This is a genomic window from Specibacter sp. NPDC078709, assembly GCF_040686795.1.
Classification (GTDB): Bacteria; Actinomycetota; Actinomycetes; order Actinomycetales; family Micrococcaceae; genus Specibacter.
This window is the reverse complement of record NZ_JBFBLU010000001.1, coordinates 455,367-513,037: the sequence shown is the minus strand read 5'-3', so window position 1 is coordinate 513,037 and position 57,671 is coordinate 455,367. Positions and strand designations below refer to the sequence as shown.

52 protein-coding genes (2 of these 52 cut by a window edge) are annotated in these 57,671 nt (G+C 61.3%); 34 read left to right on the top strand and 18 right to left on the bottom strand.

Annotation, left to right across the window (positions count from 1 at the left end):
• The 3 genes from AB0P14_RS02240 to AB0P14_RS02230 all read left to right on the top strand — a co-directional run.
• Nucleotides 1–128, top strand: partial view of an ABC transporter ATP-binding protein gene (locus tag AB0P14_RS02240; RefSeq protein ID WP_110484889.1) — the final stretch only. It extends 766 nt beyond the left edge of the window; the window shows 128 of its 894 coding nt (coding positions 767–894); the start codon falls outside the window, past its left edge; it ends in the stop codon at nt 126–128.
• Nucleotides 121–828, top strand: coding sequence for an ABC transporter ATP-binding protein (locus AB0P14_RS02235; protein WP_363838146.1), 708 nt, complete (start codon nt 121–123; stop codon nt 826–828). Before AB0P14_RS02240 ends, AB0P14_RS02235 begins: the two co-directional genes overlap by 8 nt.
• A gap of 386 nt (nt 829–1,214) precedes the next feature.
• Entirely contained in the window at nt 1,215–1,628 is a 414-nt protein-coding gene (locus AB0P14_RS02230; protein WP_363837128.1) for a hypothetical protein, read from the top strand.
• 110 nt (nt 1,629–1,738) lie between these two features.
• Here the strand turns inward: AB0P14_RS02230 and AB0P14_RS02225 are convergent, their stop codons facing one another.
• Nucleotides 1,739–2,836, bottom strand: a complete 1,098-nt coding sequence (locus AB0P14_RS02225; RefSeq protein WP_363837125.1) for a Gfo/Idh/MocA family oxidoreductase — start codon at nt 2,834–2,836, stop codon at nt 1,739–1,741.
• Between the two features lie 128 nt (nt 2,837–2,964).
• Here AB0P14_RS02225 and AB0P14_RS02220 point away from each other — a divergent pair, with 128 nt between their 5' ends.
• Nucleotides 2,965–3,651 carry a DNA alkylation repair protein gene (locus tag AB0P14_RS02220; protein WP_363837122.1) on the top strand — a complete coding sequence of 229 codons (687 nt, stop codon included), beginning with the start codon at nt 2,965–2,967 and terminating at the stop codon, nt 3,649–3,651.
• 109 nt (nt 3,652–3,760) lie between these two features.
• Here the strand turns inward: AB0P14_RS02220 and AB0P14_RS02215 are convergent, their stop codons facing one another.
• The 6 genes from AB0P14_RS02215 to AB0P14_RS02190 form a co-directional block, all read right to left on the bottom strand.
• Entirely contained in the window at nt 3,761–4,861 is a 1,101-nt protein-coding gene (locus tag AB0P14_RS02215) for a sugar-binding protein (RefSeq protein WP_363837119.1), read from the bottom strand.
• A 48-nt stretch (nt 4,862–4,909) separates the two neighbouring features.
• Nucleotides 4,910–6,181 (bottom strand): multiple monosaccharide ABC transporter permease, encoded by a 1,272-nt coding sequence (mmsB, locus tag AB0P14_RS02210; protein WP_110484883.1) that lies wholly within the window; start codon nt 6,179–6,181, stop codon nt 4,910–4,912.
• Nucleotides 6,182–6,206: 25 nt separating this feature from the next.
• Complete coding sequence (gene mmsA, locus AB0P14_RS02205; protein WP_110484882.1) at nt 6,207–7,751, bottom strand: multiple monosaccharide ABC transporter ATP-binding protein; 1,545 nt, start codon at nt 7,749–7,751, stop codon at nt 6,207–6,209.
• Between the two features lie 184 nt (nt 7,752–7,935).
• Complete coding sequence (locus AB0P14_RS02200) at nt 7,936–9,144, bottom strand: ROK family transcriptional regulator (protein WP_363837115.1); 1,209 nt, start codon at nt 9,142–9,144, stop codon at nt 7,936–7,938.
• Between the two features lie 108 nt (nt 9,145–9,252).
• Nucleotides 9,253–9,789, bottom strand: a complete 537-nt coding sequence (locus AB0P14_RS02195) for a gamma carbonic anhydrase family protein (RefSeq protein ID WP_363837113.1) — start codon at nt 9,787–9,789, stop codon at nt 9,253–9,255.
• 45 nt (nt 9,790–9,834) lie between these two features.
• Nucleotides 9,835–10,839 carry an aldo/keto reductase gene (locus AB0P14_RS02190; RefSeq protein WP_363837111.1) on the bottom strand — a complete coding sequence of 335 codons (1,005 nt, stop codon included), beginning with the start codon at nt 10,837–10,839 and terminating at the stop codon, nt 9,835–9,837.
• 404 nt (nt 10,840–11,243) lie between these two features.
• Here AB0P14_RS02190 and AB0P14_RS02185 point away from each other — a divergent pair, with 404 nt between their 5' ends.
• Nucleotides 11,244–12,677, top strand: coding sequence for an amino acid permease (locus tag AB0P14_RS02185; protein WP_363838143.1), 1,434 nt, complete (start codon nt 11,244–11,246; stop codon nt 12,675–12,677).
• 137 nt (nt 12,678–12,814) lie between these two features.
• Here AB0P14_RS02185 and purU read toward each other — a convergent pair whose 3' ends face one another.
• Nucleotides 12,815–13,699, bottom strand: a complete 885-nt coding sequence (gene purU, locus AB0P14_RS02180; protein ID WP_363837108.1) for a formyltetrahydrofolate deformylase — start codon at nt 13,697–13,699, stop codon at nt 12,815–12,817.
• Nucleotides 13,700–13,908: 209 nt separating this feature from the next.
• On the opposite strand from purU, the gene glyA reads away from it, so the two are divergent.
• Both glyA and AB0P14_RS02170 read left to right on the top strand, forming a co-directional pair.
• Nucleotides 13,909–15,195: a serine hydroxymethyltransferase gene (gene glyA / locus AB0P14_RS02175; protein ID WP_363837106.1), complete on the top strand. Its 1,287-nt coding sequence runs from the start codon at nt 13,909–13,911 to the stop codon at nt 15,193–15,195.
• Entirely contained in the window at nt 15,189–16,073 is an 885-nt protein-coding gene (locus AB0P14_RS02170) for a bifunctional methylenetetrahydrofolate dehydrogenase/methenyltetrahydrofolate cyclohydrolase (RefSeq protein WP_363837103.1), read from the top strand. The genes glyA and AB0P14_RS02170 overlap by 7 nt, the downstream gene beginning before the upstream one ends.
• A 102-nt stretch (nt 16,074–16,175) precedes the next feature.
• Here the strand turns inward: AB0P14_RS02170 and AB0P14_RS02165 are convergent, their stop codons facing one another.
• The 4 genes from AB0P14_RS02165 to AB0P14_RS02150 all read right to left on the bottom strand — a co-directional run bounded on the left by AB0P14_RS02165 (nt 16,176) and on the right by AB0P14_RS02150 (nt 19,749).
• A complete protein-coding gene (locus tag AB0P14_RS02165; RefSeq protein ID WP_363837100.1) occupies nt 16,176–16,484 on the bottom strand; it encodes a protealysin inhibitor emfourin in 309 nt (102 codons plus the stop codon).
• Nucleotides 16,481–17,560 (bottom strand): M4 family metallopeptidase, encoded by a 1,080-nt coding sequence (locus tag AB0P14_RS02160; RefSeq protein ID WP_363837097.1) that lies wholly within the window; start codon nt 17,558–17,560, stop codon nt 16,481–16,483. The genes AB0P14_RS02165 and AB0P14_RS02160 overlap by 4 nt, the downstream gene beginning before the upstream one ends.
• A 120-nt stretch (nt 17,561–17,680) precedes the next feature.
• Nucleotides 17,681–18,349 carry a response regulator transcription factor gene (locus tag AB0P14_RS02155; RefSeq protein WP_363837094.1) on the bottom strand — a complete coding sequence of 223 codons (669 nt, stop codon included), beginning with the start codon at nt 18,347–18,349 and terminating at the stop codon, nt 17,681–17,683.
• Nucleotides 18,346–19,749 carry a histidine kinase gene (locus tag AB0P14_RS02150; protein ID WP_363837092.1) on the bottom strand — a complete coding sequence of 468 codons (1,404 nt, stop codon included), beginning with the start codon at nt 19,747–19,749 and terminating at the stop codon, nt 18,346–18,348. Before AB0P14_RS02150 ends, AB0P14_RS02155 begins: the two co-directional genes overlap by 4 nt.
• Before the next feature lie 125 nt (nt 19,750–19,874).
• Here AB0P14_RS02150 and AB0P14_RS02145 point away from each other — a divergent pair, with 125 nt between their 5' ends.
• From AB0P14_RS02145 to AB0P14_RS02115, 7 genes are all read left to right on the top strand, one after another.
• On the top strand, nt 19,875–20,699 hold the full coding sequence (locus AB0P14_RS02145; protein ID WP_363837089.1) for a GAP family protein: 825 nt from the start codon (nt 19,875–19,877) through the stop codon (nt 20,697–20,699).
• 190 nt (nt 20,700–20,889) lie between these two features.
• Nucleotides 20,890–21,516, top strand: a complete 627-nt coding sequence (locus tag AB0P14_RS02140) for a hypothetical protein (RefSeq protein WP_363837086.1) — start codon at nt 20,890–20,892, stop codon at nt 21,514–21,516.
• A gap of 91 nt (nt 21,517–21,607) precedes the next feature.
• Nucleotides 21,608–22,450: an exodeoxyribonuclease III gene (locus AB0P14_RS02135; RefSeq protein WP_363837083.1), complete on the top strand. Its 843-nt coding sequence runs from the start codon at nt 21,608–21,610 to the stop codon at nt 22,448–22,450.
• Between the two features lie 17 nt (nt 22,451–22,467).
• Nucleotides 22,468–23,496, top strand: coding sequence for a tryptophan--tRNA ligase (gene trpS / locus AB0P14_RS02130; RefSeq protein WP_363837080.1), 1,029 nt, complete (start codon nt 22,468–22,470; stop codon nt 23,494–23,496).
• A gap of 59 nt (nt 23,497–23,555) precedes the next feature.
• Entirely contained in the window at nt 23,556–24,056 is a 501-nt protein-coding gene (locus AB0P14_RS02125) for a 2'-5' RNA ligase family protein (protein ID WP_363837077.1), read from the top strand.
• A complete protein-coding gene (locus AB0P14_RS02120; protein ID WP_363837075.1) occupies nt 24,034–25,125 on the top strand; it encodes a YhjD/YihY/BrkB family envelope integrity protein in 1,092 nt (363 codons plus the stop codon). Before AB0P14_RS02125 ends, AB0P14_RS02120 begins: the two co-directional genes overlap by 23 nt.
• Before the next feature lie 250 nt (nt 25,126–25,375).
• Nucleotides 25,376–28,087, top strand: a complete 2,712-nt coding sequence (locus AB0P14_RS02115; protein ID WP_363837073.1) for a LuxR C-terminal-related transcriptional regulator — start codon at nt 25,376–25,378, stop codon at nt 28,085–28,087.
• A 176-nt stretch (nt 28,088–28,263) separates the two neighbouring features.
• Here the strand turns inward: AB0P14_RS02115 and AB0P14_RS02110 are convergent, their stop codons facing one another.
• The 4 genes from AB0P14_RS02110 to sdhC form a co-directional block, all read right to left on the bottom strand.
• On the bottom strand, nt 28,264–29,046 hold the full coding sequence (locus tag AB0P14_RS02110; protein WP_363838140.1) for a succinate dehydrogenase iron-sulfur subunit: 783 nt from the start codon (nt 29,044–29,046) through the stop codon (nt 28,264–28,266).
• A gap of 8 nt (nt 29,047–29,054) precedes the next feature.
• A complete protein-coding gene (gene sdhA / locus AB0P14_RS02105) occupies nt 29,055–30,854 on the bottom strand; it encodes a succinate dehydrogenase flavoprotein subunit (RefSeq protein WP_363837070.1) in 1,800 nt (599 codons plus the stop codon).
• A gap of 93 nt (nt 30,855–30,947) precedes the next feature.
• On the bottom strand, nt 30,948–31,415 hold the full coding sequence (locus AB0P14_RS02100; RefSeq protein WP_363837067.1) for a succinate dehydrogenase hydrophobic membrane anchor subunit: 468 nt from the start codon (nt 31,413–31,415) through the stop codon (nt 30,948–30,950).
• Entirely contained in the window at nt 31,416–31,808 is a 393-nt protein-coding gene (gene sdhC / locus AB0P14_RS02095; RefSeq protein ID WP_074711603.1) for a succinate dehydrogenase, cytochrome b556 subunit, read from the bottom strand.
• A gap of 171 nt (nt 31,809–31,979) precedes the next feature.
• Between sdhC and AB0P14_RS02090 the strand changes: the two genes are divergently transcribed.
• The 9 genes from AB0P14_RS02090 to AB0P14_RS02050 all read left to right on the top strand — a co-directional run bounded on the left by AB0P14_RS02090 (nt 31,980) and on the right by AB0P14_RS02050 (nt 42,181).
• Nucleotides 31,980–32,108 carry a hypothetical protein gene (locus tag AB0P14_RS02090; RefSeq protein ID WP_363837065.1) on the top strand — a complete coding sequence of 43 codons (129 nt, stop codon included), beginning with the start codon at nt 31,980–31,982 and terminating at the stop codon, nt 32,106–32,108.
• Between the two features lie 66 nt (nt 32,109–32,174).
• Nucleotides 32,175–33,320, top strand: coding sequence for a sugar phosphate nucleotidyltransferase (locus tag AB0P14_RS02085; protein WP_363837062.1), 1,146 nt, complete (start codon nt 32,175–32,177; stop codon nt 33,318–33,320).
• Nucleotides 33,321–33,479: 159 nt separating this feature from the next.
• Complete coding sequence (locus tag AB0P14_RS02080) at nt 33,480–34,688, top strand: amidohydrolase (RefSeq protein ID WP_363837059.1); 1,209 nt, start codon at nt 33,480–33,482, stop codon at nt 34,686–34,688.
• Nucleotides 34,689–35,030: 342 nt separating this feature from the next.
• Nucleotides 35,031–36,149, top strand: a complete 1,119-nt coding sequence (locus tag AB0P14_RS02075; RefSeq protein WP_363838138.1) for a BMP family ABC transporter substrate-binding protein — start codon at nt 35,031–35,033, stop codon at nt 36,147–36,149.
• Between the two features lie 95 nt (nt 36,150–36,244).
• Nucleotides 36,245–37,816 carry an ABC transporter ATP-binding protein gene (locus tag AB0P14_RS02070; protein ID WP_363837057.1) on the top strand — a complete coding sequence of 524 codons (1,572 nt, stop codon included), beginning with the start codon at nt 36,245–36,247 and terminating at the stop codon, nt 37,814–37,816.
• On the top strand, nt 37,813–39,168 hold the full coding sequence (locus AB0P14_RS02065) for an ABC transporter permease (RefSeq protein WP_363837054.1): 1,356 nt from the start codon (nt 37,813–37,815) through the stop codon (nt 39,166–39,168). The genes AB0P14_RS02070 and AB0P14_RS02065 overlap by 4 nt, the downstream gene beginning before the upstream one ends.
• Nucleotides 39,165–40,460 carry an ABC transporter permease gene (locus tag AB0P14_RS02060; protein ID WP_363837051.1) on the top strand — a complete coding sequence of 432 codons (1,296 nt, stop codon included), beginning with the start codon at nt 39,165–39,167 and terminating at the stop codon, nt 40,458–40,460. Before AB0P14_RS02065 ends, AB0P14_RS02060 begins: the two co-directional genes overlap by 4 nt.
• Nucleotides 40,461–40,463: 3 nt before the next feature.
• A complete protein-coding gene (locus tag AB0P14_RS02055; RefSeq protein WP_363837048.1) occupies nt 40,464–40,868 on the top strand; it encodes a cytidine deaminase in 405 nt (134 codons plus the stop codon).
• Nucleotides 40,869–40,870: 2 nt separating this feature from the next.
• Entirely contained in the window at nt 40,871–42,181 is a 1,311-nt protein-coding gene (locus AB0P14_RS02050; RefSeq protein ID WP_363837045.1) for a thymidine phosphorylase, read from the top strand.
• A gap of 221 nt (nt 42,182–42,402) precedes the next feature.
• Here AB0P14_RS02050 and AB0P14_RS02045 read toward each other — a convergent pair whose 3' ends face one another.
• Nucleotides 42,403–46,101, bottom strand: a complete 3,699-nt coding sequence (locus AB0P14_RS02045) for a lamin tail domain-containing protein (protein ID WP_363837043.1) — start codon at nt 46,099–46,101, stop codon at nt 42,403–42,405.
• A 319-nt stretch (nt 46,102–46,420) separates the two neighbouring features.
• Here AB0P14_RS02045 and AB0P14_RS02040 point away from each other — a divergent pair, with 319 nt between their 5' ends.
• The 4 genes from AB0P14_RS02040 (at nt 46,421) to AB0P14_RS02025 (ending at nt 50,214) form a co-directional block, all read left to right on the top strand.
• Nucleotides 46,421–47,395 (top strand): DedA family protein, encoded by a 975-nt coding sequence (locus AB0P14_RS02040; RefSeq protein ID WP_363837040.1) that lies wholly within the window; start codon nt 46,421–46,423, stop codon nt 47,393–47,395.
• 48 nt (nt 47,396–47,443) lie between these two features.
• Complete coding sequence (locus tag AB0P14_RS02035; protein ID WP_363837038.1) at nt 47,444–48,706, top strand: adenosine deaminase; 1,263 nt, start codon at nt 47,444–47,446, stop codon at nt 48,704–48,706.
• Nucleotides 48,696–49,445 (top strand): MazG nucleotide pyrophosphohydrolase domain-containing protein, encoded by a 750-nt coding sequence (locus AB0P14_RS02030; RefSeq protein ID WP_363837035.1) that lies wholly within the window; start codon nt 48,696–48,698, stop codon nt 49,443–49,445. Before AB0P14_RS02035 ends, AB0P14_RS02030 begins: the two co-directional genes overlap by 11 nt.
• A gap of 277 nt (nt 49,446–49,722) precedes the next feature.
• On the top strand, nt 49,723–50,214 hold the full coding sequence (locus AB0P14_RS02025) for an FBP domain-containing protein (protein WP_363837032.1): 492 nt from the start codon (nt 49,723–49,725) through the stop codon (nt 50,212–50,214).
• Between the two features lie 162 nt (nt 50,215–50,376).
• Here the strand turns inward: AB0P14_RS02025 and AB0P14_RS02020 are convergent, their stop codons facing one another.
• Nucleotides 50,377–50,901 carry a PadR family transcriptional regulator gene (locus AB0P14_RS02020; protein ID WP_363837029.1) on the bottom strand — a complete coding sequence of 175 codons (525 nt, stop codon included), beginning with the start codon at nt 50,899–50,901 and terminating at the stop codon, nt 50,377–50,379.
• Nucleotides 50,902–50,913: 12 nt separating this feature from the next.
• On the opposite strand from AB0P14_RS02020, the gene AB0P14_RS02015 reads away from it, so the two are divergent.
• The 7 genes from AB0P14_RS02015 to AB0P14_RS01985 all read left to right on the top strand — a co-directional run.
• Complete coding sequence (locus AB0P14_RS02015) at nt 50,914–51,117, top strand: hypothetical protein (RefSeq protein WP_363837027.1); 204 nt, start codon at nt 50,914–50,916, stop codon at nt 51,115–51,117.
• 548 nt (nt 51,118–51,665) lie between these two features.
• Nucleotides 51,666–52,946, top strand: a complete 1,281-nt coding sequence (eno, locus tag AB0P14_RS02010; protein WP_363837025.1) for a phosphopyruvate hydratase — start codon at nt 51,666–51,668, stop codon at nt 52,944–52,946.
• Nucleotides 52,947–53,160: 214 nt separating this feature from the next.
• A complete protein-coding gene (locus AB0P14_RS02005) occupies nt 53,161–53,886 on the top strand; it encodes a septum formation initiator family protein (RefSeq protein ID WP_363837022.1) in 726 nt (241 codons plus the stop codon).
• A 137-nt stretch (nt 53,887–54,023) separates the two neighbouring features.
• Nucleotides 54,024–54,647 carry a DUF501 domain-containing protein gene (locus AB0P14_RS02000; RefSeq protein WP_363837019.1) on the top strand — a complete coding sequence of 208 codons (624 nt, stop codon included), beginning with the start codon at nt 54,024–54,026 and terminating at the stop codon, nt 54,645–54,647.
• A 45-nt stretch (nt 54,648–54,692) separates the two neighbouring features.
• Nucleotides 54,693–55,646, top strand: a complete 954-nt coding sequence (locus AB0P14_RS01995; protein ID WP_363837017.1) for a Ppx/GppA phosphatase family protein — start codon at nt 54,693–54,695, stop codon at nt 55,644–55,646.
• A gap of 52 nt (nt 55,647–55,698) precedes the next feature.
• On the top strand, nt 55,699–57,252 hold the full coding sequence (locus AB0P14_RS01990) for a S8 family serine peptidase (protein ID WP_363837015.1): 1,554 nt from the start codon (nt 55,699–55,701) through the stop codon (nt 57,250–57,252).
• Nucleotides 57,253–57,339: 87 nt separating this feature from the next.
• A protein-coding gene (locus tag AB0P14_RS01985; RefSeq protein WP_363837012.1) for an FAD-dependent oxidoreductase crosses the window boundary here: on the top strand, nt 57,340–57,671 show its start. It continues 1,147 nt past the right edge of the window; only the first 332 of its 1,479 coding nucleotides appear in the window; its start codon is at nt 57,340–57,342; the stop codon falls past the right edge of the window.

Genomic DNA, 57,671 nt, shown 5'->3' with positions numbered 1-57,671 from the left:
GTGTCACGGACAGAATCGTGGTGTTGGAGTTTGGCAAGAAGATTGCCGACGGTAAGCCACACGATATCCGGGAAGATCCACGCGTGATTTCCGCCTACCTAGGGGAGCCTGAAGATGACTTTGCTTGAGATGAAGAACGTGTCGGTCCACTATGGGCGGATCGAAGCCATTCACGACATGTCCTTCACTGTGGAGGAGGGTGAGATTGTTTCCCTCATCGGCGCCAACGGTGCCGGGAAAACCACCACGATGAAGACCATCTCGGGGCTGTTGAATCCCTCCGGGGGCTCCATCAATTTCATGGATGAAGACATCACGAAGATGAAGGCTCACATCCGAGTGGTGCAGGGTATCTCGCAGGCACCGGAAGGGCGCGGGATTTTCCCGGCCATGACGGTGCTGGAGAATCTAGATATGGGTACCTTTGGCCGCAAGGATCGCAGCGGAGTCAGCCACGACCTGGAGCGGGTCTTCACGCTGTTCCCTCGTTTGAAGGAACGCGAGAAGCAATTCGGTGGCACCATGAGCGGTGGTGAGCAGCAGATGCTCGCGATCGGCCGGGCCCTGATGTCTCGGCCCAAGCTGCTGCTCCTGGACGAGCCCTCCATGGGGTTGGCACCGCAGTTCATCCGCCAGATCTTCAAGATCATCACGGAGATCAACGGCCAGGGCACCACGGTGCTCCTGGTGGAGCAGAACGCCAACCAGGCTCTGGCCCGGGCGCACCGGGCCTTTGTTTTGGAGACGGGCGCCATCACCCACAGCGGAACGGGTAAGGAACTGTTGGCTAATCCGGCCATCAAGGAAGCTTACCTAGGCGTGGGCTAGCCCAGACAGCAAAATGACACTGGTCGGGCTTGTCAGGTTTCTGACAAGCCCGACCAGTGTCATTTAATCCACCACAGCTCCCGTTGCTCGTCTCTCCAAGCGGGGGCCGCAGCAACATTTATCCACACGTCCCCGGTTTTCGGTTCAAAGGCTGTTAAATAGTAGGCGAAAAGTATGTGTGGGCCGTCGATGATGGAGCTCAGATCGTCTGGCGAACACCCACCACCAAAACCTGCATGGAAGGACGTTGGCGATGGATAACCCCGTGCTGCGTTATATTCTCATTTTCGGCGTGGTCGCTGTCATCGCATTCTTGGTATCCCTGCTCGCGGTGTGGTTCAAGAAGCATCCCAACCGTTAAAAAAGGGAACAAGCGGCGGATCCGCATGCCGAAAGTAATTCCGTTTCTCGCCTGGCCTGTCCTCGTCGTGGGGCTGCTGGGACTCCTAGCCTCATTCGCGGCCTCATCCGAAGACGCCGTTGCGATGCCGATCGCCTTTGGTGTTGTGACGCTGGCGGGCGCATACCTCTTGTTCATCTACCGCAATTGGTATGTTGACGTGGGCGATAACGAGATGGAATTCAGGACAACCCTCGGTAAGGAACACCAGCTCGCCTATCACGAGATCGTGAGCTACTCCTTCCGTGACCAAGGCCTTCAGAAGTTCTTGACTTTCCGTGGACCCAAGGGAGAAAAGCTCGACCTGAGTATTTCCCAGTACAACCTGCCACCCCTCATGGCAGCCATCGAGTTCCACCACCAGCACGGCCGTTGGCCGTTGCCCGGTGAGCCTCGCTGACTCCTACCCCTTAAACCCCAACGAGGACGCAGGTGTTGGACGGAAAGCACCCGTTTCAGGTGTTCGCCGTCCAATAAACTGCGTCCTCGATGTATATACGGGGAGCGCCGCTAGATGTCCGTGCGAGTGTCGTTGGCGTAGCTCAGGCCCAGCTGGCTGCGGACCTCGTCGAACAGCTCCATGATGGCTAAGGAATCATCCAACGGCATGGTGGAGCTCTCGGTGAGCCCGGCCTGAATGCAACGGGTGACCTCGCGCAGCTGGTAGGTGTAGCCGCTGCCGGGCTCCTCGAAGGTTTCGGTGCGGGTCGCGCCGCCGGGCCCGGAGATGAAGAGTTCCTTCGGGTTGTTCAAGGAATTCACGGTCTCGATGTAACCCAGCGTGCCGGAGATCGTGGCACGGCCGGGGCCCTGTGAGACGAGCCCGCTGATGAGCTGGGCCTGGCTGCCGTTGGCATAGCTGAGCGTAATGGTGTTCAGCCCATCCACGCCAAAGGACGTCAAGGAGCCGGTCGCGGCAACCTTCTCCGGCTGACCCAGCGTTCCCCACGCCCACAGCAAGGGGTACACCGTAAGGTCCAGAAGCGCTCCGCCGCCGTCGTTCGGTGCCCAGATGCGCAGGGACGGGTCGTTAGGGGCCACAAAGCCCAGGTCTCCGCGGACCCACTTGATCTCACCGATCTCACCGGATGTGATGATCTCCAAAGCGCGTTGGAAGCCCGGCACAAAGCGGGCCCAGACGGCTTCCATGAGGAACAGGCCCTTGGCGCGGGCCAGCTCGATCAAGGCACGGGTCTCGGCCGAGGTGATGGTCAGGGCCTTTTCGCACAGGACATGCTTGCCGTTCTCCAGAGCGGCTCGCACAATATCAAAGTGCTGGCCGTGCGGGGTGGCGACATACACCACGTCCACCTCGGGATCGGCGAGGAGCTGGAGGTGTCCGGCGGCAGCGGCACCGGAGGGTCCGCCGTCGAAATAGTGGGTGGTAAAACCAAACTTGTCAGCGAACGCGGCGGCGCTCGTCTCGCTTCGTGAGCTCACAGCCTGCAAGACGGCGTCTTCCAGCAGGGCCAGGTCGGTGGTGACCGTGGTAGCAATATTTCCTGTGGCGATGACACCCCAGCGCAGGGGAGTGCCGGTGGCGGCGAGAGTTTCGGGATTGAAGGTGTTATACCAGTCGGGTCGGCCGACAAAACGGGGAATGGTCATTGGGATATTGTGCCAGCATCACAGCTCCCACGGGGGAACATGACAAGCGCTTCGACACATGTCATCGAATGCGTTGTCTCAGCTGCCCAGTAAGATGAGGAGCACCTGCTCGGGAATTGGAGAATGACATGACGACGCCGACTCAAACAACCACTACGGTGGCCGAGGTTTTAGCGGAATTGGCCGCCCTCGAGGATCCAAAGGCCCGCGCCATCAATGAACGGCACGGCGATGATCACGGCGTGAATCTGGGCAAGCTGCGGGCCCTCGCCAAGCGCCTCAAACCCCAACAAGAGCTGGTTCCGGGGCTGTGGAGCAGCGGCAACACGGCTGCCCGACTCCTGGCGCTTCTCATGTGCCGTCCCAAGGACTTTAGCCTCGAGGAGCTGGACGCCATGCTGCGCGAGTCCCGCGTCCCGAAGGTGCAGGACTGGCTCGTGAACTATGTGGTCAAGAAGAGCCGGCACGTAGAACAGCTGCGCCAGGAATGGTTCACGGATCCCGATCCCGTGGTGGCCAGCGCAGGGTGGGCGTTGACGAGTGAACGCGTGGTGAAATCGCCCGACGGCCTCGAGCTCCCGGCCTTGCTGGACACGATCGAGGCCCACATGAAGGGCGCCCCGGAACGCCTCCAGTGGGCCATGAACCACACCCTGGCCCAGATCGGGATCGAGAACGCTCAGCTGCGAGCTCGAGCCATCGGCATCGGCGAGCGGCTCGAGGTCCTGAAGGATTACCCCACGCCGCCTAATTGCACCTCGCCCTTCGCACCCCTCTGGATCACCGAGCTGGTCCGCCGGAAGGAAACGCCCTAGCCAACCACCCGCCATGGTACCGGGCATGCGAAAGGCCCTGGTCCGCCGTCGTCAATCAAGAACGACGGCGAACCAGGGCCTTACGCGATTAACTCGCCTTGGCTGGTGACTACTTGGTCAGCGGGCCAAGGATCTTGTCGTTGGCGAACTGCTCTGCAGCGTTAGCCTTCGTCACGATCTGGGGCGTCAGCAAGAAGGCCGGAACAACCTTGACACCGTTGTCGTAGGACTTGGGGTCGTTGATCTCGGGAGTCTTGCCGCCCTGCAGATCCTTGACCATCTGGATGGAGTGCTCAACGAGGGCGGTGGTGTCCTTGTTGATGGTGGAGTACTGCTCGCCAGCCATGATGGACTTGACGGACTCAACTTCAGCATCCTGTCCGGTCACCGTGGGGTTGGCCTTGCCGGCAGCCTTGACGGAGGTCAAGATGGCGCGGGCCAGGGTGTCGTTGGGGGAGAGTACGCCGTCAACCGTTGCGGAGCTGTAGCTTCCAACGAGGAGGGAGTCCATACGCTTCTGAGCGTTTTCTGCCTTCCAGCCCTGGGTAACTGCCTGCTCGAAGGACTTCTGACCGGAAACAACCTTGACGGTTCCGTCATCGATCTTCGGCTGGAGGACATCCATGGCGCCGTCGAAGAAGACCTTCGCGTTGGCGTCATCCGGGGATCCGGCGAAGAGTTCGATGTTATACGGGCCTTCGGGCTTCTTAGCCTTCATACCGTCCAGCAGGGCCTGACCCTGAAGCTGGCCAACCTTGAAGTTATCGTAGGCAACGTAGTAGTCAACGTCAGAGGTATTGAGCAGCAAACGGTCGTAAGCAATGACGGTCGCGCCGGCATCCTTAGCCTGCTTGAGCTGTGTGCCGAGCTGGCCGCCGTCAATAGCACCGACGATGATGACCTTGGCACCCTTGGTGACCATGGCGCTGATCTGGTTCTGCTGTTCGGATACGCCACCGTTGGCGAACTGAACATCAGCCTTGTAACCGGCACCGGTCAGGCCGTCATTGAACAGGCTTTCTGCGAGAACCCAGTTTTCACTGGTCTTCTGGGGCAGAGCTACACCGATCAAGGAGTCAGCAGCAAAGCCAGCAGCGGCGGCGCTGTCGGAAGCTGCGGGGGTTTCTGCCCGGCCACAGCCGGTCAGTGCCAGCGATGATGCGGCCAGGAGGACGGCCAGAGTTTTGACCGTCTTGTTGAGTTTCAACATGGTGCTTCGCTTTCTATTGGTTTTCGTAATTTGAAGGAGAGGAAGAATTTAGGCGTCGGTCTTGATGGTGCCCTTGAGCGGCTCAGCAACTTCAAGATCCGGGTTGCTGTTGTTACCGCCAAGCTTTTTCATCATGAAGCCGATGAAGGAGGGCTTGCCTTGGGACTTGTTGTAAACATCGAAGACGACGGCGGCCAACAGGACCAGGCCCTTGATGATCTGGGTCCAGTCGGAACCCACGCCGAGCAACTGCAGACCATTATTGAGCACGGCCATGACCAAACCACCGATCATGGAGCCCATCACGGTTCCCACACCACCGGTGACGGCGGCGCCACCGATGAAGACGGCGGCGATGGCGTCCAGTTCCCAGCCAACGCCGTCGGACGGGCCGGAAGCGTTGGCGCGGGCAACGAAGATCATGCCGGCCAGACCGGCGAGCATGGACATGTTCAGCATGACCAGGAAGTCGGTGCGCTTGCTCTTGACGCCGGAGAGTGCGGCGGCGTGGCGGTTGCCACCCACTGCGTACACATGGCGGCCAATAGTGGTGCGGGAGGAGATGAAGCCGTAGACCAGAACCAGGACACCGAGGATGATGCCCGGGATGGGGAAGGACGTGCCGGGGCGGCCGGTGGCGAAGAGGTAGGTGACGTACAGGATGACGGCGGCGAAGACAACGACCTTCACAACAGTGACCCAGAACGGCTTGACGTCCGAACCGAGGGCTACGGCGCGCTTGCGGCTACGCAGTTCGCCCCAAACGAGAGCGGCGACACCGATGAAGCCGATGAGCAGGGTGAGGTTGTTGTAGCCGGTGTTCGGGCCGATCTCGGGAAGGTAACCGGCGCCGATGGACTGGAATTCCTTGGGGACCGGGATGGTCAGGGACTTACCGAAGAGCTGGTTGGCGCCACGGAACAGCAACATGCCTGCCAAGGTCACGATGAAGGCGGGAATGCCCACATAGGCCACGAAGAAGCCTTGCCACGCTCCGATCGCGGCTCCCAGGAGAAGGCCGACGACGATGCCTAGGTACCAGGGTAGGCCCCAGTCACGCATGGACAGGGCGACGACGATGCCCACAAACGCGGCAACGGAACCGACCGAGAGGTCAATGTGGCCCGCGATGATGACCAGCACCATGCCGATGGCCAGGATCAAGATGTAGGAGTAACCGTTCATCAAGTTGATGACGTTATCCGGGGTGAGGATCAGACCGTCTGTCTTGACCTGGAAGAAAGCGATCAGGGCGACGAGGGCAAAAATCATGCCGAACTGGCGTGAGTTACCGCCAAAGAGTTGTTTGATGATGTTCATGGGGTGTCCTTTTTCTTCCCTAGAGCTAGGCAGACTTAGTGGCAGCGGTCATGCGTTTCATCAACGATTCCTGGCTGGCCTGATTCTTATCGAGTACGCCGGTGATGGCGCCCTCAAAAATGGTGTAAATGCGGTCAGAGATGCCGAGGAGCTCCGGCAGTTCCGAGGAAATGACGATGACGCCCTTGCCCTGGTTCGCCAGCTCCTGAATGATTCCGTAAATCTCGTACTTGGCGCCCACATCGATGCCTCGCGTGGGTTCATCGAGAATGAGGAGATCGGGGTCGGTGAACATCCACTTGGCGAGCACCACCTTCTGCTGGTTTCCGCCGGAGAGTTTTCCAACACCCTCATCCACCGTGGGGGCCTTGGTGCGAAGTTGCTTGCGGTAGCCTTCTGCCACCGAGTACTCCTTGTCGCGGTCAACGACGGTGTTATTGGAGATGGCACCGAGATTTGCCGAGACCGTGGTGGTCTTGATGTCATCGAGCAGATTCAGACCCAGCGTCTTACGGTCTTCGGTCACGTATCCCAGTCCATGCTTGATGGCCGCAGGGACGTTGCGCATGGTGATCTCCTTGCCGTCCTTGAAGATCTGCCCGGAAATGTAGTTACCGTAAGAGCGGCCGAAGATGGAGCGAGCCAATTCGGTACGACCGGCGCCCATGAGCCCGGCAATACCGACGATCTCGCCGCGGCGGACGTTGAAGTTAGACCCCTTGCAGACAAGGCGGTCCGAGATCTGCGGGTGGCCCACAGTCCAGTCCTTAACCTCGAAGAAGATCTCGCCGATCTTGGGTGTGTGATCCGGGAAGCGTGATTCCAAGGTGCGTCCCACCATGCCGCGGATGATCCGATCCTCATCGACGCCGTCGGCCTTCACATCGAGGGTCTCGATGGACTTGCCGTCACGGATAATCGTGATGGAGTCGGAAACCTGCTCGATCTCGTTGAGCTTGTGCGAGATCATGATGCAGCTGATGCCCTTGGACTTGAGTCCGCGGATCAAATCCAAGAGGTGCTGGGAATCGGACTCGTTCAGGGCGGCCGTGGGCTCATCGAGGATGAGAAGCTTGACCGACTTGTTCAAGGCCTTCGCGATTTCCACGAGCTGCTGCTTGCCAACACCGATTTCCTTGACAGGAGTGTCGGGATCCTCGTTGAGGCCAACACGGGCCATCAGCTCCATGGTCCGCATCCGGGCCTCGGCCCAGTTGATGACACCAAAGCGGGTGGGTTCATTACCGAGGAAGATGTTCTCGGTGATGGAGAGTTCGGGGATCAGGGCTAATTCCTGATGGATGATAACAATTCCGGCGTTTTCACTGGCCCGGATGTCTTTGAACTCGCAGACGGAGTTCTGGAAGACAATGTCTCCCTGGTAGCTACCGAAGGGGTAGACACCGGAGAGAACCTTCATGAGGGTTGATTTGCCTGCACCATTTTCGCCACAGATGGAGTGGATCTCGCTGGCATGGACGGTGATAGATACTTCCGAAAGTGCCTTCACACCAGGGAATTCCTTGGTGATGGATCGCATCTCGAGAATGACGGGGTTCGCGGACACCATAATGCTTACGCCTTCCACAACTGACTTCTTTGTCTGTGCCCTACCAGATTCGCACTGGCGATTTGGGCTTCTTTGCCCGCGGAATTCAATTGTTACGCGGAGTACCAGTTCTAACCGGTACTCGAAAAGTAAACTAGATCACACGCTTGCGGTCAAGTCTTTAACGCTACGGGATGGTAACGGTTTAAGAAATGATGGAACTGGGCTCGTTTTGGAACACCAGTGCGGCCGCTCCGAGAGCCTCCGCACGGGAGGTGAGCTGCGACATTTTCAGCCCGATGCTTTCCCCAATAATCGGGACGGCATGGCGCAGAAGTCCACGTCGGATGGGGGCTAAGAAGAGCTCGCCGAGTTCCGTCAGCGGGCCACCAATGACAATGACATCGGGGCTGATCAGGTTGGCGACATTGGCCAATGCACGCCCAATGGCCATGCCAGCGTCGTCGAGTACGCGCAGGGTAGCGGGGTCTCCAGCGTCAGCTTGGCGCAGGATATCTGCCGTGGAAATGGGGTGCTCGCTACCCCTGCTGAGCAGTTCCACCATGGTGGCCGTCGAGGCAACAGTTTCCAGACAGCCGCGGTTTCCGCAGCGGCAAATCATGCCGTGCTCATCGATGGTCACGTGGCCAATTTCGCCGGTGACGCCAAAGCTGCCGTGGAAGAGATGACCACCGAGAATCAGGCCCGATCCAATGCCAGTTCCAATCTTGATAAACATCAGATTCGAGGCATTGCCCATATCTCCCCAGGTGAGCTGTGCGAGGGCACCAAGATTGGCGTCATTGTCGACAATGACAGGGATTTTCAGGGCCTTCTGAAGCTCACTGTGCAGGTTGATACCGACCCATTCGGGCAGGATGGCGCCCCGGATGACCTTGCCGCTGCGGCTATCGATAGGCCCGGGGATGCCGGCTCCGGCGCCGATGAGTTGGGAGCGGGAAATGCCTGCTTTTCTCAGGAGTTTATCCAGCAGGCGGGAGGCGGTCTGGATGCCTTCTGCCGCTTCGTGGCCGCGGGGGAGCGGAGCCTCTTCCTCCGCGAGAACGTGGTAGCCGGTGTTGGCGAGAACCACGCGCACATGGGTCCGGCCAAAGTCGATGCCGGCGGCAATGGCGCTGTCTCCGTTGTAGCGAACGGACATGGCCCGGCGCCCGGAGCTCGTGACGGGAGTGAGTGTAACCAGCTCAGCGGCGGCCATGCTCTTGACGATATTGGAGATGGTGGCGGTCGACAGGCCCGTACTGCGGGCGAGCTCGGCTTGAGTTGACGGTCCACCCTTGAGTAGCTGCTGCGTGATGCGCTGTTGATTGCGGCTGCGCAGAGCAGATTGTGAGCCCGGATTGCGGGCAGGCCTGTGGGCCGGCGTGGTGGTGGGCTGTTCGTCATCGAGCATACAAAAGACAATGCCTTATAGATCACATTGACGTCAAGAAGTGAACGCAAGATGAATTGCTAAATACACTCTATGAACTGCAGATGACGCCCGCCGGCCCGGGAACTGCTAGTGCTGAACCTGCTTGTGCTTGCGGGCCAAATCTACGTAGTGGCTGGCGTTATCGCGGACGTGCTCGAGCTCTTCGGCGCTAAGCTCCCGACGCACCTTGGCGGGCACCCCGGCGACGAGGGAACCAGGCGGAATGATGGCTCCTTCCAGGACGACGGCGCCTCCGGCCACGAGGGATCCGGCGCCGATGACGGCACCATTCATGATGGTGGCGCTCATGCCGATCAAACAGTCATCCTCCACCGTGCAGCCGTGGACAATGGCGCCGTGGCCCACGCTGACCCCGTTGCCCACCGTGGTGGGGAATCCGGGATCCGCGTGCAGCACCACATTGTCCTGCAGATTAGTGCCGTTACCGACCGTGATGGAGCTGGTGTCGCCGCGCATGACGACACCGTAGAAGGCGCTGGAATCGGCGCCGAGGCTGGCTTGACCAATGAGGACGGCCGTGTGCGCCACGAAGGCACTTTCATGAACGGTCGGCGTGTGGCCGTCCAAGGTGATCAACTGCTGCATGGCGGTTCCGTTTCTCATAGGGCGAATTCTCATGGGGTCAAGCGGGGATAAAGCAAGGTGCGGTTACCAGCGGGGGTGGATATCCGCCCGCAGTAAGGACTCGTAAATTTCCTGCACACCGGCGTTGAAGGCATCGCCCAAGGCTGGCAGTGAGCCTGCTGCGGTGTTGGCCCGGGCCTGGTCCGCGGACCGGGCGCCCGGGATGACGGAGGAGACGCCGTCGAGCTGGGCGAGCCAAGCCAGGGCGAACTGAGCCGTCGTGGTTTCCGGGCTCACGCCGTCGACCGTTTGAGCCAGAGCCGCAAAACGGGCGGCGGCCTCGAGCCCCACCGAATAATCGACCCCAGAGAACGTCTCGCCCACGTCAAAGTGGCTGCCGTCGCGGTTGTACGTGCGGTGATCATTCGCCGCGAAGGTGGTCTCGGCGGTGTACTTGCCGGTCAACAAGCCACTCGCGAGCGGGACGCGGGCGATGATGCCCACGTTGGCGGCGCGGGCGGCGGGCAGAACGGCGTCGAGCGGCTTGAGGCGGAAGGCGTTGAGAATGATCTGGATGGTGGCCACATTGGGGCGGGCAATCGCGGCGAGGGCCTGCTCGCTCGTCTCAACGCTCAGGCCGTAATGGGCGATGGCGCCCTCCTCCACGAGGGTATCCAGCGCGTCATAAACCACATCGGAATTCACGACGGCGGTGGGCGGACAATGCAGCTGCACCAGATCCAGAGTGTCCACGCCGAGGTTCTTGCGGGAGCGATCGGTCCACGCCCGGAAATTCTCTAGTGAGTAATTTTCAGGCAACTGATCCATGCGGCGACCCATTTTCGTGGCCACTGTGATTCCATGATCGGCGCCGCGCTCCTCGAGGAAACGCCCAATCACCTGCTCGCTACGCCCATCACCGTAAACGTCGGCGGTGTCGAAGAAGGTCACGCCGGAATCCGCGGCAGCGGCCAGGACCTGATGCGCGTCGGCCTCACTGACCTCACCCCAGTCGGCGCCCAGCTGCCAGGTACCAAGCCCGACGGCGGATACGGTGCGGTGTGTTTTTCCCAAGAGACGTGTTTGCATGACCCCAGCCTAGCCAATGGTCCTAGCGCGAGGTGCTGCGGGCGTGTCGTCTGACGCGGCCGTGACACAATCCACTGTCTCTACCCCCAATACGACCGGTGGTTGGCCGGGGTAGCAGGATAAACTTGGATGTCGCTTGCCGCAGGCGATTCACCGCCGGACGCCGAGCCTATATTGCCCGACTGGCCCCATGACCTGATCGCCCACGGCGAGGAAAACGCTGCGGCACAGAACCGGAAAATACAGGGCTGGCAGTCATATCTGCCCGCCACGCCACACAGAATGGAAACTTTGGGATGTCACCTATTGATGAGCCGAACACCGGAAAGGTGAGCTCACGCGGCGGCTCCGGCGCTGCTTTGGGACTGGGTCGCCAGCTGCTCCGGCGCAAACCCCTGGCGCAGATGGTCCACGAGGCTGGCAGCGGCACCGAAGGTCGCAAGCTTGTGCGAAGCTTCGGCGTTCTGCAGTTGACCATGATCAGCGTCGGCGCAACCTTGGGAACGGGCATCTTTGTGATCCTGGGTGACTCCGTGCCGATGGCTGGCCCTGCCATTTTCATCTCCTTCCTGATCGCCGGTGTTGCGGCGCTGCTCTCGGCTATTTCCTACGCGGAAATGGCCGGCATGGTGCCGGTCTCCGGTTCCAGTTATTCCTACACCTACGCCACGTTGGGTGAAGGTATGGCCTGGATCTGTGGTTGGTGTCTGGTGCTGGAATATGCGGTGTCCGTGGCTGCTGTGGCCGTGGGCGCCGGGCAATATGTCAACGAAGCTGTTGCCGGCGTGGGGTGGGCGTTGCCCGATTTCATGTCGCAGCCTCCAGGAGCCGGCGGTGTTCTGAACATTCCGGCCATGGTCATCGTGCTGTTGTCCATGGTGCTGCTGATGCGCGGCGCCAAGGAAAGTGCATGGGTCAACACCACCATCGTGTTCATCAAGATCGTGATCTTTCTGTTCTTCTGCGCTGTTGCCTTCACCGCATTCGATGCCGGCAACTTTGAGCCGCTGCTGCCCATGGGTACCGCCGGTGTTTCGGCCGCTGCCTCTCGCGTGTTCTTTTCCTACATCGGCTTCGATGCGGCCTCCACCGCGGGTGAAGAAGCCAAGAACCCTCAGCGTGACCTGCCCCGGGCCATCTTGTTGTCCATGGCGATTGTGACCTCAGTTTATGTCCTGGTGGCCGTTGCTGCCGTGGGCGCCCGCGACTGGACGTGGTTCGACGGCACGCAAGCCGCCCTGGTCCAGATCCTCCAGGAAATCACCAACCAGCCGTGGATCGCCGCGGTGTTCGCCATCGGTGCCGTGCTCGCTATTACTAGTGTTGTGCTGGCTGTGCTCTACGGGCAGACGCGAATTCTCGTCTCCATGTCACGCGATGGGCTGGTGCCCAAGGTCTTTGGCCGGATTTCCGCCAAGCGCGGCACCCCGGTGGCAGGTACCTTGATCGTGGGTATCGCCGTTGCGCTGACGGCCGGGCTGGTCCCGCTGGGCGCCCTGGCCGATGCAACGAGCATTGGCACCTTGTTCGCCTTCGCGCTGGTCAATGTCTCCGTCATCTACCTGCGCCGCAAGCGCCCGGAACTCAAGCGCAGCTACCGTGCAGCGTTCTACCCCGTGACGCCGATCCTCGGTGCGCTGATGTGCGTGTACCTCATGGTCAACCTCGGCGGCGTGACCTGGGTGGTGTTCCTGCTCTGGATGATCGTGGGTCTGTGCGCCTACTTCGGCTACGGTCGCAAGCACTCGCGGGTGGCCGCCCTGTCTCAGCATGACTACGAGACCCTGTCCGCCGCGCCCATCGAGCATGAGGTCTTTGCCCCCGAACAGCGCGCCTAGGCGGCTCATAAGGCTCGCTCACGGGCGAAAGCGCGTCCGGTCTCGATCGAGGTAGCCGGTGACCGCCGAGAACACGATTCTCGGCGGTCACCGGCTACCTCGGCGTTTAAGGACGGATAGCGGGGGCGCGCCCGGCCTTAGGCGAAGACGACGGTGCGGTGCCCATCCAGGAGCACCCGGTGTTCGGCATGCCATTGGACGGCCTGAGCCAAGGTGCGAGCCTCAACCGCGCGGCCCATGGAAACAAATTTTTCCACCGAGTGGCCGTGCTCAACACGGATGACTTCCTGCTCGATGATGGGCCCCTCATCCAGCACTGCCGTGACGTAATGAGCCGTCGCGCCAATAATCTTCACACCGCGAGCGTGAGCCTGGTGGTACGGCTTGGCACCCTTGAAGGACGGCAAGAAGGAGTGGTGGATGTTGATGGCCTTGCCGGCAAGGTGGTTGCAGAGGTCATCGGAGAGGACCTGCATGTACCTGGCCAAGACCACCAGTTCCACGTCGAGCTCAGCCACAAGCTCAAGGAGAGCTGCCTCGGCGTCGGTCTTGGTTTCAGGGGTGACAGGAATGTAGTGGAAGGGGATGCCGTAGAAGTCGGCCAACGGCTTCAAGTCCATGTGGTTAGAGACAATCGCGGGGATTTCCACCGGAAGCGTCCCCGACCGCTGCAGGAACAACAGATCGTTGAGGCAGTGAGCGGCCTTGGAAGCCATGATCAAGGTGCGGATCGGTGCACCGGCGCGGTGCAGCGTCCATTTGAGCTCAAATTGAGCGGCAACCGACTCGAGGTGCTCGCGGAGTCTGGAAAACGACGTCGTAGTTTCCACTGCAACGCGCATGAAAAAGGTTCCGGTGTCCGGGTTGCCGTACTGCTGGGAGTCGGTGATGTTGCAGCCAACCTCCAACAGGGAACCGGAGACGGCGTGGACAATACCCGGCTGGTCGGCGCAGGAAAGTGTCAGCACATATCCATGCAAAGCCGCGGGGGAAGCATCTATGGGGGAAATCAAGTCATTCACCCCCCCAACGTTACCGCCCATTGCGGCTCTGTATTACTATTAAGGGGTTGCGACTGGCGATGAGGTGGGACACCACCGGGGAGCAGCACGAACGAAGACTAAAGCGATCGTACGCCTGGGACGCAAGGTCACGTAAAGCCAATCAGCAGGTGATTGGCGATAACCTTTTCAAGAAGAGTTTTTTCGTGCTGTCCACTCAGGAGTCTGAAGTGTCTTTTTCACCCACCCAGTCCGTAACCAATGCACCCCTCTCCGAGCTTGATCCGGAAATTGCAGCCGTCCTGAAGGACGAGCTTGCCCGCCAGCGCGACACGCTGGAAATGATCGCCAGCGAAAACTTCGCACCCCGCGCAGTGCTTCAGGCGCAGGGCTCAGTGCTCACAAACAAGTACGCCGAGGGCTACCCGGGCCGCCGCTACTACGGCGGCTGCGAAGCTGTTGACGTGGCCGAGAACCTGGCCATCGAGCGTGTCAAGTCCCTATTCGGCGCCGAGTACGCCAACGTCCAGCCGCACTCCGGCGCACAGGCCAACGCTGCAGCCCTGGCCGCCATGATCAAGCCTGGCGATAAGATCATGGGCCTGTCCCTGGCTCACGGTGGTCACCTGACCCACGGCATGAAGCTGAACTTCTCCGGCAAGCTGTACGAAGTTGCCGCGTACGAAGTTGAGCCCGATACCTTCCGCATCGACATGGACAAGCTGCGCTTGCAGGCCATCGCCGAGAAGCCCCAGGTCATCATCGCCGGCTGGTCCGCCTACCCGCGCCAGCTCGACTTCGCCGCCTTCCGCGCCATCGCCGATGAAGTTGGCGCACTGCTGTGGACCGATATGGCTCACTTTGCCGGTTTGGTTGCCGCAGGCCGGCACCCGAACCCGGTGCCGTACTCCGACATCGTCACCTCCACGGTTCACAAGACCCTTTCCGGCCCGCGATCCGGGGTGATCCTGGCCAAGAAGGAATGGGCCAAGAAGATCAACTCCGCTGTGTTCCCGGGACAGCAGGGCGGCCCGCTCATGCACGTCATCGCCGCCAAGGCTGTGGCGTTCAAGATTGCTGCAGGCGAGGAATTCGCAGAGCGTCAGGCACGCGTGCTCGAAGGCGCCAAGATCATTGCTGACCGCTTGAACGCACCCGATGTTGCCGAGGCCGGCGTGTCCGTGCTGACCGGTGGCACCGATGTGCACCTGGTGCTGGTTGACCTGCGCAACTCGGAGATGGATGGCCAGCAGGCCGAAGATCTCCTGCACAGCGTTGGCATCACCGTGAACCGTAATGCCGTTCCGTTTGATCCCCGCCCGCCGATGGTCACCTCCGGTCTGCGCATCGGTACGCCGGCACTGGCCACCCGCGGCTTTGGTGCCAAGGAGTTCACCGAAGTTGGCGAGATCATTGCAGAAGCACTCAAGGGTGGTGCCGACGTTGACGCTCTCAGTGCCCGCGTGAAGGCCCTCGCTGCTGACTTCCCGCTGTACCCCGGTCAGGAAGAATGGTAAAAAGCATGACTGCTCAAATCCTTGACGGCAAGGCTACCGCCGCTGCCATCAAAGCCGAGTTGACCGAACGTGTTGCGGCACTTGCCGCCCGCGGCGTCACCCCGGGCCTGGGTACCATTCTGGTTGGCTCGGATCCGGGCTCCCAGTGGTACGTGGGGGGAAAGCACAAGGACTGCGCCGAAGTCGGCATCAAGTCCATCCGCATCGATTTGCCGGACACCGCAACCCAGGACGACGTCCTAGCTGCTGTCCGCCAGCTCAACGAGGATCCCAGCTGCACCGGCTACATTGTCCAGTTGCCGCTGCCGAAGCACATTGACCAGGACGTGGTGCTTGAAGCCATCGACCCGGCCAAGGACGCCGACGGCCTGCACCCCATGAACTTGGGGCGCCTGGTCGCCAACGTCAACCGTCCCATGGTCTCCCCGCTGCCGTGCACGCCCAAGGGCTGCATTGTGCTGTTGGAACGCCACGGCATTTCACTGAACGGCAAGCGTGTTGTGGTGGTTGGCCGCGGCGTCACGATTGGCCGACCCATGGGCCTGCTGCTGACCCGCCGCGACATCAACGCCACGGTGGTGCTGGCCCACACCGGAACTGTTGATCTGGCAGCTGAATTGCGCCAGGCCGACGTGGTGGTTGCCGCAGCTGGTGTTCCGCACATGATCAAGGCTGCCGATTTGAAGTCCGGCGCCATTGTCCTGGACGTTGGCGTCAGCCGCGTGGACGACGGCAACGGCAAGGCAGTTGTCACCGGTGACGTGGAGCCCGCAGCCGCCGAGGTGGCGAGCTGGATCTCCCCGAACCCGGGCGGCGTGGGTCCCATGACCCGCGCCATGCTGTTGGCCAACGTGGTTGAGGCCGCCGAGCGCGTTTAGCGTTTTCGGCACTGCCAAAAGGAGGACGACGGCGGAACTTGCGTTCCGGCGTCGTCCTCCTTTTTGCGTTGGCTGGGTTGGGCGGCGATTCCCGGAGAACTGCTATTCGATCGACTCCACCTTTTCGGGCCGGCTGTCCACCCAGGCAACGAGCAGCCGGACGTTTTCCGGCATGCTGTCATCGGTGCAGCGGAACTTGAAGTAGCTTTCGGTGCCCTCCACGGAGATTTCATAGAGCTGGGAGTCAGGCCACCTGCGGGCGTCGGACGGATCGGGCAGTGAACCCAGATCGGCGCGGGCAACCTCCCCGGCAAACACTTTCGCCGCCGGTTCCGGCAGAGCCTGAGCGTCCAGCTCGGTCCGGGCGACGATCCCGGCAATGCCCCCGCCCCGGATGATGGTCAACTTCATGAGAGCACCCCCACCTCCTTCCACGCATTGTGGACGGCTTCCTGCTCGGCCTCGCCGTAAAGTGTCCCGGCCATGTCCACCGTGGCATGGGCGGCGGCGTCGAATTGCGTGGTGGGCCGCATCTGCGTGGTCAGGACCTGGTACCAGATCCGCCCCGCCTTTTCCCATGCGTGGCCACCCAGGGCGATCGCCGCGAGGGCGAAGGCTCGGTTGGGGATGCCCGAGTTGATGTGCACGCCGCCATTGTCGTTGCGGGGGTCGTTATCATCGGGCAGTTCCACGTAGTGCTCCATGTCCGCGGGCTGCCTGTCTCCGGAGTGGGCCGTGCCGGGGTGGAGCATGGAGCGCAGCGCCTTGCCGAGCCCGGGGACCAGGATCCCCTCGCCCACCAGCCAGCTGGCCTCGGCCGCGGTCTGGTTCAGGCTGTACTGCTTGACCAGCGAGCCGAAGACGTCGGAGAACGATTCGTTCAGCGCCCCCGACTGCTTGCTGTACACCAGCCCCGCGGTGAACTCGGTGATGCCGTGGGTCAGCTCGTGGGCGATCACATCTACCGAGCGCGTCAGTCCACCCACTTGGAAGATCCTTCCGCTGCCGTCGCCGTACACCATTTGGGTGCCGTCCCAGAAGGCGTTGTCAAAGGCAACGCCGTAGTGGACGGAGGAGACCAGCTCCATCCCTGCGTCGTCCAGGGAGTTGCGCCCGTAGATGTCCCGGTAAAACTCGTAGGTGGCGTTGCTGCCGTCATAGGCCTGGTTGACAGCCTCATCCTGCACCGGCGGCTTTTGCCAACCGCGAACTAGGACGCCGGGCAGGAACGGCCTGCCCTGCTTTTGGTTGTCGTAGATGCTCAGCCGCTCGCCCGTCCCGGCAACCCAACCCATCAGCGCCCCTGCGTGCAGGTTCAACCGGCGGCTGAATTGGCCCATCACGGCACGCTGCGAGCGGATGGCCGCGGAGGTGGCCAACGCCTTCACCGCAGCCTCCCGCTGTTGCAGATCGCCCTCCACTGCCAGCCAGCCGAGCAGGTCCGGCGGCGCGATGCTGCAGTGCGTCCGGTCTTGGAGTCCTGACATGTCGGTGTCCCTTCCCTGGGTGAGGCAACTGCTGCTTAGCCTGTTCCACCATGATGCTCCTGTTGGCCGTGGGGGACAAGGGCGCCGCCTAGCGCCGCCTGACCCTAGCGACCCCGGACCCTAGCGACCCCGGAGCAGCGCCGCCTGCACCCGCGACTGCAGGCCAAGCTTGGCCAATACCCGGGAGACATGCGTCTTCACCGTGGCTTCCGAGATGCCGAGTTGGCGGCCAATTGAATAATTGGTCAGGCCGTCGCCCAGGCACTCAAAAACCTCCCGTTCCCGGTTCGTGAGTTGCTCCAGTCCGGCCGGCTCGGAACTGGCAGGGGCGGGCCCGGCGCCCTCGGCCAGCGCAGCCGCGACGATCCGCGCCGTGACCTCCGGGGCAATGACCTGATCGCCCAGGTGGACGCGCCGCAGCGCCTCGGTGATGGCCTCCGGTTCGGCGCTCTTGAGCAGGAAACCGTCGGCGCCGGCCCGCAGCGCACCGAACAGGTAGGAGTCGTGGTCAAAGGTCGTCAACACCAGCACCTTGGCCGTTCCCTCGCTGCAAATCTGCCGAGTCGCCTCGACCCCGTCCATGACAGGCATGCGCAAATCCATCAGCACGACGTCGGGCCGTAAAGCCCGTGCCATGCTGACAGCGGTTGCCCCGTCACCGGCCTCGCCAACCACCGCCATGTCGGTTGAGGTGTCCACGACCATGCGCATGCCGAGCCGGATGGCGGCGTGGTCATCGGCTATCAGCACCGTGATGGGTTTCGGGTCAGGAGCGGGGTGCACGGTCATGCTGCGGGGCCTTCGTTGTGGGTTGCAGGTGATGGCTGGTTTTCGGTCCTTGCCGGTGCCGCCAGGTCTGGCAGTGGCAGCCGCAGCGCTACCTTCCAGTCCTCGCCATCGGGGGCAGCGGACAGTGTTCCGCCTGCATGTGCCGCACGGAAGTGCATGCTGGGAATGCCGGTCCCCGTTCCCGTGGATGCCCCGGCAGCGCCTTCGGGCAGTGCACTGCTGACGGTCAGCAAAAGGTCCCGGCCGGCGCTCCCGGATGCTTCGGATGTTGCTCCGGTCGGTGGGCCGGAACGTACCGCAGCAAGGGACACCGCCACCGGTTTTCCGGGTGCATGCCTGGCCGCGTTGGCCAGGGACTCGGAGGCTATGCGGTACGCCGTGGTCTGGATCTGCAGCGGCAGGTGATGGCCGCCGTCGTGCAGGGAATTGCTGAAGCGCACGGCCATGCCTGCCGCACGGTGGGACTCAAGCAACGCCGGAAGTTCGGCGATCCGGCCCGGAGCCTCGGAGGATGCGCCGGAGTGCAGGAGCCGGATCATGGTGTTCAGCTCATCAAGGCCCGAAACGCTTTCGGCACGGATCTGGCGCAGGAGGGTGGTGCCGGCGGATTCAGCTGGCACGGCCTTTGCGGCGTGCAGTGCCGCGCCGGACTGCAGTGCGATGGCGGAGAGGCGGGCGGAGATGACGTCGTGGAGTTCGCGCGCCATGTGCTGGCGTTCGTGCTCGAGGGCAAGGTCATGGGCGTTGCGCTCGGCCAGAATCCGCTGCTGGGCCGCGTCCTGCACGGCATCGGCGCGGGCGGATTCGCTCTCCGCCAGCTGGTTCGCTTTGCGCAGATTCCCCGCCCATTCCACGGGGGTCAGCAGCGTGACCACTGCAAGGACGCCCGCCACCACGGCGATGCTGGCGTCTTGGGACGCGGCAAAGGCGGCAATTACCAGCAGCAGCGTTAGCACCCAGGAGGCGCGGGACGCTACTGCGGCGGCTTTGGTGCTGCCGAAAAGAACCAGCGAAAAGAAGAACTCAAAGATCAGCACGAACGCCCCGGCGTGCCCGGCCAGCAGCAGGCCCACGGCCGCAATGCCGCACATCCAGGCCAAGGCCACGGGTGCGGTGCGGCGGAACAGGACACCCGTGCAGCCGAGCACCGCTATGGCCGGCCATGCGGATGCCAGCTGCTCAACCTTGAGATTGCCGAAGGCTGTCAGGTTGACGGCGTCGAGGAGCCAAAAGAGCACGAAATAGCCGCCGGCCAGTGCCATGTCCTCGACCTTGATGTTGGCGATATTCCGAACGTCGAGGCGCATGAAGCCGCCCGCGAGGCGCCGGATCAAGGGCGCCGGGCCGGGCGGTGCCGGGCTGGGAGGTGCCGGGCTGGCGGGTGCTGCGGATTGGTCCATGTCCCCAGTGTTCCGTGGTGCGCCGGGCGAGGGCAAACGAAACGCGGACAGATGCGACGAAGGTATGACGGGGTGTGGTTCCCCTGGCCGATGCCACGCGGGGTTGTAGTTGGGACGCTGGAAGCATGACGATCGCAATTTATGCCCAACTAGCCGTTCTGGCACTCATCGACAGCACCAGCATCGGCACCCTGCTCATCCCGCTGTGGCTGCTGCTGCGCGCCGATGCCCGCCGGATGGTGCCGCGGATTCTGCTGTACCTGGGCGTGCTGGCGTTCTTTTACCTGCTGGTCGGGATCGCCATGCTCAGCGGTGTTGATTGGGTCGTCGGCGGCCTGGGCCAAGATTCCCTGACGCAGCTCCCGGTGATCCAGTGGGTCATGGTGCTCGGCGGTGGAGGCATGTTGGCCTTTGCTTTGGCGCCGAACCCGGCAAAAAAGGCCGAGAAGGAGACACAGGCTGCGGCCCAGAAGCGGGCAATGGTGGCAAGCACCGCCGCTGGGCTGCCTGCGTCCGAGGCGCCTGCCGGGCTGCCGCCAACGGACAGCCCGGCCGTGGAGGTCAAATGGCAGCAGCGGTTGTCCAAAGCCCTGCGCAGCCCCGGCGGCATTGTCGGCTTGGCCCTGTTGGCGGGGCTGCTGGAGCTGCCCACCATGTTTCCGTACCTCGTGGCGATCGGGTTCCTTTCCAACTCAACGCTTCCGCTGCCCGGCGAAATCGCGGTGCTGGCCGTGTACTGCCTGGTCATGCTGATTCCGGCACTACTGCTGGTGCTGCTCCGGCTGGCGCTCGGGCGCCGGCTGGATCCGCTGCTGCAGCGGGTCAGCGGCAAGCTCGGAAAATTCGCGGGGGAGACGCTGCTGTGGGTCGTGGGGATCGTCGGGTTCCTGCTGCTCCGCGGCGGGCTCTCCGTCCTGGCACCCGACGCGCCCTGGAATCCCTTCAAGTGACAGGCCCCAGCCAGCGGCAAAACTGGGGACAGACACAGGGACAAACGTAGGAGCAAACAGGGGGGACACGGCGTTGGTGACGTGGGCGCAGGGGTGCGTGCCGGCGTCGTACTTCATGAGAGGCAAAGCCCACGTTCGCCGCTGGTGGAAGGCGGTCCCGGAGCGGCCGGGGATTTGAGAGAATGGAACCATGACTTCTCCTGTATCCGGCAAAATGTCCAAACCCAGCAAATTCACGGGTGTTGGCACCATTGTGCTGGCGATCGTATTCCTCGTGGCCGTGGTGATGGCCGCCAACAACATGACCGTGCTGGGCTGGGTTATCGCCGTCATCGCGTTCGGCTGGCTGGTGCTCTCCACCGCCGTCTACATGGGCGTGCACAAGGCCGCGGCATTTGGCGCCCGGCAAGTGGCGCTCGCGCAGGCCCAGATGGCGCAGCAGAACAGTGCCAATGCCCCGTCCGACGGCGGCACTCACCTGGTGTCTCAGGACTCCGGCTCCCGCTCGGCCCAAAAAGCGCGCGATCTGAAGCTGGACCACTCCTTCAAAATCATCAACGTCCAGGTGGGCGTCATCAACGAGTACCTGGGCAAGGACCCCGAGATGGTGGCCCGCGCACTGGACACCATCGACATCACCGCCGCCAACGGCCGCGGCATGATCAACCCGGATTGGGAAGAGCAGGAAGCCAAGATGGATGCTGCCATGCTCAAGAAGAACGCCGCCCGTAAGGCTGAGGCTGCCGGAGGCCCGTCTGCCACGCCGTCCGCTGCTGGTGACGGCGACGAGCCCGTCAGCGGCATCATCATCGACTAATAGCACTGAGGTAGCACTCGGGTAGCACTGGGGGCATTGCTCGGGGTGGCATAACAGGAATCCGAGGGTCCCTGCGGGTAAGGTGGAACAAGTGAGCAACGGTATTGAAAACGGTCATTTGAGGATCGCAAGCGTCAACGTCAACGGCATCAGAGCTGCGTACAAGAACGGTATGGGCCCCTGGCTCGCAGACCGCGATGTGCACATTTTGTGCCTTCAGGAGGTCCGAGCACCGGACGCGATCGTGCAGGGATTCTTGGGCGAAGACTGGCATGTGCTGCACGCCGAAGCCGAAGCCAAGGGCCGTGCTGGCGTGTTGATTGCAACTCGCAAGGACGCGCTGGAACCTGTTGCCACCCGCATCGGCATTGGTGATGACTACTTCGCCACCACCGGCCGCTGGGTCGAAGCCGACTACGTGATTGCCGGCTCTGACGGCACACCGCAAACCCTTACCGTGGTCAGTGCCTACGTCCACTCCGGTGAGGTGGGCACCCCCAAGCAGGAAGACAAGTTCCGTTTCCTGGACACCATGATCGGCCGTCTGCCGCAGCTTGCTGCAGCTAGCGATCACGCCTTGGTCGTAGGTGACCTGAACGTGGGCCACAAAACCTTGGACATTAAGAACTGGAAGGGCAACGTTAAGCGCGCCGGATTCTTGCCGGAAGAGCGAGCCTACTTTGATCGCTTCTTTGGCGAGGAAATTGGCTTCAAGGATGTTGCCCGTGAACTCGCTGGCGAAGTGGACGGACCCTACACGTGGTGGTCCAACCGCGGACAAGCGTTCACAAACGACACCGGCTGGCGGATCGACTACCACGCCGCCACCCCCGGACTGGCGGCAAAAGCCCAGAGTTGCGTGGTGGATCGGGCGGCGTCCTACGAGGAACGCTTCTCAGATCACGCTCCGCTTGTTGTCGACTACAAGTTCTAAAGGACTTTTCAACCATCATGAGTGAAATCAAAGCACGTCCCCGCGTCCTCTCCGGAATGCAGCCCTCCGGAGACAGCCTGCACCTGGGCAACTATCTCGGGGCCTTGGTCAACTGGGTCAAAACCCAGGATGACTACCAGACACTATTTTTTATCCCCGACATGCACGCCATCACGGTGGAGCAGAACCCGGCAGAACTGCGCGACCGCACCCGCAAGACGGCAGCGCAATACATTGCCGGTGGCATCGACATTGAAAAGTCAACACTCTTTGTCCAGTCCCATGTGCCCGAGCATGCCCAGCTGGCCTGGGTGCTGAACTGCATCACCGGGTTTGGTGAAGCCTCCCGCATGACCCAGTTCAAGGACAAGTCCGCCAAGGGTGGGGCCGATGCTGCCAGCGTTGGCCTGTTCACCTATCCGGTCCTGATGGCAGCTGACATCCTGCTCTACCGCCCCCAAGGCGTGCCGGTGGGCGATGACCAGCGTCAGCACGTTGAGTTGGCCCGTGACTTGGCCAAACGCTTCAACTTCCGTTTTGGCGACACCTTCGTTGTGCCAGAGGCCTTCATTCAGAAGGAGGGCGCACGTATTTATGACCTGCAGAATCCGACGTCGAAGATGTCCAAGTCTGCATCGGGCCCCAACGGTTTAATCAACATTCTCGATGACCCCAAGGTCACCGCCAAGCGCATCAAGTCAGCAGTCACTGACGCCGACACGGTCATTGCCCACGATCGTGAAACGAAGCCTGGCGTCACCAACTTGCTGGAAATTCTCTCCACGTTGACCGATAAGTCCACTGACACCTTGGTGAGCGAGTACGAGGGGAAGATGTACGGCCACCTCAAGGTGGATGTGGCTGAGGCGGTGGTGGCACGGCTGGAGCCCATCCGGGCCCGCACCCTTGAACTGCTCGATGATCCGGCCGAGCTGGACTCCTTGCTGGCCCATGGCGCTGCAAAGGCACGGGAGATTGCTTCGGTCACCCTCAAAGATGTTTACGCCAAAGTGGGGTTCCTCCCTCCGCTCGGGGCGGTCGGCTAACAGTGCCAGGTATAGGCCAGAGCGGAGCCACGGCAGCGCCCCACACCGACAGCCTTGGCGTGGTGATCTCACTGCCGCCGTCCTTGGCTGAGGTCCTGGGCGAGAAGAGGGCGATGTACGCGGGGCCCGGAACCGCCGTCGTAGCTCCCCACATCACATTGGTCTCGGGACGGGCGTGGGAGTCTTGGACGGCAGCCGAGGAACACGTGCGTAAGGTGGCGGCAGAGTTCGTACCGTTCAAGCTTTCACTGCGGGGGACAGGGACGTTTGAGCCGGTCTCGCCCGTGGTGTTTCTCAACGTTGATGATGGTGCTGCGGACTGTGCCGCACTGCATGCCAAGCTTCTGGAAGGGCCCTTGGAGCACCTGCTCGAGTTCTCCTTTCATCCGCACCTGACCATTGCCCACGCCCTCGACGCCGACACCATGGCGCGCGCAAAAGCAGAGATGGTCGATTTCGAGGCCGAGTTTGAGGTGACCAGCATTGGACTCTTCGACTACATTGAAGGCACATGGGCGCTGCGGGAGGAGCTGAGCCTTGGGGGAACAACCAGAACATAGGCCCCGCCACGAGGCTGGCCATTTTCCGGGATTCGTAGCTCCCGGCGTCGCTGCCAAACGCCCCATGGCTGCGCCTGAAAAGCCGCCGCCCAGCCCGCTGGACCGTGGGGCCCTTGCGGAGTGGACCGCAACCAAGCGTGAAGACTTTAGTACTGCGCGTGCTAGCGGTGGCCCTTGGCGTCAGCTCACCACACTGTTTCCATGGCTCAACGCCTGGGCCGCACAGCTGTTTCCCCTGCGCGTCTGGAATCTCTACACGCGCCGCCGCGGACCGCTTTTGGCCGCAGGTAACGCCTACCTGATGTTCTTCTCCGTCGGTGCCATGCTGGTTGCTGGCTTCGCCATCTTTGGCATGTTCGCCGCCGGCAACGATGTGTTGCGGGATGCCGTGATTGAACTTGTCGCCGAGAGTACGCCCGGCCTGATCGACACCGGCGACGGCGGGCTCGCCACTCCTGAACAACTCCTGGGCACCGGTGGCTTCGGCACTACGCTGCTGATCTCTTTGGCCGCGTTGATTGTGACCGCTATGGGTTGGATTAACGGTTTACGCGAAGGGATCCGCTCCATACTGGGGCTGGCCCGGGACCGGACCAATCCAATGCTTTCCAAGGTGCGCGACGGCGTGACCCTCCTGGTGCTGGCCGTGGCACTGATCCTGACCACCGTGCTCGGGCTACTCAGCACCGCCGCGATGGCCTCTGTGGGCGAATTTCTGGGCTGGGGCACGTTCCTGACAGGTGCGGCCGCACAGATCGGCTCGATCGCCCTGATGCTGATCCTGGACATCGCCGTCGCCATGGTCATGTTCAGCATCGCCGCGCGCGTGCGCATGCGGCGACGGGTCCTGGTGTTGGCGGCCCTATTTTCCGGCGTCGGTGCCACCGTGCTGCGACTCTTCAGCGCCATGCTGCTCAATGGCATCACGAGCAACGACCTGCTGGCACCCTTCGCCGTGATCCTGGGCTTGTTTGTCTGGTTCTTTCTGCTCAGCCAGGTGTACTTGATCTCAGCCGCAATCGCCGCCGTGCTGGCCGCCGATCTGCGACCCCGCCGGACAAAGCGGTAGGTGGCGCTGACCCGGACCGCGCCTAACTGCGCCGGCCCAACCCCGGCTAGGTCGCGTTATCTTTCACACCCTTTTGCGGTTCTGAACTAGACTAAATCCGTACGGCTGAATGCGTGTGGCAAGGCCCTCTAAAGGGGCCAGACATATGATGCACCTGGGGGTGCTGTGCGTGCCTGCCGGTGCTGTCCCCAGCCGTGGAAGCTGTTGTCTCGCACGTTTCCTGTTGCGCCTCCGGATGGAACTAAAGCACATGTCAAGAATGATCTCGCGGCACACAGTGCTGCGACAGCGAAAGTTTCTGGGACGCCACCAGTTGGTGGAACAAGTTGTTTCCGGTCTTGAACAGCAGGGCTCAAATCTTTTGCTTGTGGGCCCTGGCGGTGTGGGCAAGACGCAATTGGCTGTCCATTGCATCGAACAGCTGTGCGGCCGGAACCCCGGGCTGCAGGTGGTGCATTTTGCCGCAACCGAGGCCACCCAACGTTCGCCCCTCGCCGTATTCGATGCAGTTCTCGAGGAAGATGACCAGCCTGGCGATCAGAGGCCCGATCGTATTGGTCAATTCATTATCGCCGCGTGCCTAAGACACCTGGCCAGCACGCCGGGCACCCCCGGCATTCCGAGCAAGGCGGGTAGGGCCACCAGTAAAGCGGCACGGCTGATTATCCACATTGACGATGTTCCCCTGCTCGACCAAATGAGCGAGGCCGTGATTGAGTACCTTATTTCACGCACGGATGTCCGGCTGGTGCTCACTTGCCGCAGCGCCCCCGGGCCCTCCGGCACACTTGTACGGGCGTGGCGGGACAGTGCCCTCCAACGCATTGACGTCCCTGAGCTGTCACTCGCCGAAATTGCTGAATTTGCGTCGGCCATTCTGCCGGGGCGTCCGCTGGCTGCCGAAACGGTTTCACGGCTGTTTCTGATGACAGGCGGCAACGCCCTATTCCTGCAGGAACTCCTGCGGGTGCTGGAAAATTCTGTGCAACTTGAATCAAGGCAGGGCCTGTGGGTGTGGGCGGGCCATTTGCCCGGAGGGACATCTCTGACGGACATCCTCAGAGTGGAAATTGAGCAGCTCCCGGCGGAGCAACGGGCAGCCTTTGAAATCGTGGCTCTGTGCGCTCCTGTGTCCTTGGAAATGCTTGGCCGCGAGGTCAAGCGTGATGCGGTTGACTTGCTGGCCGAGGCCGGGCTCATTAGGGTCAGGGCCACGGCACCGAACTATGGCACCGTGGTATCTCTTGCACACCCCATCTTTGGCGAAGTGATGCAGGGGCTGTTGACTCCGGCCCAGTCAAGAAGGCACTTCCGGGCGCTTCATGCCTCGGCTATGGACCGGCACACCCACGCGCCGGCAGGCCTGGCGGATTCCTCGCAGCTTGTCTGGACGGGGGAAACTTCGGAGCTGCTCACTGTAGTGTCGTGGGCCCTGGCAGCGGGTGAGGAGGTTTCGTTGCCTCTGCTCACGGACGCTTTCGGGTATGGGCGGACACTTACCGATTATGACTTCCGCATCCGCATGGCCACCATGCTCCTGCACCACGCTGACACCCCTGCCACGCTCCGGGCCGAAGCTCTCATCAACCGCATGGAAGCCCACCGGTTTAGTAACAATCCGGCGGGCGTGTCCGCTGATGCTGGCCGCGCCAAAGAATCCGTGGAGCGCCTTCCCAACGGGGAACAGCGCAATGCTCTGGCGGCCAATCTGGCAACGGTCCTGGCCGATGCGTATGTACTGCAGCAGGGACTGTGGGAAGAAGCGTTGGCGGTGCTGGACTGGGGCGAAAAGCTCATCACAGAATCACAGCTGCCCTCACAGGCTGCCATCCTTGAGCTCCGGGCCTCCCGCGGTATCTATCTGAGCTACGGTGGCAGAATGTCGGACTCCGCTGACGTGCAGAGGGACGTTTTTGCGGCCACCCGTTCCACACCCCATTTTCTGCCGCTCGCATCTACCCGCATCATCTCCCTTGGTCAGCGCGGTGAAGCCAAGAAATCACGGGCACTGGCTAGAGCGCAGATGACCCACGCCGTGAGGGCCACGGCCAAGTACCCCCTCGCGGCAGGCGAGATCGTCGGAGCCTGGTGCCTCTCCGACATGCTCACGGGCAACGTTCGTGAAGCCTCATTCATCTATGGGCTCATGAACACGGCCATAGCCCGCAACCCTGGCCATGTGCGGATGCGCAAGACCCTGGTGGCGTTTGGCCGTGGCCTGCTCGCCTCCATGAACGGGGAATGGCCGGCCGCAGCCGAAAACCTGACATTGGCCTGCGCCGAGCTTGAGGACTTCTCCGGAACAGGGTCCGAAGGGTTGCTGCTGGCAACGTTGGCACTGGCCCATGCAGCGAACGGCAACCATGGCGCCTCCGCCCAGGTAGGCCGCCAACTGCTCAACCGAACCACCGGTGAGAGTCGGCTGCTGGAAGTGCCCTCGCGCTATTCGCTGCTATTGGCCTCCATGTATGCACCCACTGGTGGGGAGGAAGCCGAGGCGCTGGCGCTCGTGGAGCTGGCTCGAAGCTTCGATTTTTCCCTCATGGAATTGCGGGCACTGCAGCTCCTCGCCTGCTGCACCACCGGCGGGCTTAGCCGTGGGGAGCTTGACCGGGCCCGCACCTTGGCAGCCAGCATCGACGCTCCCATCGCCGCTCCGCTACTGGCCAGCTGTGAGCACATTGGCGCCGGGGGAGTGCCCAGCCGTGGCGATGCGGCCAGACTGCTTGCCCGGCGGGGGCTGTTCGTGCCAGCAACCGCCATCCACGGACTCACCCCGCGTGAGCAACAGCTGGCCGGCCTGCTCGCCCTCGGCTACACCAATAACCAGATAACCAAGAAGCTCGTCATTTCCAAACGAACGGCCGAGACTCACTCAGCCAGGATTTACCAGAAGCTGAACATCAATTCCCGCGACGATATTGCCGAGGCGCTGGACAGGCTGGAAAATAGATCCCGCTAACAGCCACGCACCTTGCGCAGTTGCCTGCTGGACTACGGCGGAAGGCTGGCTCCCAGCGTAACGGCGCCTCCCGCCGTCGTTCCCCACCCGCTCCCACTGCTCGCCAGCTCGCGTCGGGGAACACAAAAGCGCCGCCCCCACAAAGGGAGCGGCGCTTTGGCGAATAGCAGGAAATGCTAGATCTGGCGGGCCAGGATGGCCTGCTTGACCTCGGCAATTGCCTGGGTGACCTGGATGCCGCGGGGGCATGCTTCGGTGCAGTTGAAGGTGGTGCGGCAACGCCACACGCCTTCCTTGTCGTTGAGGATCTCCAGACGCATATCGCCAGCGTCGTCACGGGAGTCAAAGATGAAGCGGTGTGCGTTCACAATGGCTGCCGGGCCGAAGTACTGGCCGTCGGTCCAGAAGACGGGGCAGGATGAGGTGCACGCCGCGCACAGGATGCACTTGGTGGTGTCATCGAAACGCTCGCGGTCCTCGGCGGACTGCAGGCGCTCCTTGGTGGGTTCGTGATCGCGGTTGATCAGGAACGGCATGACCTCGCGGAAGGACTGGAAGAACGGCTCCATGTCAACAATGAGGTCCTTCTCAACGGGCAGGCCCTTGATGGGCTCGACCGTGATGGGCTTGGACGTGTCCAGGTCCTTCAGCAGGGTCTTGCAGGCCAGACGGTTGCGGCCGTTGATGCGCATGGCATCGGAACCGCACACGCCGTGCGCACAAGAACGGCGGAAGGACAGCGAGCCGTCCTGCTCCCACTTGACCTTGTGCAGAGCATCCAACACGCGGTCGGTGCCGTACATGGTCATGGTGAAGTCTTCCCACTTTGACTCTTCCGAGAACTCCGGGTCATAGCGGCGAACACGCAAGGTGACGTCGAATGTGGGGATCTCTCCGCCGCCACCGAGGTGTGCGGGCAGTTCAATCTTTGATGCCGGCTCCGGCAATTCAGTTTCCACGGTGCTCATTAGTACTTCCTCACCATCGGCTGGTAACGGGTAACAACTACAGGCTTGGTTTCCAGACGGATCCCGGCGATGGACTCTTCCGAGCTCTCCACCGTGACATTCGAATCGAGGTAAGCCATGGAGTGCTTCATGAACTTCTCATCGTCACGGTCCGGGAAGTCCTCGCGGTAGTGTCCGCCACGGGATTCCTGACGGTGCAGGGCAGCAACCGTCATGACCTTGGCCAATTCCAGCAAGAAGCCCAGTTCAACAGCCTCGAGCAGGTCAAGGTTGAATCGCTTGCCCTTGTCCTGGACGGTGATGCGGGAGTAGCGCTCCTCGAAGGATGCAATATCTGCCAGCACCTTGTCGATGGACTCGGCCGTGCGGAACACCTGCATGTTGGCGTCCATGGTGTCCTGCAGATCCTTGCGGATCAGCGCAACCTTTTCGCCGCCGTCGGACGTGCGGACATGGTCCAGCAGCGCCTTCGTATCGGCTTCCGGGTTCTCCGGCAGCTCAACCCAGTCCGCGGTCTTGGCATACTCAGCAGCAGCCACACCGGCACGCTTACCGAACACGTTGATGTCCAGCAGCGAGTTGGTGCCCAAACGGTTTGAACCGTGAACGGAAACACAAGCAACTTCACCGGCTGCGTACAGGCCGGGGATGATGGTGTCGTTGTCTTGGAGAACTTCGGTGGTGATGTTCGTGGGAACACCGCCCATGGCGTAGTGAGCCGTGGGGAAAACCGGGACCGGCTCCGTGTACGGCTCAACGCCGAGGTAGGTGCGGGCGAACTCGGTGATGTCCGGGAGCTTGGCGTCAATGTGCGCCGGCTCCAAGTGGGTCAGGTCAAGGAGAACGTAGTCCTTGTTCGGGCCACAGCCACGACCTTCACGAACCTCGTTAGCCATGGAACGGGCCACGATGTCTCGGGGCGCCAAGTCCTTGATGGTGGGGGCATAACGCTCCATGAAGCGCTCACCCTCAGAGTTACGCAGGATGGCACCTTCGCCACGTGCAGCCTCGGAGAGCAGAATGCCCAGACCGGCAAGACCTGTCGGATGGAACTGGAAGAACTCCATGTCCTCCAGCGGGATGCCCTTGCGGAACGCGATGCCCATGCCGTCGCCGGTCAGGGTGTGTGCGTTGGAGGTGGTCTTGAAGACCTTGCCTGCACCACCGGTAGCCAAGATAACGGATTTGGCCTGGAAAACGTGCAGTTCGCCGGTTGCCAGATCGTAGGAAACCACGCCGGCAATCTTCTTCTGCAGGTAGATGGTGCCGTCCTCGCGGGTGGCTTCCTCTTCAACCGTGAGCAGATCCAAAACGTAGTACTCGTTGTAGAACTCCACGTTGTGCTTGACGCAGTTTTGGTACAGGGTCTGCAGGATCATGTGACCGGTGCGGTCGGCGGCGTAGCATGCACGGCGAACCGGAGCCTTACCGTGATCGCGGGTGTGGCCACCGAAGCGGCGCTGGTCAATGCGGCCCTCGGGCGTGCGGTTGAACGGCAGGCCCATCTTCTCAAGGTCGATCACGGCGTCGATGGCTTCCTTCGCCATGACCTCCGCAGCGTCCTGGTCAACGAGGTAGTCGCCACCCTTGACGGTGTCAAAGGTGTGCCACTCCCAGTTGTCCTCTTCCACGTTGGCAAGGGCTGCACACATGCCGCCCTGTGCTGCGCCGGTGTGGGAGCGGGTGGGGTAGAGCTTGGTCAGAACGGCGGTGCGGGCACGCTGTCCGGATTCAATGGCGGCACGCATTCCTGCGCCACCGGCCCCGACGATTACGACGTCGTATTTGTGGACCTGCATACTGGATGCTCTTTCTCTCATTTACTGCATTAAAAGCTGGTGTTCACTTCATGCCGCCCGGGCCGCAATGGGCCCGGTGCCCGCAACTAAAAGTTACGGAACGGGGCAGAAGGACGGGAGGTCAATGACCGCACCGGGAGGGCAAGGGTCAAAGGTGAAGATGACCAAGGTGCCCAAAACGATGATGACGGCGGTTGCAATGTACAGAACCGTCTTCAGGACCATGCGGGTGCGGTCGCGCTCAGCGTAATCGTTGATGATGGTGCGCACACCGTTGGTGCCGTGCAGCATGGCCAGCCAGAGCATGGCCAAATCCCAGATCTGCCAGAACGGATCCGCCCACTTGCCGGCAACGAAACCGAAGTCGATGGCGTGGATGCCGTCGCCGACCATCAAGTTGACGAACAGGTGACCGAAGATCAAGACGATCAAGACCACGCCGGAGAGGCGCATGAACAACCAAGCGAACATTTCAAAGCTTGAATGCGAAGCCTTGTTGCGCTTGTACTTAGGCGACTGCGCGCTGTTAGAGCGCGGTGCTGCGATGGAGTCGGTACTCATTTAGTGCCCCCCGAAGAAATTGGAGAAGACAATGGTGAGGTGACGAATCAAGAACGGAATCATCGTCACAGCCCACAGGGCCAAGACACCCCAGAGCAGCTGACGCTGGTACTTGGGGCCCTTCTTCCAGAAGTCGATGGCAATAATGCGCAGGCCGTTGAAGGCGTGGAACACGATTGCGGCGACCAGACCTGCTTCACCCAAACCCATGATGGGGTTTTTATACGCCCCAATGACTGCTGTGTACGCCTCAGGAGAAACCCTCACCAATGAGGTATCGAGGACGTGCACCAACAAGAAAATAAAAATCACTACACCGGTAATACGGTGTCCCACCCAGGACCACATGCCTTCTCGGCCGCGATACAGAGTGCCAGCTGGTTTTGTCGGCACTGATTAAACCTTCCCTGCGTCACCGTTGCGCTGGCGTGGTTCCACGCGGGGAAACGCACACGGCGTGAGCACTCATACTTGAGCCTAAATTTAGGCTTAGCTAACAGCATATTCAACTTAGGCACTCCTTGCTCTATGCATCAAATCACAGCCGGGCCGAAAAATGGCCGAATGCAGGCCTTTTGCTGTAGCCCCCATGCCGTCATCTTGGTGGTTCCTACCGCTGTTAGTGTCCTTCTCAAGTACGACGCCGGTGTGCCCGGCTACCAGCCCGGCGTACGCCCCTGGGTGGATCTTTGAACATCACACAGTGTCTCAAGGGCTTATGAGCCCGTCCCTGCAGGGGCATCGCCTAAGGTGGACTTGATGAATACGCAAAATTTGAATGATCCCGGGCAGTCCGTTGCGGATCCCCTGGACAGGTTCTACGCAGTCATTCCAGCCGGTGGGGTTGGCACCCGGCTGTGGCCGCTGTCTCGCGCAGCAGCCCCTAAATTCCTGCATGATCTGACCGGCAGCGGCAGTACCTTGATCCGCGCCACCTACGACCGTTTGGTACCGCTCAGCGGCGAAAAGGTGTTGCTGGTGACTGGGGACGCGCACCGCGAAGCCGTCTGCCGCCAGCTTCCAGAAATCGCTGACAGAAACCTGGTGCTGGAAACCGAGCCTAAGGACTCCGGGGCCGCCATCGGGCTGGCCGCCGCCATCCTCTTTACCCGTGATCCCGCCACGATCATGGGCTCCTTCGCTGCCGATCAGGTCATCAGCCCGGTGGAGAAGTTCCAGGACGCCGTGCGCGAGGCCATTTATACAGCCGCCACGGGCAAGATTGTCACCATCGGCATTAAGCCCACCCACGCGTCCACCGGATTCGGCTATATCCGCACAGGAGAACCGCTGGATATTGCTGGTGCCCCCAGCGCCCACACCGTGGTTAAGTTCGTGGAGAAGCCCAGCGAAGAAATCGCCGAACAGTACCTTGCCAGCGGTGAGTACAACTGGAACGCCGGAATGTTCGTGGCTCCAGTGGAATTGATGCTGCGCCATCTCAAAGCCAATGAGCCTGTGCTGTATGCCGGGCTGATGGAAATTGCTGCAGCTTGGGATACCCCTGACCGTATTGCCGTGAAGAACCGTGTCTGGCCCACGCTGCCCAAGATCGCCATTGACTACGCTGTGGCTGAGCCTGCGGCCGACGCGGGCGATGTTGCTGTCATTCCCGCCGACTTCAGCTGGGATGACGTCGGAGACTTTGCTGCTATTGCCCGTCTCAGCAGCGCCAAGGAGAACAAGAACGTCAAGGTTATTGGTGAAGGTGGCCGCGTCTTCACTGAGGACAGCACCGGAATCGTGGTGACTGACACCAAGCGTGTTATCGCCCTGATCGGGATCCAGGACGTGGTGGTTGTGGACACCCCAGATGCACTCCTGGTCACCACCCGGGCACATTCGCAACTGGTCAAAAAAGCAGTGGACGGACTCAAAGCCCGCGGCGACACCGACGTTCTGTAGCGCCTGTGGCGCCTGTGGTGCCTGTAGCGCGTGTGGTGCCAGAGCTCGCGAGCTCCGTTGGCACCTCAGTCGGCGGCAGAAGCAAGTAGCTGCACCGAGCTTGCGTAACGCTACGCCGCTAATGCCACCGCCGGGTACTGACACCATTAGAGTTTGAAGGTGCGCAATTACTCGATGGAAACAGATGCAACTGAGCTGGTAGGCCCCTGGCTGGAGCCCCTCCTGGCACAAGTCATAGAGTTCCGACGGGACATTCATGCCCACCCGGAACTGTCCTTCCAGGAATTCCGTACTTCAGAGAAAATCTACGAACACCTGTTGGCAGCAGGCCTGGCGCCCCGCCGGCTGGAAGGCACTGGGGTGATTGTCGACGTCGGCGAAGGCCCCATTGCGACGGCGTTGCGCGGCGACATTGACGCCCTGCCCATCGTTGAGGAAACAGCTCTCCCTTTCGCCTCCCGCAACCACGGCGTCACTCACGGCTGCGGCCATGATTTCCACACCGCCACCATGCTCGGCATAGCGTTGGTGCTCGCCCGGATGCATGCGCACGAACCGCTGGGCGGCCGGGTGCGCATCATTTTCCAGCCCGCAGAAGAGACCATGCCCGGCGGCGCCTTGTCCTGCATCGACCAAGGCGCACTCGACGGCGTTCCCCGCATCATGGCGCTGCACTGTGATCCGCGCATCGAGGTGGGTAAGATCGGCACCCGCATCGGCCCCATCACGAGCGCCTCGGACACCATCAAAATTGAACTCTCCGGACGCGGCGGTCACACCTCGCGCCCGCACCTGACCGAAGACCTTGTTTTTGCCTTGGCGCAGATTGCCGTCAGTGTTCCCGCCGTGCTGTCCCGCCGGGTGGATGTCCGAAGCGGCGTCTCTGTGGTGTGGGGACAAATCCATGCCGGTTCTGCCCCGAACGCTATTCCGGGACAGGGCGTCATGAGCGGCACCATGCGCTGCTTGGACCGTGAAGCTTGGCATGCTGCTGGGGAACTACTCGATGATGTGGTGCAGCAAGTTGCCGCGCCCTTCGGCGTGGACGTCTTTCTTGAGCACACCCGCGGTGTCCCTCCCGTGGTCAACTCCGAGCACGAAACCGCCGTCATCGAGGCCGCTGCCCGGGCCGAGCTGGGGGATGATTCAGTGGTGCTAGCTCCCCAGTCAATGGGGGCCGAGGACTTTGCCTGGTTCCTGCAGGGCATTCCCGGTTCCCTCATGCGACTCGGTACGCACGTCCCCGGTGGTGAGGAATACGATCTCCACCGCGGCGACTACATTGTCGATGAACGGGCACTGTCGGTGGGTATCCGGGTGCTGTGTGCTGCCGCCCTGCGCACACTACGCGAACTCGATGACGCCTAGTCGCCCAGATCAGTAGCTGTACCTCGGGAGGAGAGTGCCTCTAGCCCGACCCCCTTCAACCTCGCGGGCGAATAGCAGTTCTTCGCACGCAACGCCATCTGGGTCCGTCATGGTTTGTAACGGTTGGCCAACGAAGAACTATGGCACGGCGCCCTGGGGTGGCCGCTGGTGAGCTATGACACTAGGGTATTGTTAGCGCCGCATCACTGGGGTGTGCCAAGGTCTTCTCGTTTGTTTCATCTGCCTGATCAGCGTTGATCAGGTTGTTGGGGCTGTGCGGAGTCTGTGTAGCTCACCAGCCATCCAGTGCGGACACCAACCGATGGAGGAACCTTGAAAAACATGCTTGTCAGTACCGCGAAGACTTTTAAGCGCGGGGCCCTTGTGGGCACCATTGCGCTGAGCGCAACAGCCCTACTTCTCACCGGCTGCGGGGAGGCCCCGCCGGCTGCCGGAAGTAGCGAATCTAGCTCGCAGAACCCTGCTGCTGCCGATTTCCTAGGCTGCATCGTCTCCGACTCCGGCGGCTTTGACGATCAGTCCTTTAACCAGTCCTCCTACGAGGGCATGCAGAATGCCGTCAAGGACCTGGGCATTGAGATGAAGGAAGCCCAGTCGTCCACCACGGCAGACTTCGCCCCGAACCTGGCCCAGATGGCCAGTGCTGGCTGTAACTTGACCGTCACTGTCGGCTTCCTGTTGGCCGAGGCCACCGGAGAAGCCGCCAAGGCCAACCCCGATCTGAACTACGCCATTGTTGATGACAACACCATCACCGCTGACAACGTCAAGCCCATTGTCTACGACACAGCCCAGGCCGCTTTCATGGCAGGCTATGTTGCCGCATCCGTATCCAAGACCGGCAAGGTCGGCACCTTCGGCGGCGTCAACATCCCCACGGTCACGATCTTCATGGACGGCTTCGCCCAGGGCGTTGACTACTACAACGAAAAGCAGGGCAAGGATGTCCAGCTCATTGGCTGGGACGTCAAGACCCAGCAGGGTGTCTTCGCCAACACCTTCGAGATCGTTCAGGAAGGTACTAAGCACACCAACAACCTGATCGCCGATGGGGCAGACGTGATCATGCCCGTGGCCGGTCCGCTGGGTAAGGGTGCCGGAGATGCGATTCTGGCAGCCAACGCAAGTGGCAAGGATGCCAAGCTGATCTGGGTTGACTCCGATGGTTTCTTGACCGCCCCCACCTTCAAGGATGTTTTGCTGACCTCGGTTATCAAGACCATGGGTGAGGCTGTAGAAACAGTGATCAAGGAAGACCTGGACGGCAAGTTTGATCCGACGCCGTACGTTGGAACCTTGGAAAATGGTGGCGTGGCTCTGGCCCCCTTCCATGATCTGGATTCGGCCGTGAGCGCTGACACCAAGGCCCAGCTCGAAGAGATCAAGAAGGGCATCATCGACGGGTCCATCAAGGTGACCTCCGAGGCCAGCCCGAAGTAGCACCTTGACACGGGCGTTGGGGGCGGCGCTAGCAGCGGCCCCCAACGCCCGTGTCTTTCGGCCGTGATCAATACCTTCGCAGACGGGCTAAAACGTTGAAATTAGAACTTCGGGGCATCACCAAGAGCTTTGGTTCCCTGGTGGCGAACGACCACATCGACCTGGTGGTGGAATCAGGACAGATTCACAGCCTGCTGGGCGAAAATGGGGCGGGAAAATCCACTCTCATGAACGTCTTGTACGGGCTGTATTCACCCAGTTCGGGACAGATCCTTGTTGATGACGTGCCCGTGACCTTCTCCGGCCCGGCAGATGCCATGGCCGCAGGAATCGGCATGGTGCACCAGCACTTCATGCTGGTCCCGGTCTTTACCGTGGCCGAAAACGTGGCCCTGGGTGCCGAATCAACATCCTTTGGCGGCGTCCTGAATTTGGCTGAAACTCGCCGCAAGATCCGCGAGATTTCCACCCAGTTCGGTTTTGACGTTGACCCGGATGCGCTCGTCGAGGACCTGCCCGTTGGTATCCAGCAGCGGGTGGAGATCATCAAGGCGCTGGTGCGTAACTCCAAGATTCTGATTCTTGACGAGCCCACCGCCGTCCTCACACCGCAGGAAACCGACGAACTCATGGACATCATGAGGCAGCTCAAAGCCGGCGGTACCTCCATCGTGTTCATCTCCCACAAACTGCGCGAGGTGAAAGCGATATCTGACACCATCACAGTCATTCGCCGCGGCAAAGTGGTTGGCTCGGCAAGCCCGGACGCCTCCACAACGGAACTGGCCGAGCTGATGGTGGGCCGCGCCGTCAACCTGACCTTGAACAAGGCCGACGCCACTCCCGGAGCGGAAACGTTCAAGATCAAAAACCTCACCGTCATGAACGACGCCGGCCAGAGACTTTTGGACGACGTCACCTTGAGCGTGTCTCAGGGTGAGATCTTGGCGGTCGCAGGAGTGCAGGGCAATGGCCAGAGTGAACTCACCGAAGCGGTGCTGGGCCTGCACAAGCATGTGCTCGGTTCCATCACCTTGGACGGAAGAGAACTGGTAGGCAAGAGCGTCCGTCAGGTCCTGGATTCGGGGGTAGGTTTTGTGCCCGAGGACCGGCAGGACGACGGCCTGGTGGGGGAGCTGTCCATCGCCGAGAACCTCATCCTTGATCTCTACAAGAGTGCCCCGTACTCACGAGCCGGAACCCTGAATCGCGCGGTCATTGCCGAGAACGCGGTTAAAAAGGTGGCGGAATTTGATGTTCGGGCTCAGTCCTCACAGGACGCCGCTGATACTCTCTCCGGCGGTAACCAGCAAAAGGTAGTGCTGGCCAGGGAACTTTCCCGGCCCTTGAAGCTCTTTATTGCCTCCCAACCTACCCGTGGCGTCGATGTTGGTTCTATCGAGTTCCTGCACAAGAGAATCGTGGCAGAACGCGACTCCGGCACACCGGTACTGATCGTCTCCACCGAACTGGACGAAGTCCTTGAACTGGCCGACCGGATTGCGGTCTTGTTTGCTGGCCGGCTCATGGGAATCGTGCCAGGAAAATCCAGCCGCGCATTGCTTGGCCTCATGATGGCCGGGCTGCCCGCGGCAGAAGCACAGGAACACATGCAATCCCAACGTGAACCCGGCACTACCGAGGAAGAGGAAGGGGGACAGTCATGAGTGACGCTAAGGACAACATCCCCGCTGAAGGAACCGCGGGAATACCGGGCGCTCCGGGTAGTCCCGGCACCCCCAACATTCCCGGCGCCACCGGAAGCCCAAGCGCCACCGGACACCCGGGAGCAAAGGGTGCAACGGCCACTGACCCTAAACCCGGGACTGACCCTAAACCGGACAAACCGGAGCAGGAGAGCGGCACCAGCCAAGTGGTACGCGAGATCATGAGCGGCAACGCCATGATTTCCGTTCTGGCTGTGGTGGTGGCACTGATTATCGGTGGAATTCTCATCGCGGCCACAGACCCTCGCGTGACCACAGCTTTCGGCTATTTCTTTGGCGACCCCATGGCCACCATCAAAGCTATTTGGGCCTCGGTTTCCCAAGCGTATGGGGCGCTATGGCGGGGAGCCACCTTCGACCCGGGGGCACGCACCCTGCAAGGACGCCTAGGAATTTTTGAAACTCTGACCTTCGCCACGCCGCTGATCCTCTCGGGATTGGCCGTGACCCTGGCATTCAGGGTTGGTTTGTTCAACATTGGTGCCAAGGGCCAGATCATTCTCGGTGCCACCTTTGCCGGCGTCGTAGGTTTCTTGATTGAGCTTCCCCCGGGCATCCACCTGTTGGCCGTTATTCTCGCTGGCGCTGTGGGCGGTGCGCTGTGGGGCGGTATCGCTGGATTCTTGAAGGCCCGGACCGGAGCACATGAGGTGATCGTGACGATCATGCTCAACTACATTGCTGTGTCCTTGGTGCTGTTCTTGCTCAAGAATCAGTTGCGGGACCCCAACAGCAGCAACCCGATCAGCCCCCGCATGCACGAAACTGCCATGTTTCCGTTGCTGTTGGGTCCCAGTTTCCGGGTTCATGCCGGACTGATTGTGGCCATTCTGGCCGTCGTGGTGGTCTCATGGCTGCTGAACCGTTCCACGTTAGGCTTTGAATACCGAGCCATTGGCGCCAACCCCCGTGCCGCACGCACCGCAGGCATGAAGGTGTCCCGCGGGTACATCACCGTCATGCTCATCTCAGGTGCCTTGGCAGGTTTGGCCGGTGTCACCCAGTTGGCTGGCACCGAGAAACTACTCGATGCCGACGTTGCTGGCAGCATCGGCTTTGACGCCATCACCGTGGCCCTGCTGGGACGGTCCAAACCGTGGGGGACCTTCTATGCGGCACTACTCTTTGGCGCCTTCAAAGCAGGCGGCACCTCCATGGCCATCAACGCCAACGTCTCCATTGACATCGTGGCCGTGGTGCAATCCTTGATTGTGCTCTTCATCGCCGCCCCGCCACTGATCCGGTCCATGTTCCGGATCAAGGAAGTTCGCCGCGAAGGAGTGTCAGCATGAGCATCACCACTAAGAGTGAAACGCCCAAGGTTGCCGATGCGCTAGCTATCCGAAGCTGGAAAGTGCCGATTCTGCTCGGCGTGCTGGCCCTGTTCGCCGTCGTTGTGTTCGTTGTTCTCGGGCCCAGTGGCACCGCAACATTCCGTATTTCCCAAGATACCGATGCCTGGCAGGTGCCTAACCTGGTGGTGCCTGCCAAGGGCGTAGGCGTCTTGGTCGCAATCATCACGGTGGCGCTGGCCTACCTGGCCTGGCGTCAGACGCGAGCTACCGGAAAGATCGCCAAATGGGTGGTTATGACCTTCGCGGTGGTCTTCGTGGTGGGCATGATGGTGTGGATCATTGGCGGGACCACCACCCAGAACATCACGCTGGTGGGCTTGTTCACCGGCGCCATGCTCATCACCACACCCATCTTGTTCGGCTCCATGTCCGGTGTACTGTCCGAGCGTGCCGGCGTGGTCAACATTGCCATTGAAGGACAGTTGCTGGCCGGTGCCTTCACAGCGGCACTGGTTTCCTCCATCACGGGCAACGCCTATGCCGGACTCATTGCCGCAGCCGTTGCCGGTGTGCTGGTCTCCGTGCTCCTGGCCTTGTTCAGCATCAAGTACGTGGTCAACCAGATCATCGTGGGCGTGGTCCTGAACGTGCTGGTCTCCGGTCTGACCGGCTTCCTGTTCGAGAAGATCATGAAGACCAAGGTGGACGGCCTCACTATTTACAACCAGCCGGCACACCTGCCCAACATCTCCATCCCGCTGCTCTCGGAAATTCCGATCATTGGACCCACCCTGTTCCGGCAGTCGATCATTGGCTACTTCATGCTGATTCTGGTGGTGGCTCTCTGGTTCGGTTTGTTCCGTACCCGCTGGGGTTTGCGTGTGCGCGCCGTGGGTGAACACCCCAAGGCCGCCGACACCGTCGGCATCAACGTCAACCGCACCCGCGTGCTGAACGTTCTGGCCGGCGGGGCCGTGGCTGGCATTGGTGGCGCCTACTTCACGCTGGTTGCCGTGAGTAGTTTCAGCAAGGACATGACCGGCGGGCTGGGCTTCATTGCCCTGGCCGCGCTGATCTTTGGCCGCTGGAATCCGATCGGCGCAGCCCTGGCGGCGCTGCTGTTCGGTGTGGCCGGAAACCTGCAAAGCATTCTCTCACTCGCAGGCACACCGATCGACGGCCAATTCTTGGCCATGTTGCCGTACGCATTGACCATCCTGGCCGTATCCGGATTCGTGGGGCGGGCTTTGGCCCCGGCCGCGGACGGCGAGCCCTACATCAAGGAGTAGTCCATGTTGGATGACAAGCTCGACGGCGGCTGGGAGCCTTTGCGCATAGCCGCCACCGCGGCCTTGGCTCACGCGTATGCCCCGTACTCTCACTATCCGGTGGGGGCTGCGGCCCGGCTGACCGACGGCAGCATTGTCTCTGGATGCAATGTGGAGAATGCCAGCTTTGGGCTCACCTTGTGCGCGGAATGCACCATGGTGGGTGCTGCCCGCATGAACGGCGGAGGACTCATCACCGAGTTCTACTGTGTGGATGGCAAGGGCGAGATCCTGATGCCCTGCGGGCGCTGCCGGCAGCTACTGTTTGAATTCAGCACGGCGAGCACACAGATCATGACCTCCTCTGGAGTGAAAACCATGGATGAGATCCTGCCCGACGCCTTTGGCCCCGACAACTTGAAGGACTAGCTGTGACTTCGCTTGGAACATTCGCCGCCGTTGACATCATTGCCACCAAGCGTGACCGGGGCAAACTCACTCCGGAACAAATCGCGTGGACCATTGCGGCCTACACTCGCGGTGACATAGCCGAGGAGCAGATGGCCGCACTGAACATGGCCATCCTGCTCAACGGGATGGATCGGGAAGAAATCTCCCAGTGGACGGCGGCCATGATCGCCTCGGGGGAGACCCTGGATTTCAGCGGGCTGCGCAACAGCGCTGGCGCGCCCATGCCCACCACCGACAAGCACTCCACAGGCGGGGTGGGGGACAAGATCACCTTGCCGCTGGCACCCCTCGTGGCCGTATTTGGCGCAGCTGTGCCACAACTCTCCGGTAGGGGGTTGGGCCACACCGGCGGCACCTTGGACAAGCTTGAGGCCATCCCCGGCTGGCGTGCAGATGTCAGCCATGATCAACTGCTGCGCCAGCTCTCTGACGTTGGTGCGGTGATCTGTGCTGCGGGCGGAAATCTGGCCCCGGCCGATAAGAAGCTCTATGCCCTGCGTGATGTGACCGGAACGGTTGAGTGTATCCCGCTGATCGCTTCCTCCATCATGAGTAAGAAGATTGCCGAGGGCACGGCGGCGCTGGTCTTGGATGTGAAGGTGGGCTCCGGGGCCTTCATGAAGACCGTGGAACAGGCCCGTGAGCTGGCTCAGACCATGGTGGCACTGGGCAAGGACGCCGGGGTTAACACGGTGGCGCTCTTGACGGATATGTCCACACCGTTGGGTTTGACCGCCGGTAACGCGATTGAAGTTGAAGAGTCAGTGGAGGTGCTGGCCGGCGGTGGTCCAGCCGATGTGGTGGAACTGACCGTGAAGCTGGCGCAGGAAATGCTTGACGCTGCTGGCATTCGTGGTGCCGATCCGGCGGCTGCGCTCAAGGACGGACGGGCCATGGACGTATGGCGCCGCATGATCCGCGCCCAAGGCGGGGACCCCGACGCCGCACTGCCGCAAGCACGGGAGTCCGAGGTTATTCTGGCCCCGGCCGACGGCGTACTGGTGGGTCTGGATGCCTTGGCTGTGGGTGTTGCAGCCTGGCGATTGGGTGCTGGGCGTGCTCGCAAGGAAGACGCCGTTCAAGCCGGGGCGGGGGTACGCATGCACGCCAAGCCCGGCGATCTGGTTCGTGCGGGTGACCCGCTCATGACGCTATTGACCGACACTGCCGAGAAGTTCGCCGGAGCCAGAGAAGCACTCGAAGACGCGGTGACCATTACCCCCGACGGCGACCGTGGGGCGCGAAAGCTCATCATCGACCGCATCGCCTAAGCAACGCCCCACCGCACTACCAACGCTATCGCAGCAATGGTGGTGTTTTTGGAGACGCTAGCGCAGCAAATGCGGCATTTTCGGCAACGCTATCGCAGTTAATAGCTCAGCCAATGTGGCACAAGACAAGGGCGGTCAGGAGAGTATCCTGGCCGCCCTTGTCATTTCTTTAGTTCTTACTGCTCATTTTCTGCTGCACAGGCCCGTATCTGGGCTGTGGATTAGCCGTGTGTGGAAGAGCGGCGGGCCCGCATCAGAAGTGTTCCCACCCCTGCCAGGAGCAGTGCCAGCCCACCGATCAGCAGCATGCCCGCCTGAGCGCCCGTGGAGGCAAGGTCGTCCGAACCTGCCACAGGATCGGAGGACGTAGAGGGCCCAGTAACCGATGCCGAGGGATCAGCAGCGGTAGGTGCGGGATCCGCCGTCGAACTTGCCGGGGTGGAAGGTGCGGCAGAGACGCTGGCACTCGCCGAGGGGCTCGGTTCCGTGACAGTCAGAGCGGCCAACAGCTGAGGGGCAGAGCGTGAGACGTTTCCGTCGGCATCCGTCAGCGAGACGGTCCACAGCTGAGCACCCGTTCCGGCAGCCAAGGTGATGCTCTGTTCGCCACCGACCGCAAGCTCGCCCTGGGCAAACTCCTTGAAGGCGCCGGTGACAGCCCAGCTGGAGGACGTCAACTCCGTGGCCCGGATCAGGCTGACTTGGGCCACAAACTCGTCGTCGCCAGCATCGTAACGTGCAGCATCGCCACGGAAGTTAGGCTCGTCGTACTTCCACGCCTCGAAGGAATCCAGCGAGGGGGAGTAGGCGTTGACGGCCATGAGGTTTGCGTCGAGGTCGAACTGGAGCAGACGCTGGAAGCCGGTATCGCGGTCCAAGATGTCCCCGCGCGGTGCCGGGACGGTGGAACGGTAGCCCTGGTAGTCAGCCAGCATTTCCACCACTGTCCGGCCAGTGTTGCCAACGTTGCCAATGGCAAAGGTGTTGCGGGCCAGCTCAGTGGCATCGGTCTGTTCGCCCGTGACCGGATCAGCGTAATTGGTCACGACACCGTGGAAGTGGCCGCCCAGAACGAGGAAGACATTCTCATTGGGCGCAACCACGGTGTCCCAGACTTCCTGCGCCGAGGAGGTGTAGCGGGCATCGACGGTGTCGCGGGTGCCGGCGGTGTTCAGGTATGCGTGCGTGGCGATGATGACGTTGTGATTCGGGTGGGCTTTCGCCTGCGCAGAAGCCCAAGCCTGCTGCGCGCCCGATGACCTGTACGGCAGGCTCAGTACCAGGAAATCAACCCCGTCATGGGAGAAGAAATCCGAGTGCGCGGCATTGTCATCCTTTGTCCAGGTCTCACCGAACCACGGCTTGTCTTGGTACATGGAGGCGGGGAAGTATTCGTTGTACTTGGTGTTGTCGTGGCCCCAGAAATTATCGTGGTTGCCCGGCAGGATGCCGTTGGGAATGTTGGCGTCATTGATCATGGACATGATCTTTTTCGAGGCTGTAAATTCCCTGTCAGCACGCTCGTGGGAGTTGTTCCCGGCAATCCAGTTCTCAATGATGTCGCCAGTGTGCGAGTTGTAGGCAATCTTGCGGGCATTGGCGTTGGCCACCACCCACGAGGACATCTGGCGGAACACATCTTGGAAGCCTTCGGCGTAGAACTGGGTGTCCGTCATGTGGTTCAGGGCGAAGTCGTAACTGCCCGGGTTGGTGAAAGACTGGTCCGTAACACCTATCTCGTCCAGCAAACCACCCTGGGTGCGTGGGCCGTCAATGACCAGAACATGGGCCTTGTCCTTTTCCACCCACGACGCCGGAACCGTGCCGTTGAGTGTGATGTCGCCATCGGCGGATGGTACCGCTGTGGTCAAAACCGACCACTTGCTGGCCGTAGCATCCCAGCCGAGCATTTGGATTTCATTGCGGGCGGCCGTGGTGCCGGACCAGATGAAGTTGGTCTCCTCGGCGGCTGTTACGCCAATTTCAAAGCGTTGGAACGGGAAGTTGTGGCTGCTTCCGGCCGTGGCCAGAGCCTGGCTGCCGTCCACAATCTTCTCGCCAGCGATGGCCAAGGTGGCGGGAACTGCTGCCGGGCTGGTACCTGCGCGCACCACCACGCCGGTGCCATCCTTGAGCTCTGCGGCCTGGGCCGCCAGCGTGAGGTTCGTGCCGCCGTCGTCCGTCCCGGTGACAGTGGCCGCCAGATCGGCGCCCTTGTTCAAGGTCAGCTTCGGGGTGCCGGGTACGTTGTTGGTGGAAACGGTGGCCGGCTCCAGCTCCCCGGGCAGCGGCTCGGTGGGGTCAACATAGACGACGTCGTTGAGCTCGCCGGGGGTGCGGGTCGCGGCGATGCTGAAATCGTGCTCGTTGTCGCCGGTGTGTTGGGCGCGCTGGTAGCTCTGGCCCTGATCGGACTTGCTGTAGTTGCGCGCTTCCTGACCCATGCGGCAGGGAGTGAACTGGTCAACCACGACGTCGTAGGACGCCATAGCATCAACCGTGGCGCCCGTAGAATCCATGATGTAGATGCCGTAGCCGGTCTCATTTAGACCCGTGGCGTACAGTCCGTTGGCCTTCTCGCGCAGTTCTGCCGGGGCAGCTTCGGGAGTAGCCAAGTACGTCTGGCCCGGGGCGAGGGTGATGGCGCCGAGATCTGCGATCTGTGGGGTGGCAGAACCCTGGCCGGTGCCGGTGCAACGGTAAGCAGACCAACCAGCCAGGCTCACGGGGGAGGTGCCGTAGTTGGCCAACTCAAAGAATTCGTCGTTGGTGCCAGCTGCGCCAGCCGGTGCAATCTCGCTGATCGCCACGTCGGTGGCAGCGGACTTGGCCGGGGCGGCCACGACGGGGGCAACTACGTGGGTACCGGGCGTGCCGGCGGTGGTCAGGGCAAAGTCAGCGGCGTTGTTGCCCGTGTCCGTGACCCGCACCAGTACCTCATTCTGGAAGTGGTCCGCCTTATTCTTCACGGGTGCTCCGTCAGCACAGGGGCTGTTCCTGTTGTTGTACACGCCCACGCGGTCAACGATCTCCTGCTGGGGCGTGAGGAGCATGACGCCGAAATCGCGCCAATGCATGGCAGTGTCGTAGCTCAGGTCTGCTCCACCAGCAGGCTGGGTACCCTTGGCCGCGCTGATCACGAAGCTTTCTCCGGGAGCCACCACGGAACCGGCAGGAGGCTGCGGGATCTGGACATAAGCGGTGCTGTTCTCGCCGCAACGGAACAAGCTGAAGCCGGACATATCCACGGCCTCAGTGCCGAAGTTGCTCAGTTCCACGTACTGATTGGTGGAACTGCCACCCACAGCGTTGGCGATCTCAGTAAATCGCAGACCATTGTCGATGGAGGTGCGGGACTCGGCAGTTGCATTGGGTGCGCCTACAGTGCGCGGTGCGATGATCCAATCTTGGGTAACGTTTCCAGTTGCGGAGACGCGCTGGAACGATTCATCTAGACGGTGGTCAAGCTGGCGGTCCAGATTAACGCCGTCGGTTTCGCAATCGGAGGCGATGTCCGGATGGTAAATGCCTACGGCATCCCTGCGCTGGCCGGTGGCATCCTCAATGAAGGCGCCGTAGCCAAAATCGTGGAGGCTCGTCTCATAGCTGGCATCCGTGGCGTAGCCGGAGCCGGCCCGCGATGTGGTGAACTGCGCACCGGGAGCCAATATAGTGTCCGCCGGGACCACGGTCTGGGGTCCGTAGCCACCGCCAGTCTGGCCACAGCGATAGATCTTCCAGCCCGAGATGTCCACCGGGGACTCGCTAAAGTTGCTCAATTCAATTAAGTTCTTGTTGGCGACTCGATTAGCTGTGGTGGATGCCCCCGCACCACCATTGGCAATCTCGCTGATGAGCACGGGGGAGCCGGGGCTCACCTCGTAGCGGTTGCCAGCTTCCGCCTCGAGCGCGGGCGCCATGCCAGCTCCCAGCGAGACGGCTGCCAGGCCTCCTATCAGCCCCAGCGCCATCCGCCGGGGTGTGGCCCTTCCTGCACGAGTCAGCGACGAAGCATTTAAGCGGGGAGTTCTAGGAGGCGGTACCTGAGAGTCAACATTCATTGACTGGAGTTCCTTTCAAAAGGCGGAGTGAGACCTTGATAGCCTGCCAACCGCAAGTGGCCGGGGCGTTGCCATTGTGTGAAGTCCACCGCAGGTGCAAGTGTCCGGGGTATGAACAGTGCGTGCCGAAAAATATCCCCCGCTGGGTGGATGCCGCCAGAGGTCACGCGTGGGAAACTTGAGAAAGACAACCACCACAGAAGAGGAAAAATTCACGGTGGACTTCTTGCACCTCATTGATCAGATCAACGTCATGATCGAACACTCCGCTGCTCAGTGGTGGGTCATTCCCATGGTGGCGCTGTTCTGCCTGATCGACGGATTCTTCCTATTCCTGCCCAGCGAAACAGCTATTGTGGCGCTGGCATCCATTGCCTCCCGGAACGGCTATCCCAATATTTGGTTGCTGATCCTCGGCGCCTCTGTGGGCGCCATGATTGGTGACAACATCGCCTATTGGATGGGTCGTAAGCTTGGTGTTGAGCGCTTCGCCTGGATGCGCCGCCCCCGCATTGCCAAAGCCTTTGCCTGGGCTGGCATGGAATTGGACAAGCGCGGAGCCATCCTCATCTTCACGGCCAGGTACGTCCCCGTGGGCCGGATAGCCGTCAATTTCACCGCCGGAGCCACCCTGTTTCCGTGGCGGCGCTTTGTGCTCTTGGACGGTATTGCCGTCGTGACGTGGGCTATTTATTCAGTGGCCGTGGGCACATTCGCCGGGCGGTGGGTGCACGATAATCCGCTTTTGGGGGTCGGTATCGCCATCGCCTTTGCCATTGTGATCGGTATTCTCGTGGACCATGCACTGAAGTTGGTGCACCGATATGTGGATCGCCGCGCCCACAAGAGTTCCGCTCGCACAACGCCAAGCGAGCCAACGACGCCAGCTGATGCAAGCCCGCTGACGGTGCCGAAGGATTCGGCGGAGCCGGGTCCTGTGGATCTGAGTCCTGTGGGTCTGAGTGCGCCGGTGCTAGGTGCTCCCGAGTCAAGCCGCCTTGCAGCGCCCGACGCCGGAGAAGGTGACGGACACACTGTGGTGGGTGCCGCCGTCGTCCCTCATTGTGGCGGAGCGGGCAGCGGGAAGGGCACCGTCAAGGTTGGTGGGCCATCCCCAAACGGCGCAGCGGCTGCCGGAATTCACCGGCACTAAGTCCGCGTCCAACTAGCGCCGGGCCCGGCTCATCCCTAGAGTGGGTTTGTGACTAACTCAACTTCAGAACACACAGGCATTTCCATTCCCGTCGTGGACCTTAAATCATTGCCCAAAGTGTCCCTGCACGATCACCTTGATGGCGGGCTCCGCCCCGAAACCATCATTGAGTTGGCTGCCGAGGTCGGGTACACCTTGCCCGCCACCGAGGCTACGGAACTGCGCGACTGGTTCCTGGAATCGGCCGACTCCGGCTCGCTGGAGCAGTACCTAGAAACGTTCGAGCACACCGTTGCTGTCATGCAAACGCACGACGCCTTGGTGCGAGTCGCCAGAGAATTCGTTGAAGACCTCGCCGAAGACGGAGTGGTTTACGGCGAAGTTCGCTGGGCTCCGGAGCAGCACCTGAGCGCCGGGCTTTCTCTGGATGAGGCTGTCGAAGCCGTCCAGGAAGGTCTGGAAGTGGGCATGGATTCGGTGGATGAGGCGGGCGGCTACATTGAGGTCGGCCAGATCCTCACGGCCTTGCGCCACGCCGACCGGGGCGCCGAAATCGCCCAGCTGGCCGTTCGTCACCGCGACAATGGTGTGGTGGGCTTTGACCTTGCCGGCCCAGAGGAAGGCTACCTGCCCTCCCGCTTCACCGAAGCTTTCACCTACCTCGCGGAGAACAATTTCCCCGCCACGGTCCACGCCGGTGAGGGTGCCGGGCTCGAAAGTATCCAGGACGCGCTGGTCCACGGCCGGGCGCTGCGACTGGGCCACGGCGTGCGCATCGCCGAGGACATCCACCTCGATGTCCAAGAGGAAGACGGGCACGACGTCGGCACGCTCACCTTGGGCGATCTGGCGCAGTGGGTCCGAGACCGGCAGATCCCGTTGGAGATATGCCCGTCCTCGAACCTGCAGACCGGTGCCATTGCGGCGTTTGGCAGCACCATTGCCGAACACCCCATTGACTTGCTGCACCAGTTGGGCTTCAACATCACCGTCAACACCGACAACCGGCTCATGAGCGGTGTGACGCTGAGCGGCGAATTTGGGCTGCTCGTGGAGACCTTCGGTTATGGTCTGGACACCGTCCTTGAAATGACGCTGAACGCTGTTCACGCATCATTCTTGCCCATTGAATCACGCGAGCAGTTGGCTGAATTCATCGTGGAGAACTTTGAAGACGCCATGGAGGAAATGGACACCTTCGAAGACTCCGAAGAATTCGAAACCTTCGACGCCTCCGATCTGGACGAGCCCGAGCTGGATGAATCTGAAGTGGATGAATCCGCTGTCGACGAAGACGGACGTGACAACTAGTTCTATGCCGGAATTCAACGGGCGGGCCAGCTCCACTGCGGTGGAGCTGGCCCGCCTTGTCGATGTGGTGGATGCCCTCCGGGAGCATTGCCTGTGGACGGCAGCACTGACTCATGAATCCCTCACCAGCTATTTGGTAGAGGAAGCCCATGAGTTCATTGAGGCACTGGAAACCGGCAGTTCAGCGCAGATTTCCGGCGAACTGGGCGATATCTTGCTGCAAGTGGTGCTGCATTCGCGCTTGGCTCAGGAATCCGGTGAGTTCGATTTAGCTGATGTGGCTCACGGTCTGAGCGAGAAAATGATTCGGCGCAGCCCACACGTCTTCCATCCCGATGGCACGTTGCAGGAGAGTTTCCCTGCCACGCTCGGCGAAATCGAGGAGACCTGGGAACGCGTCAAGGCGCAGGAACGTGAGCAGGCGCGTGAACAGGAAGCGGCGGTGAGAGCTACAGGAGCGCCCACGCAGTCCGGAAAACATGTCCAATCCGGGCCATTTTCCGGAATTCCGGGGTCACTGCCGGCTCTGGCCATGGCGCAGAAATCGGTGGAGCGTGCACGGCGAGCGGGGCTCGAGGTGCCGGAACCCGCGGGGAACTTCCCCAGCCCCATCGAATCGGAAGAAGAGCTCGGGAAGGTGTTGTTCGACGTCGTACTTCAGGCACAAAAGCGTGGCTTGGACGCAGAAAGGGCACTACGGCTAGCCGTACGAGACTTTCAAAGTCTGCACAGGGGATGATGGCCGCCGGGCGCACTCGCCGAGACTGAAATGCTAGGCTTTCCGTAGGGATTTATCGAGAAAATGAGGGGCGGCACTGATGACTACAGCACATTGGGCCCACGCCCCTGCGGAAAGTGGGGTGGCCTTGATGGCCTGCTTCGCGACCGCCACCGCTCCCTGACGCGCCCGGCCTCAAGCCGCCCGCCTCCTGTGAGCCACCTCAAAACACCATCCCTGTGCCGTCGAGAACGGCACGCCTGAAAAGGCACTTCCCTTTATTTGAGGACTCCTTGCTGTGGAAAAAATCTCCGAAAAACAAATCCGTTCCTGCTTCGTCAATGCGAGCCGTTCCGAGGCCGCCAAGCTGACGTTGCCAGCCAATTTTGCCGACCTTCACTGGGACGAACTCGACTCGCTCGGTTGGCGAGATCCCAAGATGCCGATGCGCGGCTACCTGATTACCCGGACCGCTGATCGTTTGGTGGGCATCATGCTCCGAGCTCCAGAGGGCGGCAGCGGCAAGAAGCGCAGGGTGCTGTGCGAGTTGTGCCGCGACGTCTATTCCGAGGAAGACGTGTACCTGTGGGTGAGCAAGCGGGCCGGTCAATCGGGCCGCGACGGGAACTCGGTCGGGACGCTGATCTGTGCCGAATTTTTGTGCTCGGCCAATGTCAGGAAGGTTCCTGCCGTCAATGAGATTGAGCCAGACCCGGTTGCAGTCATTGAACGGCAGATCCTGGGCCTGCGCGAACGGACCGAAAAATTCATGGCACGCGTTATGGGTTAGACCCGCTGTCGCTTCGCCTTGATTGTTCGCGTTGAGTCTTCGCCTTGAGTCGATGGCCCAAGGGTGATGCCGTAAAAACCCTTGGGCGGGATGGTTTCATTTTCATGAACCGATCCCGCCCAAGGGTAGTTTGCTAGTTCTTTGAGGACTTAGCGCGAGGACTTAGTCCGCGAGAAGGGTGTAAATGGCTCGCCGGGCGGTATCCAATGCTTCAGTGGCTGCCTTGATTTGGTCCTCGTTGCCAGCCATCGATATTTGCTCGACTGCGCCAACGAGCTTGCCCAAGCCAAGCCGCAAATCAGTTCCGGCTCCGGCTTCCTCATTCACATCGGCCCAAACCTGAGCCATTTCTTGGCCGTTTTCGGCGACGTAGTTTTTGCCAGCGTCTGTTAACACGAACTCGGTGCGCTTGCCGTCACCGGTTGACTCGATGAGTCCCTCGGATTGGAGTGCTGCCAATGCGGGGTAGATAGAGCCGGGACTTGGGCGCCAGGCACCGTCGGTATGTGCGGCGATGGCGCCGATCATGCCGTAGCCGTTGTAGCTGTGCTGGCTCAATAGGGACAAAATGGCGCTACGGACGTTTCCCTTGCGGACTCGGCCGCCACCGCGGGGACCGAAGCCGCCTCTGCCGCCAAAGCCACCACCGGGGCCACCACCAGGGCCACCGCCTAGGCCCCCACCCATGCCGCCACTTCTGTGTCCGCCGCCGAGTGGCCCTCCACCACGGGGCCCTCCGCCGTGTGGGCCGCCGCGGGGGCTTCCTCCACGAGGACCCCCACCGCGGGGACCGAAGTCGCCGCGTCCACCCCGGCCGCGGCCTACGTCACCCGGGAAACTTTCGCGAGGGTCGGTGAAATCACCATCGCTGTTCGGGGGAGTGGGCTCGTTGTGGTGCCGTGACCGGTGGCCTCGCCGAGCGTCTCGCTGGTGATCATTGTTTTCTTGGGGAAAATTGAAGTTTTTCATTTTATGCTTGCTTGCTTGCTTGCCTGTTCTAAAAGTTGAAATATGGGGGCTGCCGGGGGAGGGAATCGATAGATGATGGCCGTCCCGAGCCCGGTGGTGGAAGTACGAAGTACGTAGAGACTGTCCACTGAACGATTTGTTCCTCGCGTTGCGTCGCTTTGAAAGCTTCTTTGACTGCGTTGCGATACTTAACGATATATCGCTATATTCGTTTGCGCAAGAGGTTACTGCGCCAGAGGTTTTTGAAAAATATCCAAAGCCGTCCGTTACACCGTCCATTACGATCCCTTGGGCGAATCTTCGCCGGGGTTACAGCGCTTCTGGGCGTTTTGCCGGCCTCGCTCGGTTTTTCAAAAGTCCGTTCCGTGTAGCGCAGGAAAGCTCTTGGCGTAGTAATGAGGGCTCAATCACGCTGTCGGCTACGATTGAGACGACAGCGTGGTCGACAAATACACTACAAAGCTGACTATTAGGAGCAATACGTGGCACTTATTGAAGCCATTCATGCACGCGAAATTTTGGATTCCCGCGGAAATCCGACCGTTGAGGTCGAAGTTCTGCTGACCGATGGTGCCATGGGTCGCGCAGGCGTTCCTTCCGGTGCATCCACCGGTGCCTTCGAGGCAGTGGAACTCCGTGACGGCGACAAGGACCGTTATCAGGGCAAGGGTGTTTTGCAGGCAGTCGAGGCTGTTCTGGAAGTTATTGCCCCCGAGATTGAGGGCCTGGACGCTACCGACCAGCGTCTGATCGACTCCGTCATGCTGGAACTGGACGGCACGCCGAACAAGGCGAAGCTGGGCGCCAACGCCATCTTGGGTGTTTCGCTCGCCGTGGCTAGTGCCGCGGCCGAGTCCGCTGGCCTGCCGCTGTACCGCTACTTGGGTGGCCCCAACGCGCACGTTCTGCCGGTGCCGCTGATGAACATCCTCAACGGTGGCTCACACGCTGACTCCGACGTCGATATCCAGGAATTCATGGTTGTGCCGCTCGGTGCTTCCACGTTCTCCGAAGGTCTGCGCTGGGGCGTTGAGGTCTACCACAACCTCAAGGCCGTGCTGCAGGAAAAGGGCCTCTCCACGGGCTTGGGCGATGAGGGTGGCTTCGCGCCGAACCTGCCGTCCAACCGTGCAGCCCTTGACTTGATCCTGGAAGCCATCACGCGTGCCGGCTACAAGCCCGGCACCGATGTTGCATTGGCCTTGGATGTTGCCTCCTCCGAGTTCTTCAAGGACGGTGCCTACCAGTTCGAAGGCAAGGCACTAACTGCTGCCGAGATGAGCGCTTACTATGCTGAGCTCGTTGCCGACTACCCGCTCGTTTCCATCGAGGATCCCCTGGATGAAGATGACTGGGAAGGCTGGAAGACTCTGACCGACGCCATTGGCGACAAGGTTCAGATCGTGGGTGATGACCTCTTCGTCACCAACCCCGAGCGTCTTTCCCGCGGCATCGACGCGGCAACCGCCAACTCGCTGCTGGTGAAGGTCAACCAGATCGGTTCACTGACCGAGACCCTGGACGCTGTTTCCATGGCTCAGCGCGCCGGTTACACCACCATCACCTCGCACCGCTCCGGCGAAACCGAGGACACCACCATTGCTGACATCTGCGTTGCCACCAACGCCGGTCAGATCAAGACAGGTGCTCCGGCCCGCTCCGAGCGTGTTGCCAAGTACAACCAGCTGCTGCGCATCGAAGAAGAACTCGATGACGCTGCACGCTACGCAGGCCGCAGCGCGTTCCCGCGTTTCAAGGGCTAAATAGCAGTGAAGGCCGCGGCGGCTGACTAAGGTGAATTCACACCTGGTCAGCTACCGCGGCCTTGTGCGTTAAACATGAACGTCACTGAACTGAGCTAGCGTTGTCTGAAAAGCAGCCATTGGTGAGCTAGCGTTTGAGGAAAAGCTGCCATTAGTGCGATAGCGTTCGTTGATGGGCCGGGATAAACTGCCGGCCGAATTCCTGAGGAGAAGCATGGCCACACGACGGCCCTCAGTGCCTAAGGCACAGTTCACTTCCGGACTCAAAGGTGCCCCGGAGGCCCCTGCCGCTGCCGACCCAGCTTTGGAAAGTACGACGACGGCACCTGGCTCAGGCGCTCGGGCCACCAAGGCCAAGGCTGACAAGCGCGAACGCCAGCCGACCAGCAATTCTCAGGGCCGCAGCAGCCAGGATGGCGTGATCCATCCGGCGGGCAACAGTCCGGTCCCGGCAAGATCCTTTTCTGGCCGCCTGATCGTGCTAGGTATCACCATGGGTGTGGTCACCATCCTGCTCGCACCGAATGTGCACACCTTCGTCACCCAGCGGACCGAAATCGCCCAACTGCGCGACGACATCTCGGCCCGGCAGGCCCAACAAGACGCCTATGCATCCGAACTGCAACGGTGGGATGATCCGGCCTACATCAAGCAGCAGGCCCGCGACCGGGTCAGCATGCTCATGCCCGGTGAAACCGGCTACTGGGTTTATGGCGGCGACGATATTGAGGGCGCCCAGAACTCGGTAGACGCAGCTAAGGCGGCCGCCGTCGAGGCGACCACCGCAAAAAAAGCCACCGAAGTCACAGAAGATCCTTGGGTCGACAGCCTGTGGGAGTCCGTGAAGAAGTCAGCCCAAGTCCAAGCCCCTGCCGAGCCGGTAGCCCCATCAGCTCCTGAGCCAAGCGCTCCGGCTGCGTCTGAGGAACCCGCGCCGTAGTAGCCTCCTCGTCACCGTGCTGTAAGAATGCGCTGGGGCATGAACCTTCGCTGCCTCCGGGCAGGCTAAAATTACAGGTTGAACATCACGGCCCTAGCGGCCTAATGCATGACAACAGCTCTATGAAAGGCCCGCCCGTGCCCGAAACCACCAGCTCCGCCTCGACCGGGCGTATTCCCACCCAGCACGATCTGGACACTCTCAGCCGCCAGCTCAACAGGCCCGTGCGTGACGTGGTTGAAATTCCGGCACGCTGCATCTGTGGCAACCCGCTGGTGGCTGCAACGGCTCCCCGTCTCAGCAACGGCATTCCGTTCCCCACCACTTTTTACCTGACGCATCCGGTATTGACCGCTGCCGCGTCGCGCCTGGAAGCAGCCGGACTCATGAATGAAATGAGCGAACGCCTGGAGACGGACACCGAGCTGGCCGCCGCCTACCAGAAGGCGCACGAGAGCTACATTGCGGCCCGCGAAGCTATCGGTGAACGTGCCGGCACGGGTCCTGTCCCGGAAATTGCAGGGATCTCCGCTGGTGGAATGCCCACCCGTGTCAAATGCCTCCATGTGCTGGTTGGTCACGCTCTTGCAGAAGGCCCCGGCGTGAACCCGCTGGGCGATGAAGCTCTGGCTGGGGTAGCCCAGTGGTGGACCGCCGATACCTGCTACTGCGCCGGCGCCTGGGATGACGGCGCACCGGTACCCAACAAGGACCTGAGCCGCCACGTTAAGCACCTTAACCAGAACGAGAACCAGAACTAGAACTAGTAACGACCCAGCCAGTCCCGATTCTTGAAAGGCCCCACCATGCGTGTTGCAGCCATCGACTGCGGAACGAACTCCATCCGCTTACTCATTGCCGATGTGACGCAAGAGCCGCACGGCTGCCAGTCACTGCGCGATGTGCACCGCGAAATGCGGGTTGTCCGGCTGGGACAAGACGTTGATGTCACCGGCAGCTTGGCTCCCGAGGCGTTGGCTCGCACCTTCGCCGCGGTAGACGACTATGCCGCCATCATCGCGGCCCATGCCGTGGAACAGGTGCGTTTTGTGGCTACGAGTGCCACCCGTGATGCCAGTAACAGGGATGAATTTGTCGCTGGTATCAAGGAGCGCTTGGGCGTAGAACCGGAAGTGGTCAGCGGCGCGCAAGAGGCGGCACTGTCCTTTTCCGGGGCTGTGTCCGTGCTACCGGCCTTGGGTGCGAAGAAGGTACTTGTTGTTGACTTGGGCGGTGGCAGCACCGAGTTCGTAGTGGGTGATGGCAACGGCGTCTTGAGCGCACTGAGCGCCAACATGGGCTGTGTGCGTTTTACCGAAAGGTACCTGCAGGCTGACCCTCCCACCGAAGAACAAATCGCTGTGGCCGAGGCAGCGGTGCAGGAAAAACTTGCCGAAGTTCTCGCCGTGGTGCCCTTGGCTGATATTGACCAGGTGGTGGGAGTTGCAGGTTCCATCACCACCATCACAGCCCACGCCCTCGGGTTGGTGCGCTACCAGAGTGAGGCGATTCATGCCGCCGTCGTACCTCTGGAAAAAGTGGACGCAGCAGCCTCCTCGTTACTCTCCATGACGCGGGCTCAGCGAGCGGAGTTGGGCTTCATGCATCCGGGCCGGGTAGACGTCATCGGTGCCGGAGCACTGATCTGGCGCACCGTGCTGCGCACCCTCTCGCAGCTCAGCGGCGGACGGGTGGAATCGGCAACCACCAGCGAACACGATATTCTTGACGGAATCGCCTTGGGTGCAGCCCGAGACTGACACCGCCCCGCAGCCTTCCTTTGGAATGGCCATCTCACGGAAACGAGCTCCCATGCAGTTAGCCCCACGGTTGCGTAAAACCGCAGCCGCGCTGATGACGCTTGCCCTGGCTGGCTCGTTGCTCATGGCTGGCGCTACCGTGGCGCAGGCCGATGACATCCGCAACCGGCAATACTGGCTGGAACAGTCCGGAATTGTGAAGGCCTGGGAAGTTTCCCAAGGCGAAGGCGTCAAGGTCGCCATTATTGACAGCGGCGTTGACACCGACCATAAAGACCTCAAAGGTGCCGTGGTGGGTGGGATCGACATGTCCGGCGCCGGCAACGAAAAGGGCAGCAAGGGGATCGGGGCTGAACCCGAGCACGGAACGCTAGTGGCCACTATGCTGGCTGGTCGTGGCCACCCTGCCCCCACCGCTACTCCGTCCACGGGCGCACCCAAAGCCAGCAGTTCAGCCAAGCCCAAGGAAACCGTCGGTGCTGGGCCTGACGGTGTCATCGGAGTTGCCCCCAAGGCCGAACTGCTGAGCATCTCCGTATGGCTTGGCACTGAAAACCCGTCGGGTAAGAACATTGACGATCAGATTCCAGCAGCCGTGACCTGGGCCGTTGACCAAGGCGCCAAGGTCATCAACATGTCTTTGGGCAGCACCTCCACCGCCTGGCCGCAGAGCTGGGACGACGCCTTTGCCTACGCAGAAGCCAACGACGTGGTGATTGTTGCCGCGGCCGGAAACCGGAAATCCGGCAGCGAACAGGTCGGTGCTCCGGCTACGATTCCGGGCATTCTGGCCGTTGGTGGCTTGGATAAGGACGGCACGGCAAGCATCGATTCCTCCTCCCAAGGCATCAGCATTGGCGTCAGCGCCCCGGCAGAGGATCTGGCTGGCGGTTTGCCGGGAGGCGGCTATGCCAGCTGGAGCGGAACCAGCGGTGCCGCCCCCATCGTCTCGGGAGTGGCGGCGCTGATCCGTTCCAAATATCCGGAAATGAGCGCAGCCCAGGTCATCAACCGGATCATCTCAACGGCCAAACCCAAGGGAGAGGGCATCCCGAACGCCATCTACGGCTACGGCATTCTTGACGCTGAAGCTGCACTGACGGCAGAGGTCCCCGAAGTCACCGCCAACCCGATGGGCAGCATCTCGGAATGGATCCGCGTCCACCGCCGTGGCGTGGCTGCCCCGCCCACCACCGGCGCGGCTGCAACCACCGTGCCGCAACCCAAACCGTCGCTGACAGAGGTGAGTGCGCCGGTGGCCATTGAGGGAGTCGAGCTGGATAGCTCGCTGCCGAAGGCTCTGATATTGGGATCCGCCGGACTCTTGGCGCTCATTCTTGCTGCCGGCAGCACACACCTGTTGGTGGTTCGGCGCAAGATTCGGGCGGTCCCGGAGGCAGTGGCCGGAGCTGGCGCGCGCGTTCCGGGTGCCGGTCCTGGGGCCGGAGCTGGAACTGGTCCAGAAGCAGAGACTCTCGCCGGGGCTGCCACCTCGGCCACAGACCCCGCGGACGCCAAGGACAAGGAATCCTCCGCTGGGACGCAAGCGGCAGCTGAGAACGAAGTCTCCCGGCACCCTCGGCCAGGCAGCAAACACAAACACTAGTTCCGGCGTCGTCCGTGAAAATATTTGAGTTACGGGTCACAGTAACAAGCTAGTGAATGTTTTCACAAAGAAATGTAGTATGGGGGTATGGCAATCACACCCACCTTTTCAGCACGTCCGCGCGTCCTTGTAGTTGGCGGCGGTTACGTCGGCCTCTACACGGCGTTTAACCTGCAGAAGAAGATCGCAAAGTCCGGTGGCATCGTCACCCTTGTTGATCCCCTGCCCTACATGACGTACCAGCCGTTCCTGCCCGAGGTTGCCGGCGGCAACATCGAAGCACGCCACGCAGTGGTTTCGCACCGCAAGCACCTCAAGCACACCGAGCTCATCCAGGGCTCCGTCACCAGCATCGACCACGAAAACCGCACGGCTGTCATCGCCCCGGTTGACGGTGCCACCCCGTTCGAACTGCCCTA

Bases quoted from the DNA above. Each gene is read 5' to 3' on its own strand.
- AB0P14_RS02230 (WP_363837128.1), top strand. From the start codon at position 1,215: ATGCCGAAAGTAATTCCGTTTCTCGCCTGGCCTGTCCTCGTCGTGGGG.
- AB0P14_RS02225 (WP_363837125.1), bottom strand. From the start codon at position 2,836: ATGACCATTCCCCGTTTTGTCGGCCGACCCGACTGGTATAACACCTTC.
- AB0P14_RS02220 (WP_363837122.1), top strand. From the start codon at position 2,965: ATGACGACGCCGACTCAAACAACCACTACGGTGGCCGAGGTTTTAGCG.
- AB0P14_RS02215 (WP_363837119.1), bottom strand. From the start codon at position 4,861: ATGTTGAAACTCAACAAGACGGTCAAAACTCTGGCCGTCCTCCTGGCC.
- mmsB (WP_110484883.1), bottom strand. From the start codon at position 6,181: ATGAACATCATCAAACAACTCTTTGGCGGTAACTCACGCCAGTTCGGC.
- mmsA (WP_110484882.1), bottom strand. From the start codon at position 7,751: ATGGTGTCCGCGAACCCCGTCATTCTCGAGATGCGATCCATCACCAAG.
- AB0P14_RS02200 (WP_363837115.1), bottom strand. From the start codon at position 9,144: ATGCTCGATGACGAACAGCCCACCACCACGCCGGCCCACAGGCCTGCC.
- AB0P14_RS02195 (WP_363837113.1), bottom strand. From the start codon at position 9,789: ATGAGAAACGGAACCGCCATGCAGCAGTTGATCACCTTGGACGGCCAC.
- AB0P14_RS02190 (WP_363837111.1), bottom strand. From the start codon at position 10,839: ATGCAAACACGTCTCTTGGGAAAAACACACCGCACCGTATCCGCCGTC.
- AB0P14_RS02185 (WP_363838143.1), top strand. From the start codon at position 11,244: ATGGTCCACGAGGCTGGCAGCGGCACCGAAGGTCGCAAGCTTGTGCGA.
- AB0P14_RS02170 (WP_363837103.1), top strand. From the start codon at position 15,189: ATGGTAAAAAGCATGACTGCTCAAATCCTTGACGGCAAGGCTACCGCC.
- AB0P14_RS02165 (WP_363837100.1), bottom strand. From the start codon at position 16,484: ATGAAGTTGACCATCATCCGGGGCGGGGGCATTGCCGGGATCGTCGCC.
- AB0P14_RS02160 (WP_363837097.1), bottom strand. From the start codon at position 17,560: ATGTCAGGACTCCAAGACCGGACGCACTGCAGCATCGCGCCGCCGGAC.
- AB0P14_RS02155 (WP_363837094.1), bottom strand. From the start codon at position 18,349: ATGACCGTGCACCCCGCTCCTGACCCGAAACCCATCACGGTGCTGATA.
- AB0P14_RS02150 (WP_363837092.1), bottom strand. From the start codon at position 19,749: ATGGACCAATCCGCAGCACCCGCCAGCCCGGCACCTCCCAGCCCGGCA.
- AB0P14_RS02145 (WP_363837089.1), top strand. From the start codon at position 19,875: ATGACGATCGCAATTTATGCCCAACTAGCCGTTCTGGCACTCATCGAC.
- AB0P14_RS02140 (WP_363837086.1), top strand. From the start codon at position 20,890: ATGACTTCTCCTGTATCCGGCAAAATGTCCAAACCCAGCAAATTCACG.
- trpS (WP_363837080.1), top strand. From the start codon at position 22,468: ATGAGTGAAATCAAAGCACGTCCCCGCGTCCTCTCCGGAATGCAGCCC.
- AB0P14_RS02115 (WP_363837073.1), top strand. From the start codon at position 25,376: ATGTCAAGAATGATCTCGCGGCACACAGTGCTGCGACAGCGAAAGTTT.
- sdhA (WP_363837070.1), bottom strand. From the start codon at position 30,854: ATGCAGGTCCACAAATACGACGTCGTAATCGTCGGGGCCGGTGGCGCA.
- AB0P14_RS02100 (WP_363837067.1), bottom strand. From the start codon at position 31,415: ATGAGTACCGACTCCATCGCAGCACCGCGCTCTAACAGCGCGCAGTCG.
- AB0P14_RS02090 (WP_363837065.1), top strand. From the start codon at position 31,980: ATGCAGGCCTTTTGCTGTAGCCCCCATGCCGTCATCTTGGTGGTTCCT.
- AB0P14_RS02085 (WP_363837062.1), top strand. From the start codon at position 32,175: ATGAATACGCAAAATTTGAATGATCCCGGGCAGTCCGTTGCGGATCCC.
- AB0P14_RS02075 (WP_363838138.1), top strand. From the start codon at position 35,031: ATGCTTGTCAGTACCGCGAAGACTTTTAAGCGCGGGGCCCTTGTGGGC.
- AB0P14_RS02065 (WP_363837054.1), top strand. From the start codon at position 37,813: ATGAGTGACGCTAAGGACAACATCCCCGCTGAAGGAACCGCGGGAATA.
- AB0P14_RS02060 (WP_363837051.1), top strand. From the start codon at position 39,165: ATGAGCATCACCACTAAGAGTGAAACGCCCAAGGTTGCCGATGCGCTA.
- AB0P14_RS02055 (WP_363837048.1), top strand. From the start codon at position 40,464: ATGTTGGATGACAAGCTCGACGGCGGCTGGGAGCCTTTGCGCATAGCC.
- AB0P14_RS02045 (WP_363837043.1), bottom strand. From the start codon at position 46,101: ATGGCGCCCGCGCTCGAGGCGGAAGCTGGCAACCGCTACGAGGTGAGC.
- AB0P14_RS02020 (WP_363837029.1), bottom strand. From the start codon at position 50,901: ATGGGTGGGGGCCTAGGCGGTGGCCCTGGTGGTGGCCCCGGTGGTGGC.
- AB0P14_RS02005 (WP_363837022.1), top strand. From the start codon at position 53,161: ATGGCCACACGACGGCCCTCAGTGCCTAAGGCACAGTTCACTTCCGGA.
- AB0P14_RS01995 (WP_363837017.1), top strand. From the start codon at position 54,693: ATGCGTGTTGCAGCCATCGACTGCGGAACGAACTCCATCCGCTTACTC.
- AB0P14_RS01990 (WP_363837015.1), top strand. From the start codon at position 55,699: ATGCAGTTAGCCCCACGGTTGCGTAAAACCGCAGCCGCGCTGATGACG.